Raw genomic sequence first — 55,582 nt, forward strand, 5'->3', positions numbered from 1 at the left:
CGGGCGGTACGGCGCGATTCACGCGAAGGGCGTCGTCGCCGACGACACCGCGCTCGTCGGGAGCCTCAACTGGAACCGGCACTCGGCCCGCGAGAACCGCGAAGTCGTGCTCGCGCTGTCTGACCCGGCCGCCGCGGCGTACTTCCGCGAGGCGTTCGCGGCGGACTGGCGGGCCAGCGGGCGCGGGGCGGAGCCGAGGACGGGACTCGTCGCCGCGGCCGCCCTCGCAGTCGTCGTCGGACTCGCGGCGCTCAGGCGACTGGAGTTCGAAAAATGAGTGTCGGGAACCGCGTCTGCGACCTTACGCCGTCGTCGACAGCTCTTCGTCGATGTCGGCTTCGGCCATCTTCTCGACGAGGCTGTCGATGACCTCCTGGCGCATGCCGCTGACGAACTTGATGGAGCCGACGACGAGGTGGCCGCCGCCGGAGACGCCGCCGCCGACGACCTCCTCGTTCAGTTCGGCGACCATCCGCGGGATGTCGAGGCGGACGCCGTCGGACCGGAGGACGGCGAAGTCGGGACCGTAGCCGATGGTGATGACCGGCTCGCCCGTCTCCTGGACCTTGCGGTCGTGGAGTTTGCCCGTGGTCTTGCCCGGCGCGGGGTAGGTAAAGCGGTGGGCCCACTTGTCGAGGTCGATGCGGTAGAGGTTGGCCCCGCTGTCGAGGCGCTCGTGTTCGAGGTGTGGCTCGGCGGCTTCGAGCTGGCGCTCGACGTCGCGCTCGGCGCGCGTCGAGAGGAACTCGACGAGTTCGCGGTGGCGCTCCTCGTCGTCACAGCCGACGTTGAGCACGTCGTTGACGATGGACGCGCCGTCGTTGTAGCGAAGCCAGTGGGCGGCGTAGTCGAGCGCCTCGCCCACGTCGAGGAGCTGTTCGCGGTCGTAGCCCTCGTCTTCGGCGAGCGCGATGTAGTTGTCCATGACCTCCGCCTTCGAGCGGTCAGACAGCCCCGCGACGGCGGGGACGTGACGCAGTTCGTCGGTCACGTCGGGGTGAATCATCCGCGCGAGTTCGACGCACATCATGCCGGTTGTGATGCGGTAGTCCTCGCCGTGGAGATAGGGGTTGACGTGGGCGTCGAGAAGCGGGTCGACCGCCTCGGGGTCGGGGTGGTGGTGGTCGACGACCGCGATGGGCACGTCGTAGTGCGCGAGGTTCTCGTAGGCGGGCACGTCCTCCTCGGTCGACCCGTTGTCGAGCATGAGCAGGAAGGGAAGCCGCTGGCCGTGGCGGGCGCGCCCTTCGAGCGCGAAGTTCAGGTCGCGGGTCACGTCCTCCATCTCGTAGAACGGGGCCTTGCTCGGCAGGCGCTTGAACAGGTGTCGCGGCGCGTCGGGGTCGTCGTGGACCTCGGTGATGAGCCGTTCGAGGGCCAGTTGGACCGGGACGGACGCGCACATGCCGTCGCCGTCGGCGTGGTGGCGGACGCGAATCGGGCGGCCTTCGAGGACCGTCCGGCGGAGCAGGCGCGCCACGTCTTCGAGGTCGCCGCGGAGCTTCTCGAACGCCGACCACTCAACGAGCGGTTCGACGGGTTCGGGCTCGGCGCGCTCGTCGAGCGCGGCGTCGATGCGCTGGCGGGCGTCGGCCGCGGCCTCGTCGTCGAGGACGGTCAGGCCGTCGACTTCGAGCTGTCGGGTGCCCTCGTGGTCTTCGACGGTGCCGGCCATGCGGACCACGTCGTCGAGGTCGACTTCGGGGAACGCGCGGACGCCGGCTTCCTCGAAGGCGGCGGCGGCGACGATACCGGAGTCGTCGGCGATGCGGAAGACGGTCGGGCCGCCGGTCTGCTTGATCTGCGTGACGACGCCCTCGACGGTGACCGACTCGCCGACCGAGAGACTGGAGATAGGTGTGATGGTCGGCTCGTGGTCGACGGTCAGGGTTCGGTAGTCGTCGGGCGTGTCCTCGGCGAACGCGATGTCGCCGTTCTCGCGGACGGATTCGAGGCGGACGACCAGTCGGTCGCCGACCTCGTAGTCGGCCGAGAGGTTGGACTCGTGGATGAGACCGGAGACGGAGTCGGAGATGTCCACGAAGATGCCGTACTCCACGACGCCGTTGACGACGGCGTGGTAGTACGCGTCGGTCTCGACGTCGTCGGCGGTACAGTTCGGTGCGAGATCATAGACGATAGGTCGCGCGTCCGAATTCGGACGCGAGTCGTCGCCGGAACCCCCGGCGTGCTCGTCGCTCATAGTCCCGCTAGGTCAGGGGGTAGTGTTAAGCTTTACAAAAGCATCTCGCGTGCGCGGCGGGTTCTCACGACTCGATTCGACTCGGTTCGGCCCGAGACTCGCGTTCGCGGGCGGTCAGTAGCCGAGTTCGTCCAGCGCGTCTTCGACCGACGGGACGTAGTCGGCCCCGAAGACGCGGACGTGTTCGAGGAGCGGGAACAGCGCGTAGGCGGGCGAGCGGTCCTCGAAGAAGCCGTCGGCGATGGGTCGGCGCTCGTCGTAGGCGTCGAAGAAGGCGTCGCCGACGGCGTCGAACCAGTCGATGTAGGCCAGTTCGACCTCGGGGTGGCCGTAGTAACACGCCGGGTCGAGGAAGGCGACGACGCGGTCGTCGCGGGCGCGGAGGTTCGCGCCCCACACGTCGCCGTGGACGAGCCGCGGGGCCGCCGGTTCGACGAGGAGCGCGTCGAGGTCGGCGGCGACCGACTCGATTCGCTCGGCTGTCGCGGCGGGGAGTCCGGCGTCGAGCGCCGCCTCGGCCCACGGCAGGAGGCGCTGGTCGCGGAAGAACGCCACCCACGAGTCGGTCCACGGGTTCGCCTGGCGGTACGGTCCCGAGAGCGTGTCGTAAGGGAAACCGAACGCCGGCGCGGTCGTCTCGTGGAGCGCGGCGAGGTGGGCGGCGAGGCCGCGCTCGGCGGCGGGGGTCAACTCTGACGCGCCCTCGACGTAGTCGAGGACGAGCAGGTCGGCGTCGGCGTGGTGGACCGCGGGGACCGGAAGGCCGGCCGCGGCGAGCGAGTCGAGCATCGCCGCCTCCACGTCGAGCGGCGTGTCGCCACCTTGCGACGACGGGGTCGCGCCCGTCGAAGTCGAGGCGGTAGACGCGGCCGACGTGTCCGCCGTCGAGTTCGGTCGTCGCGGGCGGCGGCGCGTCGGCGTCGAGCGCGTCGGTCACGCGAGCGGCGAGGTCGGAATCGAGCGTCACACCCGAGGTCGGGCGAGCGCCGACCTCAGTATGGCGGTTCCGTTCCGGCGACCGACTCGGCGTTCCGGAACCCTTAGATGGAGCGCCCGCGGACGGTTCGGTATGCGACTCTTCCGGTCGCGGGAGGTCGTCGGTATCGCCGCCGACGCCCTCGACTTCGCGCTCGAAGCCTCTGCGGAGACGCATCCGAACGAGTACATGGGCCTCCTCCGCGGCGAGGAGGCCCGCCGGGTCGGCGTCGACCGCGACGGCTACGTCGTGACGGACGTGCTCATCATCCCGGGGACCGTCTCGGACCCCGTCAGCGCGACCGTCAGAAACGACCTCGTGCCGAACGACTTCCGCGCCGTCGGGTCGATTCACTCGCACCCGAACGGCGTCCTCCGCCCGAGCGACGCCGACCTCGACACGTTCGGGAGCGGTCGGGTCCACATCATCATCGGCTCGCCGTACGGCCCCGACGACTGGGAGGCGTTCGACCAGTCCGGCGAGGTCCGCGACCTCGACGTGCTCGACGTCGACCTCCCCGACCCCGAATCGTTCTTCGACTTCACGCAGGACGACATCGACGCGGAGTTAGACCGATGAGACGGGTCATCGCGCAGGGCACCTTCGACATCCTCCACCCCGGCCACGTCCACTACCTCTCGGACGCCGCGTCGCTCGGCGACGAACTCCACGTCATCATCGCCCGCGGCGAGAACGTGACGCACAAGCCGAAGCCGATTCTCGACGACCGCCAGCGCCGCGACATGGTCGCCGCGCTCGACGTGGTCGACGAGGCGCACCTCGGCCACGCCGAGGACATCTTCGTCCCCATCGAGAACATCGACCCCGACGTCATCGTCCTCGGCTACGACCAACACCACGACGAGGAGGGAATCAAAGCCGCGCTCGACGCCCGCGGCATCGACTGCGAGGTCACGCGCGCGACGCCGCGGGAGCCACGCCACGACGACGAACTGCTCTCGACGGGCCGCATCATCGACCGCATCGTCGAGCGGCGCTGTTGAGTGCTCGCCGCGGAAGACGACCCGAACTGCGAACTGCCGACTGATTTTCCGACGACCGACCGCGACGAGCGCGAGCGTCGTCACTCGGCGGCGAGGGTCGAAAGAGAAGGGATGCGTTACTGCGTGGAGTTCGTCGCGGTGCTGTTCGAGGACGAAGACGACGATTCGCTGTTGGCCGACTGTTGCTCGTCGAGCCAGTTCTGATACTCGTCCTGCGAGACGACTTCGACGGTGAAGTACATCTGGGAGTGCGCGACGCCGCAGTACTCAGTACAGTAGCCCTGGTAGGTGCCTTCCTCGTAGGCGACGGTCTTGATGGTGTTCGTCGAACCCGGCATCGCGTCCTGTTTGAGCGCGAGTTCGGGGACGTGGAATCCATGTATCACGTCCGCTGAGGTGATTTGGAAGTAGACGGGGCGGTCGGCGGGGATGACGATCTCGTTGCCCGACGAGAAGTTACCCTCCTCGGGGTAGTACATGTTCCAGCCCCACTGGTACGCCTCGGCCGTGACGACGACCGGGTCGTCGTCCATGGCGATGTCGTTGCCCTGGTGCGTGACGTTCTCGTTGGCCAGCACGCCGTAGGAGGCGACGCCGACGAAAAGCAGGATAATCGCTGTCGCGATGGTCCACGTGATTTCGAGCCGGCGATTCTCCTTGGTCGGCAGTGCGCGCTCGCTGTTGCGGAACTTGATGACGGTGTAGAGGAGGATGACCTCCACCAGCACGGTGATCGGGATGGCGACGTACAGTAGCTCCCCGTTCAGCTGGTTGATGAGTTCCGACGTGGCAGACGCCTGCGCGGCGGCGGGGGTGGCAACGAGTGCCATCACGGCCGTCGCGAGCAGGGACGCGAGCGCGAAACGCGTCTTTCTCATGCTGAGCGAGAGTTAGGAACAACCGCATAAATGCGTACCGACTCTCGGCCCGCCGTTTATCAACCCCACCCCGCCATATCGCGGGAAGCGACGCCCGAACGCGAGGCGGAAAAGCGCGGGTCCTAAATACGGGACGGTCCAACACGTCGGTAGGTGAATTTCGTGGCCACGAATCGCGGTTCGAACACGTTCCACGGCCTGCTCGCGGCGACCGCGATGGGCGTCTATCTCCTGCTCATCGTCGGCGCGACGACCGCGCTCACGGACGCGACCGCCGCCTGTAGCGCGTGGCCCGCGTGCGGCGACGGCTTTTCGCTCCCCGCGACGCTCGACGGCTGGGTCGCTCTCGGCCACCGCGTCGCGGCCGTGCTCGTCGGCCTCCTCGCGGTCGCCACGCTCGTCTCGGCGTGGCGGACCGACACGTCCCGCTGGGTGCGAGCGACCGTCACCGTGTCGGCGGTGCTCTACCCCGCGCAGGCCGGTCTCGGCGCGGTCGTCGCCACCGTCGGCGTCGGCGCCGCGCTCTCGACGCTCCACTTGGTCCTCGGCATGGTCATCTTCGGCGGCCTCGTCGCCGCCCTCGCGTGGACCCTCGAAGCGGCCACCGGCGACCCCGACGACGCGCCGGTCGGCACCCCGTCGATGAGCCCCCCGGCCGACGACGGCGAGCGACCGCCCGTTCCGACCGAGCCGGTCGCCCGCGCGAAGGCGACGGTCAACGCGTACTTCCGGCTCATGAAGCCGCGGCTGATGTGGCTCCTCTGTCTCGTCGCGTCGGCGGCGATGGCGCTCGCCGGCACCGTCTCGCCCGGACTCACGCCCGAGGTCATCGCGGCGACCCTCGGCGGCGGCGTCCTCTCTATCGGCGCGTCCGGCACGTTCAACCACGTCCTCGAACGCGACGTGGACCGCCGGATGCAACGGACGAGCGACCGACCGCTCGCGGTCGACCTCGTCCCCGTCCGCAACGCCGTCGCGTTCGGCCTGCTCCTGACGGTCGCGTCGGTGGCGCTGTTCGCGTCCGTCAACTGGCTCGCGGCCGTCCTCGGCGTCGTCGCCATCGCCTTCTACAGCGTCGTCTACACGCTCATCCTGAAGCCCAACACGGTCCAAAACACCGTCATCGGCGGCGCGGCCGGCGCGCTTCCGGCGCTCATCGGCTGGGTCGCCGTCACCGGCGACGTCGGCCTCGGCGGTCTCGTCCTCGCCGTGGTCATCTTCATGTGGACGCCCGCGCACTTCTACAACCTCGCGCTGGCCTACAAGGACGACTACGCCCGCGGCGGCTTCCCGATGATGCCCGTCGTCCGCGGCGAGACCGAGACGCGAAAGCACATCCTCTGGTGGCTCGGCGCGACGCTCGTCTCGGCGGCCGGCCTCGCGGTCATGGACGCCCTCGGGGTCGTCTACCTCGTGACGAGCATCCTCTTCGGCGGCGCGTTCCTCTACTTCGTCGTGCGCCTGCACTACGAGCGCGACGACACCGCCGCCTTCCGGGCGTTCCACGCCTCGAACGCCTACCTCGGGATGTTGCTCCTCGCCATCGTCGTCGACACGCTCGCAATCTGAGAACCGACTACGACACCACCCAAACACATGGCAACCGCATCCGCACTTCCCCGCCCCTCGCGGGCCAGTCTGCTCCGCGCCGCCGTCGCCGTGAACACGACGCTGATTCTGGCGTTCGTCTACCTGCTTTTCACCGAGGCGAGCGTCGGCGCGCCGCGTTACGCCGTCTACGGCGTCGCGTGGGTCATCGTCGGCCTCTGGGTCATGTTCGACACCGACGTCGCCTCCGCCTCATCCGCGACGAAGCGCAAGGCGGCCGCCGTCGCCGTCGGCTACTTCGCGCTCCTCGCGGTCGCCGGCGGTCTCGTCACCTCGCCCGTGCCCGGCGGGACGAGCGGCGTCCGCGTCGCCTTCCTCCCGCCGGGATGGGGGCCGGCGCTCGTCTACGGCGGCGACCTGTTCAACCTCGTCCTCATGCCGGCGCGCGTGGTCGGCTACGCGGCGCTCGCGTTCCTCGTCTACGACACGGTCGTCGAGGCGGCGGGCGCGGCCGTCTCCGGCGTCGTCGGCCTCTTTTCCTGCGTCTCGTGTTCGTGGCCCGTCCTCGCGTCGGTCGCCACGAGCGTCTTCGGCGGCGGGACGGCCGTCGCGGCGACCGTGACGACGCTCTCGTACGACCTCTCGACGCTGGTCTTCCTCGTCACCGTGGTCCTCCTCCGGTGGCGGCCCGGCTTCGGGAAGTAGTCGCGGGTTCGCTCCCGCGGACGCGCTCGCCGCCCGCCCTCTCGTTTTTACCCGCGCGCCGTGAACGTCCGGCCATGACCGAGGTCGAAATCGAATACTGCGTCCCCTGCGGCTTCCTCGACCGCGCCGAACAGCTCCAGCACGCGCTCCTCGAACAGTTCGGCGAGCGACTCGACCGCGTGGCGCTCGTCACGGGCGACCACGGCGTCCTCACCGTCACCGTCGACGGCGAGCGCGTCTGGGACAAGTCGGAAGACGAGTTCGACCCGGACCTCGTGCTCCGGCGGGTCCGCCCGCACGTCGGCTGAGCGGGGCGGGACGTGAAATCACTCGAACACGCCGCCGTCGGCGCGGTCGCCGGGGCGGTCGCCGCGCTCGCCGTGGACCCGCCGGGGAGCCTGCCGCTTCTCGTCGCCGGCGCGGTGTTCGCGAGCGTCTTCATCGACCTCGACCACTTCGTCATCGCCCGCGTCCAGCGCGGCGACTGGGCGAACCTGCGGCTCGCGGTGACGAACCCGCGGGTCGGCCTCCTCGACCAAGAGCGGGTGTTCGAGGAGTTCGACACCGAGTTCGACCGCAAGCGACTCCTGAGCCACCACCTCGTCGGCGGCGTCGCGGTCGGCGCGCTCGCGCTCTCGGGACTCGGGTCGCTCGCGGCGTTCCTCGCGGTCGTGCTCTACGTCCACGTCGTCTGCGACTTCCTGCGAGACCTCGGCATCGCGTGAGAAAAGCCGGAGTCGGAATCGTCCGGGGCGTTCGGGTCGTCCGTCTCGCCCGTCTCGCCCGTCGCGCGTCGCCCGCAGTCGCTTAGTGGCCCCAGCGTTTGCCGTCTTCGTCGTAGCGGGCGTTCGTGATGCGCTCCCACTGGTCGGTCGAGATGTCCACGTCGGCCGCGCCGACGTTCTCGTCGAGCTGGTCGGTCGTTCGCGCGCCGACGATGGGGACGACCGTCGCCTCGGGGTAGTCCATCAGCCAGCGGAGCGCGACCTGTGCGGGGCTGGCGTCGACCTCGTCGGCGACGGCGCGAATCTCGTCGAGCACCTTCCAGCCGCGCTCGGAGACGTAGAAGCGCTCGAAGCGATCGTCGAACGAGCCGCGCGCGCCGTCGGGCGCGACGTACTTCGAGGGGTCGTCGGGGTCGGCGCGCTCGTACTTGCCCGTGAGAAAACCTCCCGCGAGCGGCGAGTACGGACAAATCGCGATGTCCTGGTCACCGCACACGTCGAGGTAGTCTTTCACGTCCTCGTAGTAGCCCGCGTGGAACAGCGGCTGGGTCACGTCGAATCGGGCGTAGTCGTTGACGTCGGATTTCCACAGCGCCTTCGTGAGTTGCCACGAGGCCATCGTGGACGCGCCGAGGTAGTTGACCTTCCCCTCCTCGACGAGGCCGTTGAGCGTCTGGAGCGTCTCCTCGATGGGCGTCTCCTCGTCCCAGCGGTGGATGTAGTAGAGGTCGAGGTAGTCGGTGTCGAGGCGGTCGAGCGTCCCCTCGATTTGGTTGCGGATGTGGGTCCGCGAGAGGCCGCGCCCGTTGGGGTTGTCCTCGTCGAACGGGAAGTACACCTTCGAGGCGAGCACGTAGTCCTCGCGGTCGCGCTCGGCCAGCCAGTTGCCGATGTACTGCTCGGAGGTGCCGTTCGGATTCCCGTAGACGTTGGCGGTGTCGATGAAGTTCCCGCCGCGCTCCTCGAACGCGTCGAGGAGTTCGTGCGCTTCCTCCTCGTCGGTCTCGAGGACGCCGCTACTCTTTCGACCGAATCGCCACGTGCCGAAGCACAGTTCCGAGACGCGGGTGCCGGTCGACCCGAGTCGTCGATAGTCGAGGCTCATGGTCGATGCCACGTCGGCCGGCGACTAAAGCGTGTGAGTAGCGGCGAGGTGTTCAGCGTTGTTCGCCGGCGTCGGGCGGTTCGGCGGGGGCCGCGTCCGCCGCGAACAGGTCGCGCGCGACCGGCGCGCCGCCGAGCGCGAGCGCGAGGAGGAGCACCGCGAACCCGACGGTGACGAGCCCCTGCGACGGATTCTCGGCGAGGGCAGTAACGTGGAGCGCCACACCAACTAACGCGAGCACGACGGCGAATCGCTGGAGGACTGCGTCGTCCATGCCCGACCCACACGCGCTCCCCGGGAATCCCTTGGGACTCGCCCGCACGCTTTTGCGGCTTCCGCGCGACTGATACGCCATGTTCAGAGTCGCAGGTATCGGCCTCGGAAGCCTCGGTGTGCTGGAGTGTCGCCTCCTCAACGAACTGGAGGGGGTTCGCGTCGTCGCCGGCGTCGACCCCGCCGACGAGGTGCGCGAGCGGTTCGCAGACGAGTTCGACGTGCTGACCTACGAAACGACCGCGGAACTGCTGGACGCCGAGTTCCTCGACGCGATGACTATCGCCTCGCCGCACACCAAGCACTTCGACCAGGCGCTCGCCGCGCTCGACGCCGACCTTCACGTCCACCTCGAAAAGCCGATGGTGACGGACCTCGGCGGGGCGCGGGTGCTCATCGACCGCGCCGACGAGCGCGGCCTCACGCTCGCGGTCGGCTACCAGCGCCACTTCGACCCGCGGTTCCACGAACTCCGGCGCGTCGTCGACAGCGGCCGCATCGGCGACCCGCACATGGTGGTCTGCCACCTCGAACAGGAGTGGATTCGCTGGACGAAAGACGAGTGGCGCGGCGACCCGTCGCTGTCGGGCGGCGGCCAACTGTACGACTCGGGGTCGCATCTCCTCGACGCGATGCTCTGGGTGACGCGCTCGAAACCGGTGACGGTCGCCGCGGCGGTCGACCACCGCGGCCACGACGTTGACGTGAACGCGGCGCTCGCGGTCGTCCTCGACCGCGACGGCGACCGCCTCACCGCGAGCGTCGGCGTCTCCGGCGACGGACAGAGCGTCCCGGACCCCGGCGAGTCGCTCCGGGTCATCGGAACCGAGGGGATGGTCGCCTTCGACGGCGAGACCATCGAGGTGACGGAGGGCGGGACGACCTACACCGCCACGCCGCCGACGCCCGGCTTCGAGGAGTTGACCCGGAAGAAGCTCCGGAACTTCGTTGACGCCGCCCGCGACGAGGCCGACCTCGCCATCCCGGCCGAGGACGCCCTGCGCGTGACCGCGCTGACCGAGGCGGCCTACGAGTCGGCGACGACGGGCAGGCGGGTCAACGTCGACGGCGACGCCTGACGCCCCGGCTTCGGAGGCGCGGGACGAGGCTCACGCGCCGGTCAGCCGGTTCAGCGCGCCCGACGACCCGGTGACAATCGGGCGGTCGCTGGTGCAGACGTACAGTTCGCCGTCGGGTGCGCGGCCGAACGCGAGGACGTTCGTGCCGCCGTCGTCGCGGTCCGCCACGGGAAGCTCCGCGATGTCCCACGGCCGCGACTCGCTCGGGCGGGCGGCGAACAGTCTGCCCTCGGACTGCCAGTCGGCGAAGACGTACGCGCCCGACAGCGCCGGAATCGACTCGCCGCGGTAGACGTGGCCGCCGATGACGGCCACCCCGGACGGGCCGTCCCCGCTGTGGGGGTACTCCAGCACCGGGTCGATGAGCGGCGCGCCGTCGGGCGTCTCGGTCGGGCAGTCGCCCGCGCGGAAGCAGTGTGCGCCCTCGCGGACGTTCCAGCCGTAGTTGCCGCCGGCTTCGAGCAGGTTCACCTCCTCCCACGCGCCCTGACCCACGTCGGCGACGTAGCAGTCCTCGCCGTCGAACGAGAGCCGCCACGGGTTTCTGAGCCCCCACGCGTACTGCTCGTCGCGGCCGTCGGAGCCGACGAGCGGGTTGTCCTCGGGGATTCCGTAGGGCCGGTCGTCGTCGCCGGCGACCCCGCCGGTCGAGTCCACGTCGATGCGGAGGACGCTCCCGAGGAGGTTCTCGGTCACGTCCTGTCCGTTGCCGCCCGTGACGGCGTCGTACCAGTCGTCGACGTGGCCGCGCCCCTCGTCGTTCGCGCCGCCGCCGTCGCCCGTGGCGACGTAGAGATAGCCGTCCGGGCCGAACGCGACGGCTCCCGCGTTGTGGTTCGGCTGGGGCTCGGGGAGTTCGAGCAGTGTCCGCTCGGAGTCGGCCGAGACGGTCGTCGCCTCGGGGTCGACCGTCAGTTCGCTCAGGACGAACGTGTGACTGTAGTTCGCGGGCGTTCCCGACCGTCGCGGGGCGCTGTACCGGAGGTAGAGCCGCCCGTTGTCGGCGAACTCGGGGTGGAAGGCGACGCCGAGGAAGCCGCGCTCGTCGTAGCCGTTGAGGTCGACGACGCGGTCTGTGATGTCGAGGTACGGTTCGCTTTGCAGTCCCGCGTCGTCGTGGAGCCACATCCGGCCGGGCTGGTCGACGACGAACCGTCGGCTCCCGCCGAACGCCTCGGGGATGGCCACGTCGACCGGCGAGGCGAACCCGGTCGCCACCGTCTCGTAGGCGACTTCGAGGCCCGCGAGGGAGCCGCCGGAGCCGCCGGAGCCGTCGCCCGTGGTCGCGGTCGTGGTCGACCCGTCGGTCGGCGCGTCGCTGTCGGTCGTTTCACCACCGCCGTCGGTCGGGGCGCTCGCACAGCCCGCGAGCCCGCCCAAGAGGGTCGCGCCGGTCGCGGCGAGAAAGTCGCGTCGGGAACCGTTCATGTCAACGTAGAGCGGCGCGAGTGGAGTAAGGCTTGCTACGGTCGGGTCAGCTGGGTCTCCCCGCTGTCCCGCCGCCCCCACGACTCGAATCGAGCGGCGATTCCGAATCCCTTACCACCCGATAGTGACGACGGGTACGACATGGACGAGGTACTCGCCGCCGACGGCCTCAGGAAGTCCTACGGCGACGTGGAGGCGCTTTCGGGCGTCTCCCTGTCGGTCGCCGAGGGGGAGGTCTTCGGTCTCATCGGTCCGAACGGCGCGGGGAAGACGACGCTGGTTCGCGCCCTCACGGGTACGACCGCGGTGGACTCGGGGTCGGCGGCCATCCTCGGGCGCGACCCGACCGAGGTGGACCGCCAGCGCCTCGGCGTCCTCCCGCAGGAGTTCCGCCCCGCGGGTCGGCTCACCGCCCGCGAACTCGTGGCCTACTACGCCGGGCTCTACGACGACGCCCGCGACCCCGACGCGGTGCTCGACGAGGTCGGTCTCGCCGACGCCGCCGACACGTGGTACGAGAACCTCTCGGGCGGCCAACAGCGCCGCGCCTGCATCGCCCTGACGCTCGTCAACGACCCCGACGTGCTGTTTTTGGACGAACCGACGACCGGCATCGACCCCGCGGGTCGGCGGTCGCTGTGGGGGCTCATCGAGGGCCTCGCCGCCGGCGGGACGACGGTGTTTCTCACCAGCCACTCCATGGAGGAGATAGAGCGCCTCGCCGACCGCGTGGGCCTGCTCAACGCGGGCGAGCTCGTCACGGTCGGCCGGCCGGACGACCTCGTCTCCGAGTACGGCGGCGACAGTCGTCTCGTCGTCCGGACCGACGGCGACGCCGACGCCGACGCCGACGCGGCCCTCGAATCGGTGTCGCTCCCGGCCGCGCTCGACGCGACGGTGTCGGGCGACGGCATCACCGTCCACGGCGTCGGCCCGCGCGACATCGGCGACGTGGTCGCCGCCTTCGACGACGCGGGCGTCGTGTACGAATCGCTCGTCTGGAAACAGCCCGGTCTCGAAGAGGTCTACCTCTCTTTGACCGGCGAGCAGTTCGAGGCCGCCCGCCCCGCCGCGGCCGCCGCGGTCGGAGGTGACAGATGAGCCTCGCCGCCCGCGTCCGCTCGGAGTTCGTCGCCTCGTGGCACTCGTTCCTCCGGCGGCGGACGGCGGTCTTCTTCACCTTCTTCTTCCCCGCCATCATCGTCGTCATCTTCGGGGCGCTCGTGCAGACCCAGCCGACCGGCGGCGGCCTGTTCGCCGAGCCGAAGGAGTACTACATCGCCGGCTATCTCGCGGTCGTCGTGCTGTTCACGCCGCTGTCTCGCGTCGGGAGCACCATCGCCCGCCACCGAGAAGGGAGCCGCTTCGAGAAGCTGGCGACGACGCCGCTGTCGCGCGCCGAGTGGCTCCTCGCGCACTCGCTCGTCAACGTCGTCGTCATCGGCCTCGCGGCGCTGTTGCTCCTCGCGCTGTCGGCGCTCGTGACGGGCGCGTCGATTCCGCTGACGCCCGCGACGCTCGCCATCGTCCCCTTCGTCGCGCTCGGCGTGACGCTCTTCTGCGGCCTCGGGGCCGTCATCGGGAGCGTCGCCGATTCGCAGGACGGCGTCATCGCCGCGAGCAACGCCATCGCGCTTCCCCTGCTGTTCCTCTCGGAGACGTTCGTGACGCCCGACCTGCTACCGGCGTGGTTCGTCCCGGCGCTGAACCTCTCGCCGCTCACGTACTTCGCCCGCGGCGTCCGGGCGCTCACCTACGGCGGCGGCGACTGGCTCACGAACCTCGCGGTGCTCGCGGCGCTCGCGGTCGCCTTCTTCGCGGCCGGAACGCTGGCGATTCCGCGGACCGACTGAGGGGACGCACCGCTCCCGCCCGCGACGTTCGAGGCGTCCCGAGGGCCCCGACGCGCCCGCAAACTCAAGCCTTAACCCGCGGCCGACCCCACGTGGTGGCATGGTCGAAACTGAGACGTACACCATCGAGGGACCGGACGGAGACACCGAAGCGCTGGAACTCCCCGCGGGCCTCGTCGACATCTTCTCGGAACAGGGCGAAGAGCCGACCGACGTCGTCGCCGACGTCGTCGTACAGGCGTTCGCACAGCAGGCCCACGTCGTCGCCCACCACAGCGAAGGCGGCGCGCCGGCCGACATCGCCGAAATCAACGAGAAGATGGAGGAACTGTTCGAAGAGCGCTTCGGCGTCCCGCTGTCGGACGCGCTCGGCCACTCGCACTAAGCGGCAGTCGCACCCGAATTTTCTCGAATTACGACAGGTAGCCGCGCCTGTCGAGGGAGAGCCCAGCCACGACGACGACGAGCACGATGCCCAGCGCCACGGGCATGAAGTACGGACTAGATATCGTCCCTCGCGTGAGTTGCCACGAGCAGAGAACCCCGAGAACTCCGCCGAGCGTGACGAGCGCCCAGAGGAACCCTAACTCGGAGAGAACCCGCGTCAGCACGGACATCGTTCGCTCACCGGGACGCGTGGCGGTTCACTCGGTCCCGACATCACGACGAGCGCGGGAAAACGCCGTTCGAATCCGGTCATCACGGCTGTTCTGACAACCCGCAGAACCATATGTGTTTCAGCGGGCGCGCTCAGATGAACGCCAGCGGCACCATGATGGCGAAGCCGGCGACGAGGCCGGCGACGAGTTCGACCCGGCCGCCGCGCGGGAGGCGCTCGCCGAGTTCGAGCGCCTCGGGGATGAACTCCGTGAGGACGAGAAACACCATCGCGCCCGCGGCGAAGCCGAAGCCAAAGGGGAGGAACTCCCGGGCGATGCGGACGAAGTAGAACGCGATGACCGCGCCGATGGGCTGGGGCAGACTGGAGAAGATGGCCCACCAGACGAGCTTCCAGTTCGAGACGTTCATCGACCGGAGCGGGATGGAGATGGCCAGCCCCTCGGGGACGTTGTGAATCGAGATGGCGATGGTCATGAACACGGCGAGTAGCGGGACGACGAAGCCGAACAGTTGGATACCGCCGTCGAGGCCGAGGTCGGCGAACGAGACGCCGACGGCGACGCCCTCGGGGAAGCTGTGGACGGTGAGGATGCCGAGAATCAAAAGCAGTTTGCGGAAGTCGGCCTCCTCGTACTGCTTAGGGTTGACGTCCGCGCCCTCGATGACGCGGTGGGCGACGACGACGAGCGCGACGCCCGCGAGCATCCCGATACCGAGTTGGAGCGGCGTCCCGTTTGCGAGCCCCTCGAAGACGAGGCCGAACAGCGACGCCGACACCATGATTCCCGAGGCGATACCCCACAGCGCCACGTTCCAGCGGTCGCTCACGTCCGAGACGAAGAAGAACGGAATCGCGCCGAGACCGGTCGCAATGGCCGTGACGAGCCCGGCGAGAAAGACGAACGTGAGAGCGGCAAACTGGTCCATACCGACCGTAGCCACTCGGAGCCGATAAGTATTATCATATCTCAGATATTTTGGCTGGCCTAAACCATTGAATGCCGAGTAGAGGGCTTCAGATGGTTTAGATAGGCCAAAAAGTGCGGCCCAGAGTTAGAATAGATATTCTGATATATATCGGCGTGGGCGGCGGCTCGGCGGCGATAGTCGGCGAAGAAAGGTGTCGGTGCCGCGGTGCGCGCACACCGGGCAGAGCGCGTTCAGTCGTCGGCCGGCGACGCGCTCTCGGGGGAGTCGGTGTCGCCGCCCATCGGGGAGACGGGGGTGGCCGCGACGGAGCGGGCCGAACCCATCCAGCGCTCGACGTTGGCCGAGACGTAGTCGCGCGCGCCGAAGGCGACCGCGCCGCCGACGCCGATGGCGAGGGCCGCGGCGATGCCCCACGCGAACGCCTGCGCGATGGTGAACAGGATGGCCACGTCGATGCCCATCGTGCTCAGGCCGATGACGACGGCGGTGAAGTAGAGGAACATCCGGGTGCCGACCGCGAAGACGCTCGTGTACGGCGTCTCGGTCGCCGCGCGGGTCCGGGTGATGGCGTCACCGATGAAGTCGGCGACGACGAACCCGAGGACGATGACGAGCAGACCGGCCACGAACGACGGCGCGTACGACGCCGCGGTCGAGACCCACTCGGAAAACAGGTCGACCGCGAGCACGTCGGCGGCCGCGAGGACGGCGATGGCGTAGACGAACCACTTGCCGAGCGTCCCGAACGCGCTCGATACCGCCTTTTCTGTTCCGCCGAGAATCTTCCCGACGGGCGTCGCCAACACTGCCTTGTCGACCTCGACGCGGTCGGCGATTCGCGTGATGAGGCGGGCCGCGATACTGCCGATGAACCAGCCGACGATGAGGATTAACAGCGCGCCCACGAGCCGCGGGACGAACGCGAGCACGGCGTTGGTCAACTCCGCGATGGACTCGGTCAACGTGACTTGTAACGGATACATTGTTCCGGGTGGAACATCGCGCTCCCGACAGTTAGTTAATAATAGAAGAACCGTCACCGAAATTATCTCGTAATCGGTACCCTCCGATTTCGCCGATACTCGGCGGAAACGGACGAACAGACGGATTTCGCGGTGGGTTTTTCGATTCTCGCCCGACCGATTCGCGGGCGAGACCGTCTCGGGTTCGGGCGCGTCGGCCGCGATTTAATCTCAGCTTGATTCGTCGCCGCGGTCGCGGGACTCGGTGCGCTCGTCGGCGAGGCGACCGAGCTGTGTCGCGATTTCCTCCATGGCGACGACGAGCCGAGCGGCGTACCAGAGGACGACGACGGCGACGACGAGGAACACCCACGCGAGAATCTGCTGGGCGATGAGGAGCGCGTAGGCGAGCGTCAACACGAGGAAGACGACGACGGCGACTTTCGCGCCGGTGGACCGATGAAGCGGCGCGTCGGGGGAGGGGTTCGACACAACCCATCGTTTTCAGGGGATGACATTATGTGTTTGGCCGTCGCGGGCCGGCGGTGTCGACCCCCTACTGACGAGCGTAACCGGCCCAATTCTGTGGTATGAATCACGAACCATACCGATTAATTGCGCTACTGTATCGTGCCACCAAAGGCCGTGAGACGCCCCACACCACCGAGTTTATCAGTCAATGACGGGAATCAACAACCAATGGGAGAGCTATCCGAATTGTTCGCGCCGAACCGAATCGCGGTGGTCGGTGCGACCGAGCGCGAAGGAGCAATCGGGCGGGCAATCATGGACAACCTCATCGACGAGTTCGACGGTGAGGTCGTTCCGGTCAACCCCAAGTACGACGAACTGTTCGGCCTGCAGTGCTACGGCGACGTCGGCGAGACGAACGCCGACCTCGCGGTCATCGTCGTTCCCCCGAAGGTCGTCCTGCCGGCGATGAAGTCCGCCGGGGAGGCGGGTATCCAGAACGTGGTCGTCATCACCGCCGGCTTCGGTGAGACGGGCAGTGAGGGAGCCGCCCGCGAGCAGGAACTCCGCGACATCGCCGAGGAGTACGACCTCAACGTCGTCGGCCCGAACAGTCTGGGCATCATGAACACGGACGTGGGCATGAACGCGACGTTCGGCCCCGACATGGCCCTCGACGGCAACATGTCGTTCATGAGCCAGTCGGGCGCGTTCATCACGGCCGTCATCGACTGGGCCAACGACGAGGACATCGGCTTCAAGGACATCGTCTCGTTGGGTAACAAGGCCGTCCTCGACGAGGCCGACTTCATCGAGACGTGGAACGACGACCCCGACACCGAGGTCATCATCGGCTATCTCGAGGGCATCTCCGCGGGCCGCGAGTTCATCGACTCCGCCCGCGACGTGACGAAGGACACGCCCATCGTCCTCGTCAAGTCCGGCAAGACCGACGCCGGCGCGCAGGCCGCCTCCTCGCACACCGGCACCATCGCCGGCTCCGACGCCGCCTACGAGGCCGGCCTCGAACAGGCGGGCGTCATCCGCGCGGAGTCCGTCCAGCACCTGTTCGACACCGCCCGCGTGCTGGGCGACCAGCCGGTCCCCGAGAACAAGGACGTGGCCGTCATCACGAACGCCGGCGGCCCCGGCGTCATGACGACCGACGCCATCGGCGAGTCGGAGCTGAAGATGGCCGACTTCACCGACGAGACGCTCGAGGCCTTCTCCGAGTCGCTCCCCGCCGAGGGGAACATCTACAACCCGGTCGACATCGTCGGCGACGCCGACAACGCCCGGTTCAAGGAGGCCCTCGACGTGGCGCTCGCCGACGACAACGTCGGCATGGCGCTCGTGTTGACCTGTCCGACGGCCGTCCTCGACTACAACCAACTGGCCGCCGACACCGTCGAGCTACAGGAGAAACACGACAAGCCCATCGCCGCCTGCTTCATGGGCGGCGAGCGCGTCGACGCCGCCTCCGACGTGATGAAAGACGCGGGCATCCCGAACTACTTCGACCCCTCGCGCGCCGTCGACGGCCTCGAAGCCCTCTCGAAGTACGCCGACATCCGCCAGCGCGAGTACGACGCGCCCACCGAGTTCGACGTGGACCGCGAGCGCGCCCGCGAAATCCTCGAAACCGTCGAGGACCGCGACGACACCCGCCTCGGCGTCGAGGCGATGGAACTGCTCGACGCCTACGGCATCGAGACGCCGACCGGGGACATCGTCGACGACCCCGCCGACGCGCTCGAAGTCGCCGAAAACATCGACGGCGACGTCGTGATGAAAATCGTCAGCCCGGACATCCTCCACAAGTCCGACATCGGCGGCGTCAAGGTCGGCGTCGGAAACGAGGACGTCTACGACGCCTACGAGGACCTCGTCACTCGCGCGAAGAACTACCAGCCCGACGCCAACATCCTCGGCGTGCAGGTCCAGGAGATGGTGAACCTCGACGACGGCGTCGAGACCATCGTCGGCATGAACCGCGACCCGCAGTTCGGCCCGCTCATGATGTTCGGTCTCGGCGGCATCTTCGTGGAAATCCTCGAAGACACGACGTTCCGCGTCGCGCCCGTCTCCGAGGCGGAAGCAGAAGACATGACGAAGGAAATCGACGCCGCGCCGATGCTCCGCGGCGCCCGCGGTAACGACCCGGTCGACATCGGCGGCATCACGGAGACCATCCAGCGGCTCTCCCAGCTCGTCACCGACTTCCCGGCCATCCTCGAACTCGACATCAACCCGCTCGTCGCCCTGCCGGACGGCGTGAAGGCCGTCGACGTTCGACTCACCGTCGACCCGGACGAACTTTAAACACTTCACCACCCTATCACTCAACAATGAACACGGTACTCGTCACCTCGACCGGAGAAAGCACCGGGAAGACCGCAATCACGCTCGCACTCGGCGTCCTCGCCAAGGAGCGCGGGCTGGACGTGGGCTACATGAAGCCCAAGGGCACCCGCCTGCAGTCCAGCACCGGCAAGACCCTCGACGAGGACCCGATGCTCGCCCGAGAACTGCTCGACATCGACGCCGAGATGCACCAGCTCGAACCCGTCGTCTACTCCCCGACGTTCATCCAGGGAGCCGTCCGCGGCAAGGAGAACGCCGAGGAGCTCTCGGAGGTCATCTCCCACCACTTCGAGGACATCTCGGCCGGCAAGGACCTGATGCTCGTCGAGGGCGGCGGCTCCTACCGCACCGGCGGCATCGTCGACCTCACCGACGGCGACGTGGCGAACCTCCTCGACGCCGAGGTCATCCTCGTCGCCGACTACCAGCACCCGAGCGACCTCGACGACGTGGTCGCGGCGGTCGAAGACATCGGCCCCGACCGCCTCGCCGGCGTCGTGTTCAACCGCGTGAGCGACGCCGTCTACGACGAACTCGAAACCGAGATCGCGCCGTTCCTCGAAGCCCGCGGCGTCCCCGTCCTCGGCGTCGTCCCGACCGAAAAGGACCTCGCGGGCGTCACCGTCGAGGAACTCGCGAACGAACTCGGCGCGGACTTCGCCACCGACGCGCCGACCGACGCCTTCGTCGAGCGCTTCCTCGTCGGCGCGATGGGCGGCGACGCGGCGCTCCGCTACTTCCGCCGCACGAAGAACGCCGCGGTCATCACCGGCGGCGACCGCGCGAACATCCAGCGCGCCGCGCTCGAAGCCCCCGGCGTCAAGTGTATCATCCTCACCGGCGGCCACCGACCCGTCGGGGCCGTCATCGGCAAGGCCGAACAGAAGGGCGTCCCGGTGCTCCTCGTCAACGGCGACACGCTCTCTGTGACCGACCGCGCCGAGGACATCGTCAGCACGGGCCGCACCCGCGACGAGCGCACGGTCAACCGGATGCGCGACCTGCTGTACGAACACGCCGACATCGACGCCATCATCGGGGACATCGAACCGTCCGGTGACGACGCTGTCGACGGCGACGACGAGTAACGACTGACGCGCCGGCAGTCTCGACTGCGTTGCTTTCTTTCGGGCTTCGGACTCAGGCCCCGTTTCCGTCGCCCTCGCGACTATCGAGGTAGTCGTTGACGAGCGACGGCGCGACGACGCCGACGGCGAGCAGTGCGAGAAACGAGACGGTGAACTGCCCGGTGGCCTCCTCCACGAGGTAGGCGACCGGGAGGGCGGCGAGGACGAACCCGGTGACGACGAGCGTCTGTCGGGAGACCATGCGCCCGCTACGGCAGTCAGCGAGTTAACAGCTTTGCACCTAACAGCGCCAGCCGCGGTCGGTGTCGTTCAGGAGTTCCGCGCCGTCGTCGGTGACGACGACGAGGTCTTCGATTCGGACGCCGAACTCGTCGGGGAGGTAGATTCCCGGTTCGACGCTGAAGACGTGGCCGACTTCGAGTTCGCGGTCGCTCCCGGCGACGATGTACGGCTCTTCGTGCACGTCGAGGCCGACGCCGTGGCCGGTCCGGTGGATGAAGCGGTCGCCGTAGCCCGCCTCCTCGATGACCTCGCGGGCCGCGCGGTCGACGTCGCCGGCGGCGACGCCCGGTTCGACGGCCTCGACGGCGGCGGTCCGGGCGGCCTGCACGACGCCGTGGACCTCCGCGAACTCCGCGGGCGGCTCGCCGGCGAAGACGACGGTCCGGGTCTGGTCGCTCGGGTAGTGGTCGACGACGGTGCCGAAGTCGAGGACGACCGGGTCGCCCGACTCGATGACTCGGTCGCCGTGGCTGTGGTGCGGCATCGCCCCGTTCGGACCGGAGCCGACGAGCGGGCCGAAGGGAATCCCCTCGCCGCCCTCGTCGGCGAGGAGGCGCTCGATTTCCGCCGCGAGTTCGTTCTCGGTCATGCCGACGGCGTCGTCGCCCATGTCGCGGACGCGCTCGACGGCGCGGTCGACGGCCGCCCCGGCGCGGCGGAGCGCGTCGAGTTCGGCGTCGTCCTTCCGCGCGCGGAGCGGCGCGACGACCTCGCCCGCGAGGCCGAAGTCGGCGTCGGGAAGCGCCGCCCGGAGGTCCTGCGAGAAGCGCGCCCACATCGTGTCGTCGACGAGGACGCGGCCGCCGGCGAGGGCGAGGTCCGAGACGATGTCCGCGAGGGCGTCCCGCGGGTCGTCGTCGTCGTCGCTCCACGTGCGCACGTCGGCGACCCACGACTCGGCGCGGACCTGCGTCTCGTAGAGGTCTGGGACGAGAAACACCGGGTCGCCCTCGCGGGGGACGAAAAGAAGCAGATGGCGTTCCGCGGGCGCTTCGTCGAAGCCCGAGAGGTACAGCAGGTTTCGGCTGGGGAACAACACGGTCGCGTCGGCGTCCGCGTCGGTCAGTCGCTCCTGGCAGGCGCGGGTCCGTCGTTCGAAGGGCGTCATGCGAGTCGATACGAGCCCCGGGAGAAAAGCGTGGGCGGTCTGCGAGCGCGTGCCGGGGCGCTGGCCACCGGTCGGCCCGCCCCTCGGGCGCCCTACGCTCCGAGGTCCAGCGGGTCGTAGAGCTGGCCGGTGATGGACTCGAAGGCGTCGGAGGCGGTCACGAGACCGACCACGGAGCCGCTTTGGGGGTCGCGGACCATGGCGAGCTCCTGATTCTCTGCTTGGAAGCGGTCGATGAGGTCGCTGACCGAGAGGTCCGAGGGGACCGAAAGCGGGGGCGCGGCGATGTCGTCGAGGCGGCGGTCGCCCGACTGGAGGCGGTCGATGTTCGAGAGCACCGTCGGCGCGTAGACGACGCCGCGCACGTCGTCGAGCGAGTCGCCGACGAGCGGGAACCGCGAGTGCTGGGGGTTCGCCCGGACGCGTTCGAGGTTATCGTCCGTGGTCGCGTCGGCCGAGAGCGCGACGACGCGGTCCGCGGGGACCATCACGTCGCGGACGGGTAACTCGCCGATGCGGAGCGCGTTGAGCACCTCCTCGCGGCGGTCCTTCGGAAGCGAGCCCTGCGAGAGGATGTCCCCCATCTGGCTTCGGACCTCGCCGCGACTGAGCCGGGGTCCCTCGCCCGCGGAGCCGTCGCCGTCCTCGTCGTCGAGTTCGGCCTCCTGCCACGACCGGGTTATCTCCACGCCGCCGAGCGACAGCAGGCGCTTCGCAAGCCAGTCGGCGACGACGATGACCGGGTACATCAGCTTCGTCCAGCCGTAGAGGACGGGCGCGGTGTACTTCGCCACCGCGCGGGAGCGCTCGACGCCGAGATACGTCGGCACCTGCTCGCCGAGGACGACGTGCGAGAGGTTGATGACGACGAGCGCCAGCCCGACCGAAAGCGACGTGTGGGAACCCGCCGCTCCGCCGCCGCCGAGGGCCGCGTCGAAGGTGGCCGCGACCGCCGGTTCGGCGACGACGCCGAGGCCGACGCTGGCGATGGTAATCCCGACCTGACAGCCCGAGAGGTACACCTCCAGCCGTTCTGTCATCTCCCACGCGAGTTCGAGACCGCGGGAGCCCTCGAAGGCGGACTCGTCGAACTGCGGGACGCGCGTCATCGCGAACTCCGAGACGACGAAGAAGGCGTTCGCGAGCAACAACACGAGGCCGCCGCCGAGGCGAAGCGCGGTTTCGACACCTACCATGTGAGCCGAGCGTTCGAACCGGACTCCCCTGAGGGTGTCGGCTCGGACCGGCGGTGCGAACCTCTCGCGGGCGGTGCGGTCCGGGAGACCGATTCCGAGCGGTCAAAACGCTCCCAGAGCGGTCCAAGACGCTCCAAAACGGTTCGAAGCGGCCGGTGTGCGAGAGACACCTTAGCGCTCGAACAGCTTTATCTCGCGAGACGTCGCATTGTCACTCATGAGTTGGAAAGCAATCGACGCCCTCGACGACGCTCGTGACGCCACGACGTCGCTCCTCCTCCCGTTCGACGCGGGTCGATGGGCACGTCTCGCACTCATCGCCCTCTTCGTCGGCGGCCTCGGCGGTGGCGGTGGCACCGGTGGCAACACCGGAACGACCGTGAGCAACGGAGGCGGGTCGACGGATATCCCGGTCGACTCGCTCCCCGGGTTCGTGACGCCCGAGAACGTCTTCGCCGCGGTCATCGCGCTCGTGGCGGTCGGCCTCGTCCTCGGCCTCATCTGGTCGTTCGTCGGCTCCGTGATGCAGTTCGTTCTCGTGGACGCCGTCGTCACGAAAGACGTGCGCATCCGCAAGCCGTTCCGCGAGCGCTTCTGGCTCGGCGTCAGGCTGTTCGCGTTCCAAACCGGGCTGTTCGTCGCCGTGCTCGCGGTCATCCTGCTCCCGGTCGCCGCGGTGTTCTTCGGCTCCGTCGCGGTCACGCCCGGGATTGCCCTCCTCGCCATCCCGCTGGTGTTTCTCGCCATCGCGTTACTGTTCGCGGTCGCGGTCGTCATGCAGTTGACGACCGACTTCGTCGTCCCGACGATGATAGCCGAGGACCGCGCGCTCCTGTCGTCGTGGGGCCGGGTCGCTCCGGTGTTCCGCGCCGAACTCTCCGAGTTCGGACTGTACGTCATCGTCCGGTTCATCCTCGGCATCCTCGCGAGCATCGCCATCGGCATCGCGGCGCTCCTCGCCATCGTCGTCGTCGCCATCCCCTTCGCCATCGTCGGCGGCGGGGCGTTCCTCGCGCTCGACGCCGCGAACGTCGCGCTGTTCTCGACGGTCGGGCTGGTCGTCTTCGGCGCGCTCGGGGTCCTGTTCGTCCTCGCGGCCATCGCCGTCGGCGCGGTCGTCCAGATGCCCGTCGTGACGTACTTCCGGTACTACTCGCTGTTCTTGCTCGGGAGCGCCGACGACTCGCTCGACCTCGTCTCGCAGTTCCGGTCCGACGACGACACGTCGGCCCCGGAGGGCCCAACGCCCGCCTGAACATCGCCGACGCGCTCGCAGGTTCGGCGCGCTCGCCCGCGCGCCCCGGGACATCACCACCCCCGAAACAGCCGCCACGCCCCGAAACGCAACACTGTACGCCGTTTTTCGCATCGTCGCCGACGTGCCCGTCTCGGGCGATAAGCGGTGATTAATTAATACGTTGACACGCCTCGGTGTCGGTATGTCCTTCGAATGGGTCTCGTACTTCACGTGCGAGGAGTGTGGGCTAGAGCGCCCGTCGGCGGAGGTGCCTTACGACCGACTCGGCTACGCGGTCTGTCCGAACTGCGGCACGGAGACGCGCCCGGCCGCGCCGACGGCGACCGACGCATCGACGCTGGCGGATGGGTAGACACTTCGGCCTCCGCCGTCATCGCCCGGTATGAGTTGGACGGAGGCCCGCCGAGACGACCGCATCGTGGAGTGGGAACGGAGCGACGGCCACGCGACCATTCGGCTCCGACGCGGGCCGAACGCGTGGCACGTCAGGGTCGACCGACTCTATCAGTCCGCCGAGGGCCGCGGCTACGAGGGCGAGCGCTTCGAATCTGAGCCGGAAGCCCGCGAAGCCGTCGACGCGTGGAAAGCCGAGTACGACGTGGAGAACTGAGCTACTGTAGTCGGCGCGTCGTCTCGACCAGCGGGTGTCGGGCGTAGTCGACGATGTCGATGTCCGAGATGGACTTCAGACCCTCCTTTTCTGCGGTCCGTTGCATCCCGAGTTCGACGGGGTCGTCGACGACGATGACGTAGGCGTCCATCTCCTCGATGCCGATGCGGTCGGCCGCGAGGACGCGGTGGTGTCCGTCCGCGAGGAGCAACGTCCCGTTGTTGTCGATGACGACGAGCGGCTCCGCGAGACCGCGTTCGAGTTCGTACCGGCGGCCGTCGAGTTCGTCGGCGTAGACGCGCGCCTGCGTGGGTATGAGGTTCGAAAGCGCGACGGTCCGGCGCTCCTGGTGGACCGTGATGCCGTGAATCTGTTCGAGCGTCCGCATGAGTTTGCCCACCTTCTCGGGCGTCGCGCGCTCGATTTGGCTTCGGATGACGTCGGTGTTCGAGATGATGCCGACGAGGTTGCCCGCGTCGTCGACGACCGGGAGCTTCTGGATGCCCGACCGGAGGATGACGCGGGCGGCGTCGTTGACGTCCATCTCGGGGTGGGCGACGACGAGGTCCGTCGCCATCACCGTCTCGATACTCGCGTCGTCGTCCGACAGGAGGATATCTCGGGCCGTGACGAATCCCTCGGCCTTGCGGCCGTCACAGACGGGAAATCCGTTGTGGCCGTCGCTTTCCGCGATGCGTTGGGCGACGTCCGCGACCGTGTCGGTCGGAGAGACGGTCTGGACCTCGCGCGTCATGTACTCCTTGACGGTCGCTTTAGTACTCATCTCCCACCTGATAGGGCCACCGTCGGCAAAAACGTGTGGGCGCTTACTCATCGATCGGGTACTCGAAGGCGACGTCGGTATCCAGACTCGGCGTCGGCGTCGCGTGCTCCAGCGTCTCGAACATCCGCCCGGCGACGATGTCCGTGACGATAGTCGCGAGCGACTCCCGAGAGTCGTCGCCCACGTCGTCGAGAATGCCTAACGGAATCTGTGCGCCCGCCATGTCGGCGTGGCCGCCGGCGCTCCCGATGGTGCCGAGGGCGTCTCGAAACGCCTCGCCGAGGTCGACCCGCGCTCCGCGGGCGCGACCGGAGACGTAGACCGTCCCGTCCATCAGGCCGTAGACGACCGTCACCTCGACGCCCTCCATCCCGAGGAGGTGGTCGGCGGCCTGCGCGAGGGCGTCCCGCTCGCGGATGTCGCCGACGTTCGTCGTGAGAACGTTGCCCCGAACGTCGCGGTTCGAGATGGCGCGGGCGAGCGTCTCCATCGTCTCCGAGGTCAGACTCGGCGTCTCGACCCGTTCGAGCAGGGCCATGTCGACGTGGGGGATGAGGAAGGCGGCGGCCTCGAAGTCGGCCGTCGAGACCTCCCGCGTGAAGTCGTTGGTGTCGACCTGGATACCGAACAACAGCGCCGTCGCGACCGTCGTGTCGGGGACGATGCCGAGCCGGTCGAGGTACTCCGCGAGGAGCGTGCTCGTCGCGCCGACGCCGCGTCTGAGGTCCACGTACGCCGCCTCGACCGGCGCGCGCGGCGGGTGGTGGTCGATGACGATGTCGATTGTCGTCTCCGGCGGGAGGCGGTCGTTGACGCCCGGCCGGGAGTGGTCGACGAGCGCGAAGCCGGCGTACTCGTCGTCCGAGGGCACCTCGTCGAGGACGCGGAGGTCCAACTCGAGGAGGTTGACGAGCGCGCGGTTCTCCTGGTGAGAGATGTCGCCGAAGTAACACGCGTCGGCCTCGACGCCCGCGCGTTCGGCGATGGCTTGTAGCGCCAGCGCCGCGGCGATGGCGTCGGGGTCCGGGTTGTCGTGCATCACGACCGCGAGTCTGCCGTCGACGTTCCGGAGCACCCGCATCAGGCGGTTCAACCGCTCCGTGTGCGACGTGCCGACGGCGTCGAGGATGCGGTCTGTGACCACTTCCTGCGGGTCGATGACCTCGTCGGCGAGGGCGTAAACCTCGTCGCGGACCGACGGCTCGGCGTCGTCGCCGAGGTAGACGACAAGCGGCGCGTCCGGGCAGTGTTCGCTGGCCGCGCGCGCCGCGTCGAGGTTCAACCGTGGAGACTGTCCGCCGACGATGACGAGGTCGACCGCGTCGGGATAGGTCGACGGGTCGGCGGGGTCGCCCTCTCTCGCGTCGATGCCGTCCGAGCGGAGGTCCTCGGCGCGCCCCTTCCGGTCGGTGACGACCGTCACCGTCCCGCCGCGGCCGGCGAGTTGCTCGACGAGGTCCCCACCGAGTGACCCACAGCCGAGAACCAGGCGACGTACCATACAGGAACGGTCGAACTCCGGCCGCAAAACCCTACCGTCCTCCAATCCGGCGATGATATTATGTCATGGCATACCATGTCACATATACGATGGAACTCGAGACGCAACTGCTCCCCGAATCGCGAGCCGAGTCGTTCGTCCGAACCTGTCGAACCGTCGTCGGCGATGACCTCAGGAGCGTGACGTACTTCACCCACGACCGCTGTGAGCAGATGTACCTCCGGAGCGACCTCGAAGCCGACGCCGACCTCACCGGGTTCGTCGAACACGAGACCGACGGGTTTCAGGCGCGGACCGCCTACCGCGGCTCCGAGCTCGGCGACTACCGCTACACCGTCCGCGCCTTCGACCACGGCTACCTGACGCGGGTGACCGCCGACGACAGAGGCGTGTTCGTCACGACCGACGGCCTGACGCTCCGCCGCTCCGAGGAGTTGGCGTCGGCGCTCGGCGAGCTACTGCGCGAGTAAAAGAAAAACCGAACCGGAACCGGAATCGCCGAACCGCTCAGAAGAGCGCCGCGGCGACGGTCTGGGCCGTCTCGATGACGGGCTGAGAGCCGGGCAGGAGCAGGACCGTCCCGACCGCGGCGAAGACGATTGCCACGTACAGCCCGACCGGCTGACTGCCGATTTCGAGGTCCGCCGACGGCTCTTCTATCCACATCGCTTTCACGACGCGGCTGTAGTAGAACAGCGACAGCGCGCTGTTGACCGCGCCGACCGCGGCGAGCCACCAGAAGCCGGATTCGATGGCCGAGAAGAACAGCGCGTACTTCGAGAAGAAGCCGCCGAACGGCGGCAGGCCCGCGAGCGAGAACATGAAGACGGTCATCGCCGCCGCGGCGATGGGTGCCTTCGAGGCGATGCCGTTGTAGTCCTCGAACGTGCGGCCGAGGCCCCACTTTTCGACCATGGCGATGAACAGGAACGCGCCCGTGTTCATGAAGCCGTAGACGAACAGGTGCGCCATGCTCGCGCCGAGCACGTCGCCGTTCGCGGCACCGCCGTCGACGGTGATGGCCGCGAGACCGATGAGCGCGTAGCCGGCGTGTCCGATAGAGGAGTACGCCAGCATGCGCTTTACGTTCTGTTGGGTCGCCGCCGCGAAGTTACCGAGCGTCATCGTGACGACGGCGAGCAACGCGAACAACAGCGACCAGTCGACGCTCCCGCCGCCGATCGACGTGACGGTTCCGAGGGGGAACGCGACCGTGAAGACGCGGAAGGCGACGACGAAGCCGGCCGCCTTCGACGCCGACGAGAGGAACGCGCTCACCGGAGCGGGCGCGCCCTCGTAGGCCTCCGGCGCCCAGAAGTGGAACGGGACGGAGGCGGTCTTGAACGCGAAGCCGCCGGCGATCATCAGCACGCCGAGGCCGAGGACGCCGACGAGTTCGGTGCCCTCCGCGAGCGACGCGGCGATTTCCGGGAGCACCAGCGAGCCGGTGACGGCGAACACGAGGCTGATACCGAACGCGAACACCGCCGACGACAGCGCGCCGATGAGGAAGTACTTCAGACCCGCCTCGATGCTCCCGCGGTCCTCCTTGAGGAACGCGACGAGCGCGTACGAGGGCAGGGACGCCAGTTCGAGGCTGACGAAGACGGTCGCCAGCGAGTTCGACATCCCCATGAGCGTCATGCCGGTCGCGGCGAACAGCACGAGGGCGTAGAACTCGCCTTGGTAGCGCTGGTCCGCGAGGTAGTCGTACGAGGCGACCGAGACCATCGCGGCGACGCTGGTGAAGATGAGCGTGAAGAACAGGCTCATCCCGTCGACGACGAGCGCGTCGCCGTACAGCGATATCGCGCCGCCGGTGGACTCCATGCCGGTTCCGCCGATGAGGAACCAGCCGGCGATGCCGCCCGCGGCGAGCGCGCCGAGCGTCGCCGTGCCGGCCAGGAGGCCGTTGTTCGTGGAGTCCGGGTCGATGGTGTCGATGAGTAGCAGTGCGAGCCCCGTCAGTGCGAGCACGATGGCGGGAGCCGTCGCCGCCCACTCGGGGAGCGCCTGGAGGGGCGTCATCTAGAACGCACCTCCCAGTTCGAGAATCGGGGTAACCGCGTCTTGAATCATCGTGAAGAAGATGTCCGGAGAGACACCGAGCACGATGGTGAGAAGCAACAGCACCGCGAGGGGTGCGACGTCGTGGAACGGTGCCTCCGTGATGTCGTAGTCGCCGTCGAACCGGAAGGGTCCGAACAGCGTCCGCTGCATCGCGAACAGCAGGTAGCCGGCGACGATGACGATACCGAACATCCCGGCGCCGGTGAAAAGCGGCATGGCCTCCATCACCGTGGACTCGAACGCGCCCTTGAAGATGAAGAACTCGGCCGCGAAGCCGGCCATGAGCGGCAGGCCCATGTAGCCGAACGCGCCGGCGACGAAGATGCCCGCCGTAACGGGCATCCGGTCGGCGATGCCGGACATGTCCGACACCATGCGCGTGTGGGTCGTGTTGTAGATGACGCCGACGGCCATGAACATCAGACCGGAGATGAGGCCGTGGGCGACCATCTGGAAGGTCGCACCGCCGACGCCGTAGGTGGTGTAGGCGATGAGACCGAGGATGACGTACCCCATCGACGAGACGGAGGAGTACGCGACGATGCGCTTGAGGTCCTGCTGTGCCAGCGCGAGAAGCGCGCCGTAGATGACGCTCGCGACGGCGAGCAGGGCGATGGGGAGCGCGAAGGCGCGCGCCGTCTCCGGGAGCATCGTGAAGTTGAACCGGAGCAGGGCGTAGGTACCCATCTTCAGGAGGACCCCAGCCAGCATGACCGACACCGGCGTGGGGGCCTCAACGTGTGCGTCCGGAAGCCACGTGTGAAGCGGGGCGACCGGGACCTTGACCGCGAACCCGATGAACATCGCGATGAACGCGACCGACGCGAGCGCGCCGGCCGACAGTCCCGCGAAGCTCCCGAGTTGACCGGCCTGCAACGCCTGTGCGATTTCCGGCAGGCGGAGCGACGTGATGGAGTCGCCGAGGCCGAACACGAGCGAGACAAACCCGATGAACATCACGAGCGACGCGATGTTCGTGTAGACGAAGAACTTGATCGCCGCGTACTTGCGGCGGGGACCGCCCCAGACGCCGATGAGGAAGTACATCGGGAGCAGGACGGCCTCCCAGAAGATGAACCAGACGAAGAAGTCGAGCGCCGTGAAGACGCCGAGCAGGTTCGCCTCCATCAGGAGCATCAGTCCGAAGAACTGGGACTGGCGCTCCGAGATGGGCGTCCACGCGCTGACGATAGCCAGCGTGGTGAGGATGGTCGTGAGGACGACAAGCGGCATGCTGATGCCGTCGACGCCGACCATCCAGTGGATGTCGTACTGGCCGAGCTGCAGCCAGACGACGTCTGTCTCGAACGCGATGTTCCCGCCGAGAAGGGCGTTCCCGCTCGCGTCGTACTGTTGCCACATGTAGAGGCTCCCGACGACGGGAGCCAGACTCAGCGCGAAGGCCGCCTTGCCGGCGTACCGGTCCGGCAGGACGAAGGTGACCAGCGCGGCGAGGAACGTGACTGCGATGAGCGCTTCGATTATCATGCGAACCAACCTCCGAGCAGACCAAGACCGAGAAGGAGCGCGGTCAGACCGAGCGTGAGGAGCGCCGCGTAGTTGCTCACCACGCCGGTCTGAATGCGCTTGACGCGACCGCCGGCGAACAGACTCACGCTGGAGACGCCGTTGACGACGCCGTCGACGATGCCCTGGTCGAACTTGTCGAGGGCGCGCGAGATGGGCTGGACGACGCCGGTCGCGATCCAGACCTGGTACTCGTCCTGGTAGTAGTTGTTGTACAGGACGGTCTTGATGCTCCCGAGCTTGTCCGTGTGTTCGACGGGCTCGGGGACGTTGTACAGGCGGTAGGCGAGCCCAGCGCCCGCGAGGGCGAGAGCGAGCGAGACCAGCCCGGGCGCGATGGAGCCGATGCCGGCCGGGTGGAGCCCCGCGCCGACGCCGCTTTCGAGCACTTCGAGGTAGTGGTGCGCGGTCAGCGACGAGATGCCGCCGTCGAGCCAGTCGTGGAGGAACGTGAGGTGAATCCCCGTGAGGTCCTCCACCGGGGCCATGTTGACGAGGCCGGTGACGGCCGCGAGCACGCCGAGGACGGCGAGCGGGAACTTGACGTTCCAGCCGAAGCCGTGCGGGTCGCGCGCGGTCTCGCTACGCGGTTCGCCGTGGAACGTGAGGAACACCATCCGGAAGGTGTAGAACCCGGTGAAGAACACGGCGATGAGCCCCATCGCGTACGCGAGGAGGAAGACGGTCCCGAGACCGCCGTCGGTCCCGAGGCCGTGGTTGAGCGCCTCGTAGAGAATCTCGTCTTTCGACCAGAAGCCGGCGAACGGAACGATGCCGGCGAGGGCGAGCGAGCCCGAGAGGAACGCGTAGTACGTCACGGGCATCTTCTCTTTGAGGCCGCCCATGTCCCACATGTTCTCGTTGTGGTGCATCGCGATGATGACCGCACCGGCACCGAGGAACAGAAGCGCCTTGAAGAAGGCGTGGGTGAGCAGGTGGAACGTCGAGGCGACGTAGCCTCCGACGCCGAGCCCGAGCATCATGTAGCCGTACTGGCTGATGGTCGAGTACGCGAGCACCTGCTTGATCTCTTTCTTGACGACGCCCATCGTCGCGGCGAAGAGGGCCGTGAAGCCGCCCACGAGCGCGATGATACCGAGCGTCGTCGGGGTCAGCGCGTAGAAGCCGTACATCCGGGCGACGAGGTAGACGCCGGCCGCGACCATCGTCGCCGCGTGAATGAGCGCGGAGACGGGGGTCGGACCTTCCATCGCGTCCGGAAGCCACGTGTGCAGGGGGAACTGCGCGGACTTGCCGACGACGCCCCCGAGAACGAGGAGGCCGACGACGGTGAACCACGCCTGTTCGCCCATGCCGAGGAACGTGTTGACCGCGTGCTCGCCGTGGAGCGCCTCCTCGGCGAGGACCGGGAACGCCTCGGGGCCGGCGAACGCCGCCGAGCCGAACGTCGCGAACACCGCGACGACGCCGATGAGGAAGAAGTAGTCACCGAAGCGGGTGACGAGGAACGCCTTCTTCGCGGCGCTCGGCGGGCCCTGCTGGCGGAACCAGAAGCCGATGAGCAGGTAGGAACACAGGCCCACCAGCTCGAAGAACATGAACGCCATGAGGAGGTTGCTGGACACGACGAACGCCAGCATCGACGCGGTGAACAGGCCGAGTCCGGCGTAGTAGCGCGGGAGGCCCGTCTCGCCCTCGTCGTTCATGTAGCCGAGGCTGAAGATGTGGACGAGGACGGCGACGAGCGTCACGATGACGAGCATCATCGACGAAAGCGGGTCGATGAGCAGGCCGAAGTCGAGCGAGACCGCGTCGCCGGCGCCGGTCGCCCACGTGTAGATGTGTTGGTTGTAGGTCTGTCCGCCGCTGACGGCGAAGAACGTCGCGATGGACAGGACGAACGAGCCCGCCGTCGCGCCGATACCCGCCAGCGCGCCTCCCTTCGGCATGTACCGTCCCGCCCCGAGCGCGATCAGGAACGAGAGGAACGGGAGGAGGACGATGGCCGGAGCGAAGTCTAAGATACCTGCCATAATGTTACCACCTCATCGTGGTCGCGTTGGTCACGTCCACGCCGTCGAAGTTGCGGTACAGTACGAGGATGATGCTGATACCGACCGCCACCTCGGCGGCGGCGAGCGCCATCGTGAACAGCCCGAACGTCTGGCCCGTCACGTTGCCCCAGTAGTAGGAAAAGGCGACGAGGTTGATGTTCGCGGCGTTCAGCATCAGTTCGACCGACATCAGGAACAACAGCGCGTTCCGACGGGTCAAGAGGCCGAAGATGCCGATGCAGAACACGGCGGCCGACAGGACGAGGTAATACTGCGCGGGCACCATCAGTTGTCACCCTCCTCGTCGTCGAACAGCGTCTGCTTGAGTTCCCGACCGCCGTCGGTCAGGATGGTCCGCATCTGCCCCGCGGTGTCCTCGCGGCGAGCGAGGAGCACCGCGCCGGCGAGCGCGGCGACGAGCACGAGGTCGATGATTTCGAACGCGACCAGCATGCTCTCGCCGTCGACGCTTCCGAACCCGAGGTTGAACATCGAATAGCCGATGCTCGCGGTGATGTTTGCTCCCTCTGCGAACCCCTGTGGGTCCGGGAACGACGCACCGAGGAACACGACCGCCATCACGACGAACAGCGCGACGGCGGCGAGTCCGGGCACGAGGTGCGAACCGAGTTTCAGCTGTGGTTTCGTGGTCATGTACTACTCACCTCCGGATTGATACGCGTCAGCATCACGGCGAACGTGATGAGAATCAGGACCCCGCCGACGTAGACGAGGACCTGCATGGCGGCGAGGAACTCCGCCTGCAACATCACGTAATGCACCGCGACGCTCAAGAGCGCGCCCCCGAGCAGGAGTGCGGAATGCCAGATGTCCCGCACGAGGACGACGCCCAGGCTGCAGCCCACGGTGATGAGGGCGAACAGCGCGAACGCGATGGTTTCATAAACCATTGTGTGTGTCTCCTTGAGATATCCCTTTGAACATTTCGAGAACGTCCTCAGCGTCCGGTAGCGGACGCGGGCTGACGGGACTCGAACGATTCACTCGCGGTCATGTTACTGGTAGTCGACCTCTCCTTCGCCCTCGCCGACCCACGCGTTGCGGTCGGGGTTGCGGGAGTTGAGCGGGTCGATATCCTTGTACCACGGGACGTTCTTGAGCTGTTCTTTGTTGTAGACGAAGTCGTTTTTCGTGTCCGCCGTGAACTCGAAGTTCTGCGTGAGCAGGATGGCGTCGACGGGACAGACCTCCTCGCACAGCCGGCAGTAGATACACTGGCCGATGTGGAGGTTGTACTGCTCGCCGTTGCGCTTGTCGTCCTGAACGATCTGAATCGTGTCGTTCGGACAGACGTTCTCACACTGGCGACACCAGATACACCGCTCTTGGCTGAACTTGTGGACGCCGCGGAAACGCGGGCTCACTTCGGGCGCGGTCTCGGGGTACTCGACCGTGAACGTCTGCCCGTCGAGCGCGTGCTTCAGCGTCACTGCCATGCCTTTCAGAATTCCGATCATGCAATCACCCCCACGATGATGGCCGTGAGAACCAGGTTGGCGAAGGAGAGTACGAGCATCCCCTTCCAACCGATTTCGAGGAACTGATCGACGCGAAGGCGCGGCACCGCAGAGCGCGCCCACTGGGTGAACAGGAAGAACGCCCAGATTTTGATGGTGAACCAGACGAATCCGGGAAGCACCGGACCAGCCGGACCGCCGAGGAACAGGGTCGCCGCGATAGCGCCGCCGAGGAAGATGTGGATGAACTCACCGAGGTAGATGAGCACGAAGTAGACCGAGGAGTACTCGGTCTGATACCCGGCGACGATTTCGGTCGGCGCTTCGGGGATGTCGAACGGGTTGCGGCCGACCTCCGCGAGGTTCGCGATGACGAACAGCGCGAACGCGAATGGGTTGACGAACGCGAACCACGTCGGAATCGTCACGCCCGCGACCGAAAGCAGTGGTTCGGCCTGCACGGCGACGATTTCGCTCATCCGGAGCGAGCCGGCGAAGATGACGACCGAGGCCGCCGTGATGACGAGCGGAATCTCGTAGGCGATGTTGGCCGCGACGGCGCGGAGCGCGCCGATAAGCGAGAACTTGTTGTTCGATGCGTAGCCGGTCATGACGATGCCCAGCGAGGCGATAGACGCCGCGGCGAAGGCGAACGCGAGGCCGGTCTCGGGGTCGGCGAGCTGGATGCCGTTCCCCATCGGGATGACGGCGAACCCGAGCAGTGCGGAGAAGGGGATGACCATCGGCGCGAGGTCCCACGCGGGACGGTCGACGCCCTCGGGAACGATGAGTTCCTTCGACAGGAGTCGGACCGCGTCCGTGACGATGGTCAAGAGGCCGAACGGACCGATTCGGTTGACCGCGATGCGGTCACCGAAGGCGGCTGTAATCTTCCGCTTGGCCCACGGTCCGGCGAACGCCGTCATGATGAGCATGATGTTGGCGACGAGGAACGCGCCGACGAGTCCGCCGACGACGTCACCGAGGACGCCTTCGAGACCGAGGAGGCCGCTGACCGTGTCCGGAAGAACTGCCTGCAGACTCATTACCGGTCCACCTCTCCGAGGACGATGTCGAGACTGCCGAGCGAGGCAATCATGTCCGGGATGTACTCACCCTCGGACATCTCGGGGAGCGTCTGCAGGTTCGAGAAACACGGGCTTCGAATCTTGAAGCGGGCCGGCTTGTCCGTGCCGTCGGCGCGGATGTAGATGCCGAGTTCGCCCTTCGCGCCTTCGACGGCGCGGTAGATTTCCGTGTCCTCGTCGGGCTTGAGGGTGCGCGGAACGTTGGCCTGGATGTTCCGCTCGTCTTCGGGCCAGTCTTCGAGGAGGTCGACACACTGCTGGATGATCTTGGCCGACTCCTCGACCTCGCGCATGCGCACGAGCAGGCGCGAGAAGTTGTCGCAACCGTCCTCGACGACGACGTCCCAGTCGAGTTCGTCGTAGTAGCCGTAGGAGTCGTCGCGCCGGAGGTCGTAGTCGATGCCGGAGCCGCGGGCGACCGGGCCGGTCGCGCCGTAGCTCTTTGCGACTTCCGGCGGCAGGACGCCCGTGCCGACCGTGCGGGCCTGCAGAATCTCGTTCGAGGTGATCATGTCGTGGTACTCCTCGAGCGCCTGCGGAAGCCCGTCGAGGAAGTCACGAACCTTCTCGAAGAACTCCTCGCGGGGTTCGGGGAGGTCCCAGACGACCCCGCCGAGCCGGAAGTAGTTGAACATCATGCGCTGACCGGTGAGGTCTTCGAGGATGTTCTGGACGATTTCGCGGTCCCGCATGGCGTACATGAAGATGGCCGTGAAGTCGCCGTACACGTCCAGCGCGAACGTGCCGAGCGCGATCATGTGCGACGCGATGCGGCACAGTTCCGCGCCCATCGTGCGGATGATCTGGGCGTACTCGGGGACTTCGATGTCCGCGAGGTCCTCCGCGGTGCGGGCGTAGGCCCACTCGTTCAGGAGGCCGGCCGAGATGTAGTCCCAGCGGTCGGGGTACGGCATAATCTGGTGCCGGTAGGTCCCCTGCTGGCACATCTGCTCTTCACAGCGGTGGAGGTAGCCGATGTCGGCGTCGAGGTCGACGACCTGCTCACCGTCGACGACGGTCTCGACGTGCAGCACGCCGTGGGTCGCCGGGTGGTGGGGACCGATGTTGATGTACATCGTGTTGCTGTCCCCCGCGGCGCGGTGGTCCTCCTCCAGCGGGTTGGCGTGCTCGCGGAGCGTCGCTATCTGCGGGCGGTCCTGGTCGTAGTCGAGTCCGAGCGGGTGACCCTGCCACGTGTCGGGCAGGAGGATGCGACGCAGGTCCGGGTGGTCTTCGTACTGGATGCCGACGAGGTCGTACGCCTCCCGTTCGTGCCAGTCGGCCGTCCGGAACACTGGCTCGGCGGACTGACTGACCGGGTTGTCCTTCGACGTGGGCACGACGACCGAGACCTCGTCGGTCCGGTCGTCGAACTTCGTCAGGTGATAGATGGACTCGTAGCGGTCCTCGTACTCCTGTGCGGTCACACACGAGAGGTGGTCGAAGCCGGCCTCGTCGCGGAGCTTGAACAGCGCGTCTTGGACCTCGTCGGGACGGATGACGAGGCCGGGCGCGTTCATGTGCTCTTCGCGGCCGACGACGAGGTCGCCGAGCAGGTCGGCGAGTTCGTCGCCGCGGCTGACGCCCGATTCGAGTTCCGCGGGCTCGTCGGACTGTTGTTCTTCGAGGCTCATGGCGAATCAGCCCAGTTGTACCGCATGACGAGGTCGTCTTCGTCGATCTGCGCGGCGAGTTTGTCGACGATTTCGTCGGATTCGAGGTCGCCGAACTGCTCGAGTTCGTACGGCTTGACCGTCACCGGGCTGGACTCGCCGTTCGCGATGCGCTCTTGGAGCTTCGCGATACCGTAGATGAGCGCCTCCGGGCGCGGCGGACAGCCGGGGATGTGGATGTCCACCGGGATGACCTCCTCTGCGCCCTTGATGACGTTGTAGCCCTCCTGGAACGGGCCGCCGGAAATCGTACACGACCCCATGCCGACGACGAACTTCGGTTCGGGCATCTGGTCGTAGACGCGCTTCATGCGCGGGGCGAACTTCGAGACGATCGTCCCCGGCACGATAATCACGTCGGCCTGTCGCGGCGACGCGCGCGGCACACCCGCCGCGAACCGGTCCAAGTCGTGCTTGATCGCGTAGGTGTGCATCATCTCGATGCTGCAGCAGGCGATACCGAACTGCAACATGAACATCGAGGAGCCGCGGACCCAGTTCATGAACTTGTCGAACTTCGTGAGGATGAACGGTGACGAGCCGAACGCCTCCCGAAGCTTCGAGTTGAACCGGTCGTCAGCCCCCGCCATGCGGGCGTCGCGGGTCTCGGTCTGTACCTGTGTATCGTCCGTGACGAATGGCTTCTGTTCGCTACTCATGCATCTTGTCTCTCTGTCTTACGACGACTTGCCTGCGGGCTTTTGACCCACTTGACAGCGCCGTTGCGCCACGCCCAGACGAGGCCGACGACGAGGACGCCGATGAAAACGAGCATCGGCGTCAGAATCGTCGCCAGCGACGCGCCCTGTTCGAGGGCCGAGCGGTAAATGACCGTCCAGGGGAAAATCAGGACGGTCTCGATGTCGAACACGAGGAACAGCAGCGCGACCATGTAGTACTGAATGTTAAACTGGACGCGCGCCGTGCCTGTCGGCACCTCACCACTCTCGTACGTGGCACTCTTTCCTTGTTCCGGTACGCTTGGGCGAAGCAGCGCCGACACCGCCATCATCGCGAGCGGTATGCCGACACCAACCAGCCCCATCGCACCGATTGCAATCCAATCACTCATGCCGTGTCTCCCTGACGTGCGGCGGTTAGAAGCGCTCCCCTATAAACATTGATTTGTGTGTTTCGGGCGCGAGAGGGCTTCTATTTGGAAAATACGCGAGAGACGCCCGGAACCCCGCGCGGGCGGGGTTTCGACGCCGGTAGCGACCCCTGCTGACGAAAAAACGACCGCGCGGCAACGGGTGGCGAGACGCGCCCCGCTACCGCGACTCGCGGAAGCCGGCGACCCCGAGGTCGTGGAGCGCGGCCGAGGTCTCGGCCACGTCGGAAACGAGTTCTTCGTGGTAGTCGACGAGTCGGTCTTCGAGTTCGGGGTGGCCGCGGGAGAGCGCCTGTACCGCCGACAGCGCCGCGTTGAACGACTTACCGGCGTCGACCGCGACGATGGGCGCGCCCGTCGGCATCCCGATGACCGAGTCGACCGACTTCTCCTGGACGGGGACGCCGACGACCGGAATCGGGTACGCGATGGAGGCGGTCATGTTCGGCAGGTCCGCGGACTTGCCGCCCGCGCCGGCGATGATGACCTCGACGCCGCGGTCGCGCGCGGTGTCGCCGTAGGCGTACATCAGGTCCGGCGTCCGGTGCGCGGAGACGACGTACGTCTCGTAGGTGAATCGCTCCTCGGGCGGCGCGTCGAAGTCCGTCTGCTCGCCGAACCCGAGCGTGTCCAGCGCCTCGTGCGCGCCGGACATCACGTCGAGGTCGGAGTCAGACCCCATGATGATGCCCACGTCGGGCGTCGTCTCGGGGTCGCGGTCGGCGTCGGCCTGTGCGTGCAGTTCGTCGATGAGGTCCCGTTCTGTCGTCATAGGTCCAGTAGTGTCGTGATCGGTCGTCGGTCAGTCGAAGTGCAGTCCGTCGCGGAGCTCGCGTGCGCGTGCGAGAAGGGTTTCGAGGGCGGCGTCATCGTCGCCGACGGCGGTGAGGTGGCCCATCTTTCGCAGGGGCCGAACCTCGTCTTTGCCGTACCAGTGCAGCGAGACGCCGGATTCGGCGAGGGCGTCGTCGAGACCGCCGAGTCGCGCTGGCTGGCTCTCGTCGACCGTGCCGAGGACGTTCGCCATCACGGTGGGCGACCGGCGGGTCGTCGCGCCGAGGGGCCACCCGAGGACGGCGCGGACGTGCTGTTCGAACTGCGAGGAGAGCGCGCCCTCGATGGTCCAGTGGCCGGAGTTGTGCGGGCGCGGGGCGACCTCGTTGACGAGCACGTCGCCGTCCGGTGTCTCGAACAGTTCGATGCCGAAGACGCCGCGGCCTGGCAGATGCGAGAGCACCTCGCGGGCGACGCGGTCGGCCTCCTCGCGCACCGCGTCTGTGGTCCGCGCCGGGACGACGGTCTCGCGGAGAATCTCCTCCTCGTGGACGTTCTCGCCCACGGGGAACGTCCGAATCTCGTCTTCGCCGCGGACGCCGATGACAGAGAGTTCGCGCTCGAAGTCGACGAACGCCTCGGCCATCGCCGGGCCGCCGACCTCCTCGATGGCGGCCTCGGCGTCGTCGGGGTCGGTCACGGGAACGTTCCCGCGGCCGTCGTAGCCGCCGGTCCGGGCTTTCAGCATAACCGAGCCGAACTCGTCGAGCGCGTCGCGGAGGTCGGCCGCGTCGTCGACGCGGTGGAACGGCGGAATCGGGATGCCCGCCTCGCCGAAGGTGTCCTTCTGGACCAGTTTGTCCTCGATGGTCCGGAGCGCGTCGGGCGAGGGGTGGACCGCGATTCCCTCCTCGGCGGCCAGCTCGTCGAGCAGGTCGGGGTCGGCGAGCTCGATTTCGAACGTCAGCGCGTCGGCCCGCGCGGCGAGTTCCGCCATCGCCTCGGGGTCGTCGAAGTCGCCGACGATCTGGTCGGCGACGGCCGACGCCGGGCAGTCGGGTGTCGGGTCGAGCACGACGATGTCGACGCCGAGCGGTGCGGCGGCCTCGCCGAGCATGCGCCCGAGCTGGCCCCCACCGACGACGCCGAGCGTGGGTCCGGGTACGGTGACGGTCACAGTCGCGGATTCAGTACGTCGGTGCATAAACGTTGCCACATTCGGTGTCCAGATGTGCATGAGCGTGGATAAAATAGGACAGAATCGACGCCGACCGCGCCGGACGCTCGCGGCGCTCACCCCGGTCGAACGCGAGAAAAACCGGAGCGGTCGAACGTCCCGACCGGCGTCAGCCCCGCGTCTCGTTCGCGGCGGCGAGGGCGTCCTCGTCGATGAAGACGACCACGTCCTCGCTCCAGAGCTTGAAGGCGTGCTGGCGCGCGACGTAGCCGTCGAGTTCGGATTCGAGTTCGGCGCGGTCCCACTCGTAGGCGACGACGACCGGCGGCGCGTCGGCGGTCACCTCGGAGACGTTCGCGTCGGGCGCGCTACTGGTTCGCTCGACGTCCGCGCCCTCGAAGTACCACGGGAGCGGGAGGCGGCTGTGCCACGACGGCCCGCCGAGGGGGTCCGACTCGTTTGCGACGTAGAAGTGGGTCTCGTCGCTGTCCGGCGGGCGTGTGCCGTACAGGAGCACGTCGGTGCCGTCGTTGGCGGCCGACACGCGTGCCACGTCGTCGAGGGTGGCCTTGAGGTCGTTTTCGGGTTGGGCCCACTGGAGCACCTCGCTGTCGTCGTCGGTCGAGGCGTTCCAGTAGTCGACGTTCGCGGCCGCGACGCCGCCGACCGAGGCGACGAGGACGAGCGCCGCGAGACCGACGCCGACCGCGTCTTTACTGTCGAGCGCCCGCGCGCCGGAGCGGAAGACGAACGCCGCGCCGACCGCGGCGGGAATCGCGAGCGGGACGACAGCGTGGACGACGACCCACGGCGCTTGGATGTCGGTCGCCAGCGGGTAGCCGAAGATGCTCACGACGCCCCAGTAGGTGGCGAAGGCGACGAGCCACCGGATTCGACCGGCGACGACGCCGTAGCGGTCCACGACGACGCCGACGAGCGCGAAGACGATGAGCACCGGCGCGCCGTAGACGAACGTTTCGAGGAAGTCCTTCAGATACGGGAGGTACTCGTGAGACTGGTGGCTCCCGCCGAGCCAACTGCCGACCATCTCGGAGGCCGCGCCGACGGTCCCGGCTTCGAGCACCGGGAGCATCGGGACGGAGCCGCCGAGCGCGTTCCAGAGGCCGGGCCGCGGCGCGTAGAAGAAGACGAAGACGACGAGGAACGCGAGCAGGCCGCCGAGGACGCCCGCGGCGTAGCGAACCGCGCCGTAGCCGAGACTGCCGGCCCCGCGTGCGCGGAGTCGGTCGCGGAGGCTCGCCGGCAACTCCGAAAAGAGGATGTCGCGGGCTGACTCGCCGGCCGAGGTGCGGGCGAGCAGTCGGTGGTCGAACACGAGGAACGCCGCCCCGAGGAAACACGCGAGGTAGACGACGTAGTTCTCCTTCGTCGCCGACCCGGTCGCAAAGGAGACGCCCGCGGGGATGAGGTACGCGAGGCGGCCGGTGTCGTACGCGCGGACGACGAAGCCGAGCGCGACGAACGAGAAGGCGGCCACGAGCACGTCGTTGCGCATGAACCGCGAGTAGTAGACCAAAATCGGGTTCGCCGCGAGGAAGACCGCGAGCGCGACCATCTCGTCGCGGCGGAGGTGCTCGCGGAACAGCCAGACCGAAAGCGGGAGCAGGCCGCCGACGAGCGCCACCGGGAGCCGAGCCGTGAAGTCCGCCGCCGGCAGGACCGCAAAGAGGTAGTCGTTGACGACGGGGAGAAACGGGCCGTGGATGATGGGCCGGTAGGAGAACTCGCCGGTCTCGTGATAGCGCAGAATCCAGTAGCCGACGCGGCCTTCGTCCCAGTGGAAGATGCGACCGCCGAGGTCGACGAGGCGGACGAGGAGGGCGAGGGCCGCCACGCCGAGAATCGCCAGGAGGGCGCGGGACCGAGCGACCGTCTCGGTCCCACTGTCAGTACTCATGCCCACCCATCGCGACGCCGACAATACAACTTTTGTGCTTGGTCGTCGCCGGGACCAAATTCGGTCGGTGTCGGTAGTTCTTTTATCCGAGACGGGAAGGGTCGGCCATGGTCTCTCTCGGACTCGTCGTGGCCCGATTCAACTCGTCGGTCACGGAGCAGATGGAGGAGGCGGCCCGCGACGCGGCCGCCGAGCGCGACGCGGAGGTCGTCGAAACGATTCAGGTCCCCGGGGCGTACGACTCGCCGCTCGCGGCCGACCGACTCGCCCGCCGCGACGACGTCGACGCCGTCGCGGTCGTCGGCGCAATCGTCACCGGCGACACCGACCACGACCGCGTCATCGCCGACGCGACCGCGAAGTCGCTGACGGAGGTCTCGCTGGACCGCGACAAACCCGTCTCCTTCGGCGTCTCCGGCCCCGGCATGAGCGGCGCTGAAGCGCGCGAACGCGTCAGCAAAGGTGCGGAAGCGGTTTACGCCGCGACCGATATGGTGGAGGCGTTGGCATGAACTTCGATTTCAGCGACCGAGTCGGCCGCGTCGAACCGAGCGCGACGCTCGCCATCTCGAACCTCGCGAGCGAACTGGAAGCGCAGGGCGAAGACGTCGTCGACCTCTCGGTCGGCGCGCCGGACTTCCCGACCCCGGACAACATCACGCAGGCGGCGAAGGACGCCCTCGACGCGGGACACACGAGCTACACCTCGTCGAACGGGATTCCGGAACTCAAGGAAGCCATCGCGGCGAAGCTCCGCGGCAACGGCGTCGACGCCGAGGCCGACGAGGTCATCGTCACGCCCGGCGGCAAGCAGGCGCTGTTCGAGACGTTCCAGACGCTCGTCGACGACGGCGACGAGGTCGTGCTCCTCGACCCCGCGTGGGTCTCCTACGAGGCGATGGTCAAACTCGCCGGCGGCACGCTCAGCCGCGTCGACCTCGCCCAGCACGACTTCAAGCTCGAACCCGCGCTCGACGAACTCGGCGAAACGGTCTCCGACGAGACGAAGCTCCTCGTCGTCAACTCCCCGTCGAACCCGACCGGCGGCGTGTTCTCCGACGCGGCGCTCGAAGGCGTCCGCGACCTCGCGGTCGAGCACGACTTCGCCGTCATCTCCGACGAGATTTACGAGCGCATCGTCTACGACGGCTTCGAGCACACCTCGCTCGGCTCCCTCGACGGGATGGAAGACCGCACCATCACCATCAACGGCTTCTCGAAGGCGTTCTCGATGACCGGCTGGCGGCTCGGCTACCTCCACGCCCCGTCGGACCTCATCGCGCAGGCCGGCAAGCTCCACTCGCATTCGGTCTCCTGTGCCGTGAACTTCGTCCAGCACGCCGGCGTCGAGGCGCTCTCGGAGCGCACCAACGACTCCGTCGAGGAGATGCGCCAGGCGTTCGAGACCCGCCGCGACATGCTCGTGGACCTCCTCGCCGAACACGACGTCGACGTGGCCGTCCCGAAGGGCGCGTTCTACATGATGCTCCCCGTCGACGACGACGACCAGGCGTGGTGCGAGGGCGCGATTCAGGACGCGAAGGTGGCGACCGTCCCCGGAAGCGCCTTCAACGCGCCGGGCTACGCCCGAATCTCGTACGCCGCGAGCGAAGAGCGACTCCGCGAGGCCGTCGAGCGGCTCGCCGAGCACGACTACATCTGAGCCCCCCGCGGCGACCCGGTTTTTGCGGCGGCGTCTCGAACGGCACCCGAACCGTGACTGTCGGTTGAACTGTATGCTAGCGACGAACGTAATTTTTGCTGTCGTGTCGTTGGTTAGATTTATGTTTGTGACCTTCCATGTAGCATTCATACATACCGCGTTCCGGGTGGGTTTTCCGCGGATTAACCGCGTATGTATACGATAAACAACTCATGAAATTAAACCAACTATTCGCAGACGACGACGCGGTGTCGCCGGTCATCGGTGTGATTCTGATGGTCGCGATCACCGTCATCCTCGCGGCCGTCATCGGGACGTTCGTGCTGGGCCTGGGTGACCAAGTGAGCGAGACAGCGCCGCAGGCAACGTTCAGTTTCGATTACGACAGCACATCCGGCTCGGAGTTATTAACGATCACTCACGAGACTGGCGACGCGATTGACCCAGCAAGACTGGAAGTCGTTAGTCCCACGATTGGCACTGTCAGTTGGTCTAATACTGGATCCGACTCACTAGTGAATGCGGGCGATTCCCAAGAGTTCAGTAGTGGCACTGCTATCCCGTCCGGCGAAACAGTACGCATTGTCTGGACATCTGAGAGCGGGAGCACCTCTGCAACGCTCCAGAGTTGGACCTACAACGGGTAAATGAACGTTAAACACCTCATCCGTGACGAAGACGCTGTATCGCCAGTCATCGGTGTGATTCTGATGGTCGCGATTACCGTCATCCTCGCGGCCGTCATCGGGACGTTTGTGCTCGGATTGCGGGGGCAGACCGAGTCGGCACCGAACATGGCATTCGATTTCGATGAGGAGAAAGGACAGGTTCGAGCGTTGGATGGTTCCCTACTGAACAGTCATTTTAACGGGTCTCACCACCCGTCATCTCCAGCCGGGGAACCGTATCATGATAACATCACTGTCGCAGTCGTCGTAGAGTCGGGCGAATCAGTCGACACCTCGAATATAAATATCACCGTGAACGGCGAACAGGCCTGGGGTGTGATTGACCCCGGTTCTGGGGAGACAGACACGGAGAAACCGTTCACCTCCGGAGACCTGTCGGCAAGCTCGAAAGCGACGATCTCTCTGTACGGTGATTCCGTCACAGATGGCCAGAACGTCGTTGACAGTCTGGGCAGTGGCACCGAACTCCGCGAGGGCGACGTCATCCGCGTCGTCTGGACTTCGGACAGCGGCGAGACGAGTTCCGTCCTCGCAGATTACACCGTCTAACATCCGACGCGAAACGATTTTTCGTGACAACACAACGACCGCGAGTACCGCCGCAGTTATTTCCACACCGCCGCCACCGACCGCTCGTTGACTAGTTCCAACGTCGGGGACAGCCCGACGGATGCTCGTGCGACTCCGAATCCGACGGTGGAGACAATAGAAGGGCTGTTCGGTATATAACGGTGGAAAACGAGTCATGAAGGACGAGCGCGTCGTTGTACGACACCCGCGCGATGCTGGTGTGCTGTCTTTGCCCACCCGACTGCCGACCCGAACGACAGCCGACGACCTCCCCGTCGGCGAAGATACTTATGTGAGTCCGCCGCCACCTCTGTGACAGATGCGCGTGCGTGACCTCCCGCTGTCGGCGGCCCTCGTCTCCCACTACGAGTCGAACGGTATCGAGGAGCTGTACCCGCCGCAGGCCGCCGCCGTCGAGGCCGGCGTCGCGGCGGGCGGCCGCGTCGTCGCCGCCATTCCGACCGCCAGCGGCAAGACGTTCATCGCGGAACTCGCCATGCTCACCGCCGACGGGCCGGCGCTGTACATCGTCCCGCTTCGCGCGCTCGCCCGCGAGAAGTACGAGACGTTCGACCAACTCCCCGGCGTGAGCGTCGGCATCTCCACCGGCGACTTCGACGCCGACGAGGCGGAACTCGGCGACCACGACATCGTCGTCGCCACGAGCGAGAAAGTGGACTCGGCGATTCGAAACGGCGCGCCGTGGGTCGAACGCCTCGCCTGCGTCGTCGTCGACGAGGTCCACCTCCTCGGCGCGCCGGGGCGCGGGCCGACGCTCGAAGTGACGCTTTCGACGCTCCAGCGCCGCGTCCCCGACCTCCAGCTCGTCGCCCTCTCGGCGACTGTCGACAACCCCGAGGCCATCGCCGACTGGCTCGACGCGGAGCTCGTCGAGAGCACGTGGCGGCCCGTCTCGCTCCGGACCGGCGTCTACGCCGACGAGACCGTCGAGTTCGACGACGATACCGACCTCGACGTGGTCGTCCCCCCGACCGGCCCGAACGACGACGAGGCAACCGAGGCGACCGTCGCGCTCGTCGAAGACGCGGTCGAGACCGGCGGGCAGTGTCTCGCGTTCGTCCGGTCGCGCCGCGAGGCCGAGGCGCTGGCCGACCGCCTCGCCGACGAGGAGCTTTCGCCCGCGCCCGCCCTCGGCGACGAACTCGACGAACTCGGCGGCACCGCGACCGGCCGTCAGCTCTCGGAGTGCGCCCGGACCGGCGTCGGCTTCCACCACGCCGGCCTGCGGAGCGCCCACCGGGTCGCCGTCGAGAACGCCTTTCGGGACCGCCGGCTCGCGGTCATCTGCGCGACGCCGACGCTCGCCGCCGGGGTGAACGTCCCCGCCCGCCGGGTCGTCATCCGCGACCAGAAGCGCTACACCGGCGACGCGATGGAATGGATTCCCGTCCTCGACGTCCACCAGATGTGCGGCCGCGCCGGTCGCCCGCACCTCGACCCGTTCGGCGAGGCGGTCCTCGTCGGCGACGCGGACACGAAAGCCGAGCTGTTCGACCGCTACGTCACCGCCGACGCGGAGGCCGTCGACTCGCAGTTCGCCGACCCCGAGGCGCTCCGAACACACGTTCTGTCGGTCGTCGCCTCCGGGTTCGCCGACAGCCTCGACGGCGTCGCCGACGTGTTTTCAGCGACCTACTACGCCCACCAGCACCCCGACGTCGACCTCGCGGAACTCGTCGCCGAGGTGGTCTCGGAGCTCGAAACGATGGAGCTCCTCGACGTGACGGGAGAGACGCTGTCGGCGACGACGCTGGGCGCACAGACCTCCAGACAGTACGTCTCGCCGACGACCGGTGCGCGCATCGTCTCGGGCATCCGGACCATCGAGGAGATGGCCGACGAACACGTCACCGCCCGGACCGCCCTCGAAGTCGTCTGCGACACGCCCGATATGCACGACACCTACCTCGGCAACCGAGAGCGGGCGCTGATGTACCAGTACGCCCGGAGCCACGCCGCGGAGTTCACCACCGCGATGCACGACGCCGACCCCTTCGAGGAGTGGCTGACGGCGGTCAAGACCGCCCGCATCCTCCACGAGTGGACCGAGGGGTCGGACATCGAGGAACTCGTCGAGCGGTACCGAATCGGACCGGGCGACGTGGAGTCCCGCGTGGAGCGCGCCGAGTGGTTGCTGGGCGCGGCGGACGCCCTCTGTGCCGCCCTCGACGCGGACGTGCCCGAGTTCCGCGAGGTCCGGGCGCTGTTGTCGCCCTGAGGCGGGACCGACCCACACGACGTCCCGACTCACCCACTTCGGGCCGAGCCGTGTGTCTTCGCGTCGAGGAGCCAAAGTCGCTTCGGGATGCCGTTTTAAGCTTCGCGGGAGCGTAGGCGAGGCTATGGGTATCACGTACGAAGACTTCCTCGACCTCGACTACGAACCGACCGACGAGGACCTCGTCTGCACCTTCCGAATCGACCCCGCGACGGGGATGTCGACGGAGGCGGCGGCGAGTCGCGTGGCCTCGGAGTCCTCCAACGGGACGTGGGCGGCCCTCCAGACCGGCGCGGACTTCACCGACATGGGCGCGACGACGTTCGACATCGACGGCGACCTGATTCGGGTCGCCTACCCCGCCGGGCTGTTCGAACCCGGCAACATGCCGCAGGTGCTGTCGTGTATAGCCGGCAACATCATGGGCATGAAGGCGGTCGACACGATTCGCCTCCTCGACTGCGAGTGGCCCGAGTCGGTCGTCTCGGCGTACCCCGGCCCGCTGTACGGGTCGTCGGTCCGCGAGGAGATATTCGGCGTCACCGACCGCCCTATCACGGCGACAGTCCCCAAGCCGAAAGTCGGTCTCTCGACGGCGGCGCACGCGCAGGTCGGCTACGACGCGTGGGTCGGCGGCGTCGACCTCCTGAAGGACGACGAGAACCTGACCGACCAGTCGTTCAACCCCTTCTCCGACCGTCTGACCGAGTCACTGTCGCTCCGCGACGACGCCGAAGACGAGACGGGCGAGACGAAGTCCTACCTCATCAACGTCACCGCCGACACCCAGACGATGCTCGACCGGGTGGACGAGGTGGCCGCGCAGGGCGGCGAGTACGTCATGGTGGACATCATCACCGCGGGCTGGGCGGGGCTCCAGACCGTCCGCGAGCGCACCGAGAAACACGGCCTCGCCATCCACGCCCACCGCGCGATGCACGCCGCCTTCGACCGGCTTCCGGCCCACGGCGTCTCGATGCGGGTGCTCGCGCAGGTGGCTCGCCTCTGCGGGGTCGACCAGCTCCACACCGGCACCGCCGGCCTCGGCAAGCTCGCAAACGAGGACACCGTCGGCATCAACGACTGGCTCGCGGGCGACCTCTACGGGACGACCGACGTGCTCCCGGTCGCCTCGGGCGGGCTCCACCCCGGCTTGCTCCCCGACCTGCTCGACGCCACGGGGACGAACGTCTGCGTCCAACTCGGAGGCGGCATCCACGGCCACCCCGACGGCACCCGCGCGGGAGCGGTGGCGCTCCGGTCGGCCATCGACGCCTACGCCGAGGGGCGGTCTATCACCGAGGCCGCCGAGGAGACGCCCGAACTCGCGGTCGCCCTCGATAAGTGGGGAACGGAGACGCCGCGGTAGGCCGCGGTAGGTCGACTCGGGCTCATCCGCCTTCGCAAGTGTTGCTATTTCGTGACAATGGTTCGAAACTCGTTGAATGATTACTGCAATACCGAGTGAGAGATTGGCCCGCTATTCTGTGGGTTTCGAAGCGGGTTCGTCGTTTGAATATCGATGATAATAATTGGCGAGTGAGTTTTATACGATTGTTTTCGCAGAGCTACAGTCAGAGTAATTCGGCCACTACCGGCTGTTCGGCGCACATTGGGGGACGCCGGGGATTCGCCGATATCACCCACATCATGAAGATACGAACGAAACTTATCGCGCTCTGTCTCGCCATCTCGCTGATTCCCGTGTCAGTCGTCGGCGTTGCGGGCGTCCAAGGAATGGATAGTATTGGAAATTATGCACAAGGACAGAGCGAGGCGACGCTCGAATCACAGATCACCGGCGACCTGAACCACACCGTCGCCGCCCGGCAAGAGGAGATACAGAACCTCCTCGACGCCCGTCGAATCGACGCCCTCGCGCTGGCGGACTCGGCACCCGTGCAGAACTACGAGGCCGCCCGGGACGGGGAGATGGAACTCGTCCAAGAACAGAGCCAAGCGCAGTTGGGCTACATGGCGCTCCAGATGCGCGCCACCGTCGAGACCACGAAGCAGTCCGTCCTCGCGAACCAGTACGGCGGACAGGACTGGGCGGACCTCTCCCCGGCGCAACAACAGCAGGTGAAAGACCGAGTCGAGGCGCGAATCGCCGGGACAGCAGGAAGCGGCGTTCAACAGAGCGGGACGCTCTCCGACGCGTTCTACCCCGGTTACGTCGGCTCGACCGGGTACGCGTTCATCCTGAACGGGGACCTCGACTTCGTCGTCCACCACGGCCTCGACGACGGGGTCAACACCGTCGAAGACACCGGGATAACGGCGTTCAATCAGGTGCCCGCCGAAATCGAGTCGAACGCCGCCGTCCGCGACGGCGAGGACTGGGGCATCGTCGAGTACGAGTGGGAAGACACCACTCAGGAGGGCAACCCCGTCGAGGAGAAGTTCGTCGCGTACACCTACCACGAGGACTTCGACTGGGTGCTCGCGCCGAGCGTCTACTACTACGAACTGCAGACGGCCGCCGTCGCCGACGCCCGCGGCCAGATTAACGACTCGTTCCGGAGCTACCTCGAAACCCGCGCCGTGACCATCGACGGCGAGGAGCACCCCGCCTACGACGAGGTGCTGTTCACCGACGAGAACGGACAGGGCATCGTCCAAGCGACCCGCACCGACGACGGCATCGCCACCGAGTCGGTGGCCGACACCTCGTTCGCGGACGAGGCGTGGTTCGAGTCCGCGACCGAACTTCAGGACGGCGAAATCCAGGTCAGCGAGGTCACGAACGTCGGCGGCGACGCCGCCGTCTACGTCACCGCGCCGGTGTACCGCGGGGGAGAACTCGCGGGCACCATCACGCTCCAGTTCAACTTCGAACTGCTCAACACGCTCATCGACGACATCCAGGTGGGTGAGACCGGCCACCTGAGCATCGTGAGCGAACGCGGGACGCTGTTGACCGACTCGCGGGAGTCGCTCGGCTCCGTCGAGTCCGAAATCGCGAGGAACGTGACCGCGATTGTCGGCCAGAGCGGACTGACAACTCACGAGACGACCGGCGACGACGACGAGTCGGCTCGCTACTTCGTCGGCTACGCGCCGCTCCACTTCGGCAACGGGCAGTACGAACTCGTCGCGACCGTCCCCGAGTCCGACGTGACGGCCCCGGTCGAACAGCTCGGGCAGGCGATGAACGACCGGGCGGACACCGCCCGGAACGTCATGCTCCTGTTAATCGTCGGCATCATCGCGGTCGTCATCGGCGTCGGCTACGTGGCCGCTCGGTACTTCTCGGAGCCGATAGAGGCGCTTCGGGACCGCGCGCAGTCGCTCGCCCGCGGTCGGTTCGACGACGACGAGGACATCGACGCCAACGACGACGAACTCGGCGAACTCGTCGAGGCGTTCGACGACATGCAGGAGAACCTCCAACGGCAGGTCTCTGCGCTTCGAACCGCCGGGACGGAACTCGGCGACGGCAACCTCGACCAGAACCTCCGGACCGACCTCCCCGGCGAGTTCGGCGCCATCATGTCCGACCTCGACACCGGGATTCAGAAGCTCCAAGACGGCTTCGTCGAGGTGCAGTCCGTCGCCGACGAGTTCGCGGCGGTGAGCAACGAGACGGTGTCGAGCGCGAAGGAAATCGAGTCCGCGAGCCAGGAGACCGCGCGGTCGGTCGAGGAAATCGCCCACGGCGCGGAACAGCAGACCGAGCGGCTCCAGACGGTCGCAAACGAGATGAACGACCTCTCGGCGACCATCGAGGAGGTCGCCGCCTCCGCCGACGGCGTCGTCCAGTCGGCGAACCAGGCCGTGTCGCTCGCCGACGAGGGGCGCGAGCACGCCGCGGAGGCGACAGACGAGATATCGACCATCGAGACCGAGGCCGACGAGGCGGTCGAGCGGGTCGAAGCCCTCGGCGAGCAGGTGGGCGAAATCAACGAAATCGTCCAGCTCATCAACGACATCGCGGAGCAGACGGACCTGCTCGCGCTCAATGCCTCCATCGAGGCCGCCCGCGCGGGCGAGGCCGGCGAGGGCTTCGCCGTCGTCGCCAACGAAATCAAGGCGCTCGCCAAGGAGGCCAGTCAGGCAACCGACGAGGTGGAAGCCCAAATCGACGAGGTGCGCGACCGCGCCGACGACACGGTCGACGACATGCAGTCCATGCAGGAGAGCGTCGAGAGCGGCTCCGAGACCATCGGCGACGCCATCGAGATGTTCGACCACATCTCCGGGGCGATTCGGGAGGCCGAACACGGCGTCGAGGAGATTTCGCAGGCGACCGAGAATCAGGCCGTCTCGACCGAGGAGGTCGTCTCGATGGTCGACGACGTGTCGAGCGTGAGCGAGGAGACCACCTCGGAGACGGCGACGGTCTCCGCGGCGACCGAAGAGCAGACCGCCGCCATAAACGAGGTCACGCGGAACATCCGGCAGGTGTCGGAGTCCGCCCAGTCGCTCAACGACCTCGTCGGCCGGTTCGACGTCGGAAACGGCGGCGGAAGCGACCGCGGCGGCGACGCTCCCGCGGCGGCCGGCACGACCCCCGACGGGTCGCCGCCGGCGGGGTCGCAGGCCGTCGCCGACGGCTCGGGTGAGGGAAGCTCCGTCCCGTCGGCGGACGACTGAGTCGGAAACGACGCCCGGTCCCGGTCGTCTCGCCGACGACTACCGGTCTACTTCTCCCATTATCGTGTCGAGGCTCCCGAGCGCCGCGATGAGGTCCGGGATGTACTCGCCTTCGGCCATCTCGGGGAGCGCCTGCAGGTTCGAAAACGAGGGGCCGCGAATCTTGAACCGCGCCGGGGTGTCGGTGCCGTCGGCGCGGATGTAGATACCCAACTCCCCTTTCGCGGCCTCGACGGCGCGGTACACCTCGGTGTCGTCGTCCGGTTTGATGGTTCGCGGGACGTTCGACTGGACGGTCCGTTCGTCCTCGGGCCAGCCTTCGAGCAGGTCGACGCACTGGGCGACGATGTTGGCCGACTCCTCGACCTCGCGGAGGCGGACGAGCAGGCGCGCGAAGTTGTCGCAGTCCTCTTCGACGGCGACCGCCCAGTCGAGTTCGTCGTAGTAGCCGTAGGGGTCGTCGCGGCGGAGGTCGTAGTCGATGCCGGAGCCGCGGGCGACCGGTCCCGTCACGCCGTAGTCCTTCGCCACCTCGGGCGGGAGGATACCGGTGTCGACCGTGCGGGCCTGCAGAATCTCGTTCGCCGTCAGGAGGTCGCGGTACTCCCGCAGTTTCTCGGGGAGGTCGTCGACGAAGCGCCGAATCTTCTCGAAGAACGCCTCGCGGGGGTCGGGGAGGTCCCAGACGACCCCGCCGAGCCGGAAGTAGTTGAACATCAGCCGCTGGCCCGTGAGGTCTTCGAGGATGTTCTGGACGAGTTCGCGGTCCCGGAGCGCGTACTGAAACGTCGCCGTGAAGTCGCCGATGACGTCGAGGGCGTACGCGCCGACCGCGAGCATATGCGAGAGGATGCGGCTCAGTTCGGCCGCCAGTGTCCGGAGCACCTGCGCGTACTCGGGCACGTCGATGTCCGCCAGCGCCTCGGCGGTGCGGGCGTAGGCCCACTCGTTGAGGAGGCCGCCGCCGCCCCAGTCCCAGCGGTCGGGGTACGGCATAATCTGGTGTCGGTAGGTCCCCCGCTGGCACATCTGCTCCTCACAGCGGTGGATGTAGCCGATGTCGGGCTCGACGTCGGCGACCTACTCGCCGTCCAGTGCGACCTGCAGGTGCATCACGCCGTGGGTCGCCGGGTGGTGCGGCCCGATGTTGAGGAGCATCGTGTTCGTGTCGGCGCGGCCGTCTTCGGCGAGCGGGTTCGCGTTCTCGTCGTACCGGACGACTTGGGGCCGCGTCTGGTCGTAGTCCAGCCCGAGCGGGTGACCCTGCCACGTCTCCGGCAGGAGGATGCGGCGCAGGTCCGGGTGGTCCTCGTACCCGACGCCGACGAGGTCGTACGCCTCCCGCTCGTGCCACTCGGCCGTCCGAAACACCGGCGCGGCAGACTCGCTCACCGGGTCCGAGCGGGGCGTCGGGACGACGACGCTCGCCTCTCGGGTCGGGTCGTCGTACGACTTCAGGTGATAGACGGACTCGTAGCGGTCCTCGTACTCCTGTGCGGTCACACACGAGAGGTGGTCGAGGCCGAGACCGTCGCGGAGGGCCGAAAGCGACGACTGCACCGCGTCGGGGCGAATCTGCACCGCGGGCGCGTGGACGTGCTCCTCGGTGGCGAGGGCGGCGTCCCCCAGCGCCCGCCGGAGCGCGTCGGCGTCGAGGGGACCGGCGTCGTCGGCGGCGCGCGCGGCGGGGTCGTCGTCGTCGGACTCGGGGGTCTGTCGCGGGCGTTCGAGTGACATGGCGGCTGACGCCCGTTCGTTCGTCCGGCCGTCGGTTCGGCGTTCTGCCTCACGAGTGCGGTCAGTTTTTATGTCGCGGTCGAATCAACCCGCTGGCATGAAATCCGTCAGGCTTCGATTCGCGCCCGACGACGAGCAGATGCACCCGATGCACGAGTTCGTCGTCGACCACGAGGCGTTCGAGCGGACCGAACTCCACCACTGGAACCCGACGGTGACCGACAGGAACACCATCGTCTTCGAGGTGTTCGGCTCCGACATCGAGGCCTACGAGGCGGCGCTCGCGGAGACGGAGCGCATCCGGTCGTACGAGGTCTCACAGCTCCCCGGCGACTCCTTTTTCATCGTGGTGAACGAGCGGCTCGACGCGGCGGGCGCGAGACAGACGGCGGCCGTCACGCGGGGCGACCTCATCGTCGTTCCGCCGGTCGTCTTCGACGGCGACGGCGCGGTGTCGGTGACGCTCGTCGGCACCGACGACGCCCTCCAGTCGGCGGTCGAGGAGATGCCCGAGGGCCGCGGCCTCGAAATCGTGCGGGTGCGGGAGTACACGGGTCCGGGGAGCGTCTCCGCCGGGTCGCTGTCGCCCCGCCAGCGCGAGGCCGTCGAGGCCGCCGTCGACTGCGGCTACTACCGCGAGCCGCGGACGGGGGCGGTCGCCGACGTGGCCGCCCGGCTCGACTGCTCGACGAGCACCGCGGCGGAACACCTGCGAAAGGCGGAGATGAAAGTCATGGGCGACCTCGTCGACGGGCCGTGACCGCGGGTCAGTCCGCGACGACGGTCCGGACCCTGACGACGACTCCGGCTACGGTTCGGCCCGCGACGGCGGTTTGGGACCGTCCTACGGTTCGACCCGCGAGGACGGCTCCGCCCACGGTTCGCTGGTTCCCTCGCCGAACAGCTCCCGCATCAGGATGACGATGCTCTCGGGCGGGAACTGCCCGCGCTCGGTGACGATGGCGTCCACGTAGCGCGGCGGCGTCACGTCGAACGCGGGGTTCTTGACGGTCGGGTTGCCGAGTTCCGCGAGCGTCTCGTCGTCGACGACCTCTGCGGTGTCGCGCATCTCGATATCGACGGTGTGGCCGGTCATCGTCCCCGGGTGGAGCTTGAGCGTCTGCGCGGCGACCATGATGGGCGTCCCCCGGTCGCGGGCGTTGACCGCGAGGCCGCTCGTCCCGATTTTGTTGACGACGCTCCCGTCGGCCGCGACGGCGTCCGCGCCGACGAGTACGTGGTCCACGTCGTTGAGGTAACGCCGCGCCGCCGAGTCGACGATGAGCGTGACGGGCACGCCCAGTTCGTCGAGTCGCTTCGCGGTGATGTGCCCCTGATTTCTGGGTCGGGTCTCCTTGACGACGGCCTCGATGTGTTTCCCCTGCTCGACCGCCGCCTCGACGCACGCCAGCGCGTCCGTCGAGTGGCAGTGGGTCATGATGGTGTCGCCGTCGCGGAGGCGGTTCGCGCCGACCTCGCCGAGGTCGGCCTGGGCCCGTTCGAGGCGGGCGCGGAACTCGTCGGCCGACTCGACGACGTTCTGCCGGAGCCCCTCGACGGTCGTACTCGACATGCCGCGGAGGACGTACCGGAGGGCGTTGGGGAGGCTCACGGCGGTCGGCCGCGTCTCGTAGAGCGCCCGCGCGGCCGTGCGGAGTTCGGCGCGGAACGCCTCGGCGTCGGCGGCGTCGCTCTCCGTGGCCTGCGTCCGAAGCGCCCGCGCGGCCGCGTCGGCGATGGTCGCCGCGCCGCGAATCTCCATCGTGTCGATTTCCGTCGCGGTGCGCCGGACCTCGGGGTGTACGCGGTCGTCCATGCGGGAACTACGGGCGTCGAATGGAAAAAGGTCGCCGCGGCGACGCTCTCAGACCCGGTCGACAAGCGCCTCGTCGGGGTGTCGGACCCGGACGGTCTCGACGCGCTCGGTGAGCGCCTTCGCGTCGGCGAGTTTGTCCTCGGACTCGGCGTGGACCGTAAACAGCGTCTCGCCGCTGGCGGACATCTCGCCGACGCGGCGGTGGAGTTCGAGGCCCGCGCCGGGGTCTCGCGGCGCGCCGGCCCGGCGGGCGACCTCGTTGACGAGGCGGTTGTTGACGTGCGTGACCACGCCGTCGCGGGTGGCGCGGACCGCGGCGGTGTGCCGGCCGGGCGAGAGGTCCGCGGCCTCCACGTCGGGGTCGCCGTTCTGCGCGGCGAGTATCTCGCGGAAGGTCTCCTCGGCCCGCCCGGAGTCGAGGATGTCGGCGGCGTCGGCGTCGACGCCGGTGGACTCGAAAAGCATGTCGGCGAGGCGAATCGCCTTCAT

At 67.6% G+C, this 55,582-nt stretch carries 55 protein-coding genes and 3 pseudogenes (1 of these 58 cut by a window edge); 26 read left to right on the top strand and 32 right to left on the bottom strand.

Annotation, left to right across the window (positions count from 1 at the left end; all coding sequences use genetic code 11):
- Window positions 1-277: phospholipase D-like domain-containing protein (locus C441_RS08415; protein WP_007274720.1), on the top strand; the 277-nt coding region annotated here is incomplete at its 5' end.
- A 24-nt stretch (window positions 278-301) separates the two neighbouring features.
- On the opposite strand, the gene C441_RS08420 is transcribed toward C441_RS08415, so the two are convergent.
- Window positions 302-2,203 (bottom strand): DHH family phosphoesterase, encoded by a 1,902-nt coding sequence (locus C441_RS08420; RefSeq protein WP_007274721.1) that lies wholly within the window; start codon window positions 2,201-2,203, stop codon window positions 302-304.
- A 114-nt stretch (window positions 2,204-2,317) separates the two neighbouring features.
- Window positions 2,318-3,170, bottom strand: a pseudogene (locus C441_RS08425) (fructosamine kinase family protein).
- A gap of 102 nt (window positions 3,171-3,272) precedes the next feature.
- Here C441_RS08425 and C441_RS08430 point away from each other — a divergent pair.
- Both C441_RS08430 and C441_RS08435 read left to right on the top strand, forming a co-directional pair.
- Complete coding sequence (locus C441_RS08430; protein WP_049920512.1) at window positions 3,273-3,758, top strand: Mov34/MPN/PAD-1 family protein; 486 nt, start codon at window positions 3,273-3,275, stop codon at window positions 3,756-3,758.
- Complete coding sequence (locus tag C441_RS08435) at window positions 3,755-4,183, top strand: adenylyltransferase/cytidyltransferase family protein (RefSeq protein ID WP_007274724.1); 429 nt, start codon at window positions 3,755-3,757, stop codon at window positions 4,181-4,183. The genes C441_RS08430 and C441_RS08435 overlap by 4 nt, the downstream gene beginning before the upstream one ends.
- A gap of 116 nt (window positions 4,184-4,299) precedes the next feature.
- On the opposite strand, the gene coxB is transcribed toward C441_RS08435, so the two are convergent.
- On the bottom strand, window positions 4,300-5,061 hold the full coding sequence (gene coxB, locus C441_RS08440) for a cytochrome c oxidase subunit II (RefSeq protein WP_007274725.1): 762 nt from the start codon (window positions 5,059-5,061) through the stop codon (window positions 4,300-4,302).
- Window positions 5,062-5,223: 162 nt separating this feature from the next.
- Between coxB and cyoE the strand changes: the two genes are divergently transcribed.
- The 4 genes from cyoE to C441_RS08460 all read left to right on the top strand — a co-directional run bounded on the left by cyoE (window position 5,224) and on the right by C441_RS08460 (window position 8,039).
- On the top strand, window positions 5,224-6,630 hold the full coding sequence (cyoE, locus tag C441_RS08445) for a heme o synthase (RefSeq protein WP_007274726.1): 1,407 nt from the start codon (window positions 5,224-5,226) through the stop codon (window positions 6,628-6,630).
- A gap of 27 nt (window positions 6,631-6,657) precedes the next feature.
- Window positions 6,658-7,314 carry a DUF7546 family protein gene (locus C441_RS08450; protein ID WP_007274727.1) on the top strand — a complete coding sequence of 219 codons (657 nt, stop codon included), beginning with the start codon at window positions 6,658-6,660 and terminating at the stop codon, window positions 7,312-7,314.
- A 74-nt stretch (window positions 7,315-7,388) separates the two neighbouring features.
- On the top strand, window positions 7,389-7,622 hold the full coding sequence (locus C441_RS08455) for a SelT/SelW/SelH family protein (protein ID WP_004971007.1): 234 nt from the start codon (window positions 7,389-7,391) through the stop codon (window positions 7,620-7,622).
- Window positions 7,623-7,634: 12 nt separating this feature from the next.
- Entirely contained in the window at window positions 7,635-8,039 is a 405-nt protein-coding gene (locus C441_RS08460) for a metal-dependent hydrolase (RefSeq protein WP_007274728.1), read from the top strand.
- A gap of 82 nt (window positions 8,040-8,121) precedes the next feature.
- Here C441_RS08460 and C441_RS08465 read toward each other — a convergent pair whose 3' ends face one another.
- Window positions 8,122-9,144 carry an aldo/keto reductase gene (locus C441_RS08465; RefSeq protein WP_007274729.1) on the bottom strand — a complete coding sequence of 341 codons (1,023 nt, stop codon included), beginning with the start codon at window positions 9,142-9,144 and terminating at the stop codon, window positions 8,122-8,124.
- A gap of 52 nt (window positions 9,145-9,196) precedes the next feature.
- Window positions 9,197-9,418, bottom strand: a complete 222-nt coding sequence (locus C441_RS08470) for a hypothetical protein (protein WP_007274730.1) — start codon at window positions 9,416-9,418, stop codon at window positions 9,197-9,199.
- A gap of 79 nt (window positions 9,419-9,497) precedes the next feature.
- Here C441_RS08470 and C441_RS08475 point away from each other — a divergent pair, with 79 nt between their 5' ends.
- Window positions 9,498-10,496: a Gfo/Idh/MocA family protein gene (locus C441_RS08475; protein WP_007274731.1), complete on the top strand. Its 999-nt coding sequence runs from the start codon at window positions 9,498-9,500 to the stop codon at window positions 10,494-10,496.
- A gap of 30 nt (window positions 10,497-10,526) precedes the next feature.
- On the opposite strand, the gene C441_RS08480 is transcribed toward C441_RS08475, so the two are convergent.
- The gene (locus C441_RS08480) at window positions 10,527-11,924 is read right to left on the bottom strand and encodes a PQQ-dependent sugar dehydrogenase (protein WP_007274732.1); all 1,398 of its coding nucleotides are present in this window, start codon (window positions 11,922-11,924) and stop codon (window positions 10,527-10,529) included.
- A 141-nt stretch (window positions 11,925-12,065) separates the two neighbouring features.
- Here C441_RS08480 and C441_RS08485 point away from each other — a divergent pair, with 141 nt between their 5' ends.
- The 3 genes from C441_RS08485 to C441_RS08495 all read left to right on the top strand — a co-directional run bounded on the left by C441_RS08485 (window position 12,066) and on the right by C441_RS08495 (window position 14,162).
- Window positions 12,066-13,025 carry an ABC transporter ATP-binding protein gene (locus C441_RS08485; RefSeq protein WP_007274733.1) on the top strand — a complete coding sequence of 320 codons (960 nt, stop codon included), beginning with the start codon at window positions 12,066-12,068 and terminating at the stop codon, window positions 13,023-13,025.
- Entirely contained in the window at window positions 13,022-13,777 is a 756-nt protein-coding gene (locus tag C441_RS08490; RefSeq protein ID WP_007274734.1) for an ABC transporter permease, read from the top strand. The genes C441_RS08485 and C441_RS08490 overlap by 4 nt, the downstream gene beginning before the upstream one ends.
- A 100-nt stretch (window positions 13,778-13,877) precedes the next feature.
- On the top strand, window positions 13,878-14,162 hold the full coding sequence (locus C441_RS08495; protein ID WP_007274735.1) for a DUF7545 family protein: 285 nt from the start codon (window positions 13,878-13,880) through the stop codon (window positions 14,160-14,162).
- A 28-nt stretch (window positions 14,163-14,190) separates the two neighbouring features.
- Here C441_RS08495 and C441_RS08500 read toward each other — a convergent pair whose 3' ends face one another.
- From C441_RS08500 to C441_RS08515, 4 genes are all read right to left on the bottom strand, one after another.
- Entirely contained in the window at window positions 14,191-14,394 is a 204-nt protein-coding gene (locus C441_RS08500) for a hypothetical protein (protein WP_007274736.1), read from the bottom strand.
- Window positions 14,395-14,527: 133 nt separating this feature from the next.
- Window positions 14,528-15,325 carry a ZIP family metal transporter gene (locus C441_RS08505; protein WP_007274737.1) on the bottom strand — a complete coding sequence of 266 codons (798 nt, stop codon included), beginning with the start codon at window positions 15,323-15,325 and terminating at the stop codon, window positions 14,528-14,530.
- A 233-nt stretch (window positions 15,326-15,558) separates the two neighbouring features.
- Window positions 15,559-16,311: a mechanosensitive ion channel family protein gene (locus C441_RS08510; protein WP_007274738.1), complete on the bottom strand. Its 753-nt coding sequence runs from the start codon at window positions 16,309-16,311 to the stop codon at window positions 15,559-15,561.
- Window positions 16,312-16,521: 210 nt separating this feature from the next.
- Window positions 16,522-16,782 (bottom strand): hypothetical protein, encoded by a 261-nt coding sequence (locus C441_RS08515; protein WP_004977621.1) that lies wholly within the window; start codon window positions 16,780-16,782, stop codon window positions 16,522-16,524.
- A gap of 207 nt (window positions 16,783-16,989) precedes the next feature.
- On the opposite strand from C441_RS08515, the gene C441_RS08520 reads away from it, so the two are divergent.
- Both C441_RS08520 and C441_RS08525 read left to right on the top strand, forming a co-directional pair.
- Entirely contained in the window at window positions 16,990-19,083 is a 2,094-nt protein-coding gene (locus tag C441_RS08520; RefSeq protein ID WP_007274739.1) for an acetate--CoA ligase family protein, read from the top strand.
- 26 nt (window positions 19,084-19,109) lie between these two features.
- Window positions 19,110-20,213, top strand: coding sequence for a phosphotransacetylase family protein (locus C441_RS08525; RefSeq protein WP_007274740.1), 1,104 nt, complete (start codon window positions 19,110-19,112; stop codon window positions 20,211-20,213).
- 52 nt (window positions 20,214-20,265) lie between these two features.
- Here the strand turns inward: C441_RS08525 and C441_RS08530 are convergent, their stop codons facing one another.
- The 3 genes from C441_RS08530 to C441_RS08540 form a co-directional block, all read right to left on the bottom strand.
- A complete protein-coding gene (locus tag C441_RS08530; protein WP_007274741.1) occupies window positions 20,266-20,454 on the bottom strand; it encodes a hypothetical protein in 189 nt (62 codons plus the stop codon).
- 39 nt (window positions 20,455-20,493) lie between these two features.
- On the bottom strand, window positions 20,494-21,603 hold the full coding sequence (locus tag C441_RS08535) for a M24 family metallopeptidase (RefSeq protein ID WP_007274742.1): 1,110 nt from the start codon (window positions 21,601-21,603) through the stop codon (window positions 20,494-20,496).
- Between the two features lie 92 nt (window positions 21,604-21,695).
- Window positions 21,696-22,799, bottom strand: a complete 1,104-nt coding sequence (locus tag C441_RS08540) for a hemolysin family protein (protein WP_007274743.1) — start codon at window positions 22,797-22,799, stop codon at window positions 21,696-21,698.
- A gap of 217 nt (window positions 22,800-23,016) precedes the next feature.
- On the opposite strand from C441_RS08540, the gene C441_RS08545 reads away from it, so the two are divergent.
- From C441_RS08545 to C441_RS08550, 3 genes are all read left to right on the top strand, one after another.
- Window positions 23,017-24,054: a DUF7544 domain-containing protein gene (locus C441_RS08545; protein ID WP_007274744.1), complete on the top strand. Its 1,038-nt coding sequence runs from the start codon at window positions 23,017-23,019 to the stop codon at window positions 24,052-24,054.
- A gap of 184 nt (window positions 24,055-24,238) precedes the next feature.
- Window positions 24,239-24,409: a hypothetical protein gene (locus tag C441_RS19890; protein ID WP_007274745.1), complete on the top strand. Its 171-nt coding sequence runs from the start codon at window positions 24,239-24,241 to the stop codon at window positions 24,407-24,409.
- 30 nt (window positions 24,410-24,439) lie between these two features.
- On the top strand, window positions 24,440-24,667 hold the full coding sequence (locus C441_RS08550; protein ID WP_007274746.1) for a DUF7543 family protein: 228 nt from the start codon (window positions 24,440-24,442) through the stop codon (window positions 24,665-24,667).
- 1 nt (window position 24,668) lies between these two features.
- Here the strand turns inward: C441_RS08550 and C441_RS08555 are convergent, their stop codons facing one another.
- Both C441_RS08555 and C441_RS08560 read right to left on the bottom strand, forming a co-directional pair.
- A complete protein-coding gene (locus tag C441_RS08555; protein ID WP_004971025.1) occupies window positions 24,669-25,451 on the bottom strand; it encodes a CBS domain-containing protein in 783 nt (260 codons plus the stop codon).
- Window positions 25,452-25,494: 43 nt separating this feature from the next.
- Window positions 25,495-26,952, bottom strand: a complete 1,458-nt coding sequence (locus C441_RS08560) for a DHH family phosphoesterase (protein ID WP_007274747.1) — start codon at window positions 26,950-26,952, stop codon at window positions 25,495-25,497.
- Window positions 26,953-27,041: 89 nt separating this feature from the next.
- Between C441_RS08560 and C441_RS08565 the strand changes: the two genes are divergently transcribed.
- Window positions 27,042-27,422 (top strand): DUF7522 family protein, encoded by a 381-nt coding sequence (locus C441_RS08565; RefSeq protein ID WP_007274748.1) that lies wholly within the window; start codon window positions 27,042-27,044, stop codon window positions 27,420-27,422.
- A gap of 37 nt (window positions 27,423-27,459) precedes the next feature.
- On the opposite strand, the gene C441_RS08570 is transcribed toward C441_RS08565, so the two are convergent.
- The 14 genes from C441_RS08570 to C441_RS08635 all read right to left on the bottom strand — a co-directional run bounded on the left by C441_RS08570 (window position 27,460) and on the right by C441_RS08635 (window position 41,783).
- A complete protein-coding gene (locus tag C441_RS08570) occupies window positions 27,460-28,980 on the bottom strand; it encodes an NADH-quinone oxidoreductase subunit N (RefSeq protein ID WP_007274749.1) in 1,521 nt (506 codons plus the stop codon).
- A complete protein-coding gene (locus C441_RS08575) occupies window positions 28,981-30,510 on the bottom strand; it encodes a complex I subunit 4 family protein (RefSeq protein ID WP_007274750.1) in 1,530 nt (509 codons plus the stop codon).
- Complete coding sequence (gene nuoL / locus C441_RS08580; protein WP_007274751.1) at window positions 30,507-32,543, bottom strand: NADH-quinone oxidoreductase subunit L; 2,037 nt, start codon at window positions 32,541-32,543, stop codon at window positions 30,507-30,509. Before nuoL ends, C441_RS08575 begins: the two co-directional genes overlap by 4 nt.
- A gap of 4 nt (window positions 32,544-32,547) precedes the next feature.
- The gene (gene nuoK / locus C441_RS08585; protein WP_007274752.1) at window positions 32,548-32,850 is read right to left on the bottom strand and encodes an NADH-quinone oxidoreductase subunit NuoK; all 303 of its coding nucleotides are present in this window, start codon (window positions 32,848-32,850) and stop codon (window positions 32,548-32,550) included.
- Window positions 32,850-33,218 (bottom strand): hypothetical protein, encoded by a 369-nt coding sequence (locus C441_RS08590; protein ID WP_007274753.1) that lies wholly within the window; start codon window positions 33,216-33,218, stop codon window positions 32,850-32,852. The genes nuoK and C441_RS08590 overlap by 1 nt, the downstream gene beginning before the upstream one ends.
- Window positions 33,215-33,475 carry an NADH-quinone oxidoreductase subunit J gene (locus C441_RS08595; protein ID WP_004971032.1) on the bottom strand — a complete coding sequence of 87 codons (261 nt, stop codon included), beginning with the start codon at window positions 33,473-33,475 and terminating at the stop codon, window positions 33,215-33,217. Before C441_RS08595 ends, C441_RS08590 begins: the two co-directional genes overlap by 4 nt.
- Window positions 33,476-33,580: 105 nt before the next feature.
- Window positions 33,581-34,042, bottom strand: coding sequence for a NuoI/complex I 23 kDa subunit family protein (locus tag C441_RS08600; RefSeq protein ID WP_004971033.1), 462 nt, complete (start codon window positions 34,040-34,042; stop codon window positions 33,581-33,583).
- The gene (locus C441_RS08605) at window positions 34,039-35,088 is read right to left on the bottom strand and encodes a complex I subunit 1/NuoH family protein (protein ID WP_007274754.1); all 1,050 of its coding nucleotides are present in this window, start codon (window positions 35,086-35,088) and stop codon (window positions 34,039-34,041) included. The genes C441_RS08600 and C441_RS08605 overlap by 4 nt, the downstream gene beginning before the upstream one ends.
- Window positions 35,088-36,764: an NADH-quinone oxidoreductase subunit D gene (locus C441_RS08610; RefSeq protein WP_007274755.1), complete on the bottom strand. Its 1,677-nt coding sequence runs from the start codon at window positions 36,762-36,764 to the stop codon at window positions 35,088-35,090. Before C441_RS08610 ends, C441_RS08605 begins: the two co-directional genes overlap by 1 nt.
- Window positions 36,761-37,462, bottom strand: coding sequence for an NADH-quinone oxidoreductase subunit B (locus C441_RS08615; protein ID WP_004971036.1), 702 nt, complete (start codon window positions 37,460-37,462; stop codon window positions 36,761-36,763). Before C441_RS08615 ends, C441_RS08610 begins: the two co-directional genes overlap by 4 nt.
- Window positions 37,459-37,875, bottom strand: coding sequence for an NADH-quinone oxidoreductase subunit A (locus C441_RS08620; protein ID WP_007274756.1), 417 nt, complete (start codon window positions 37,873-37,875; stop codon window positions 37,459-37,461). The genes C441_RS08615 and C441_RS08620 overlap by 4 nt, the downstream gene beginning before the upstream one ends.
- Before the next feature lie 199 nt (window positions 37,876-38,074).
- On the bottom strand, window positions 38,075-38,686 hold the full coding sequence (gene purE / locus C441_RS08625) for a 5-(carboxyamino)imidazole ribonucleotide mutase (protein WP_007274757.1): 612 nt from the start codon (window positions 38,684-38,686) through the stop codon (window positions 38,075-38,077).
- Window positions 38,687-38,716: 30 nt separating this feature from the next.
- A complete protein-coding gene (locus C441_RS08630; RefSeq protein ID WP_007274758.1) occupies window positions 38,717-39,865 on the bottom strand; it encodes a 5-(carboxyamino)imidazole ribonucleotide synthase in 1,149 nt (382 codons plus the stop codon).
- Window positions 39,866-40,034: 169 nt separating this feature from the next.
- Entirely contained in the window at window positions 40,035-41,783 is a 1,749-nt protein-coding gene (locus C441_RS08635) for a flippase activity-associated protein Agl23 (protein ID WP_007274759.1), read from the bottom strand.
- Between the two features lie 107 nt (window positions 41,784-41,890).
- Here C441_RS08635 and ribH point away from each other — a divergent pair, with 107 nt between their 5' ends.
- From ribH to C441_RS20685, 8 genes and pseudogenes are all read left to right on the top strand, one after another.
- Complete coding sequence (ribH, locus tag C441_RS08640; protein WP_007274760.1) at window positions 41,891-42,295, top strand: 6,7-dimethyl-8-ribityllumazine synthase; 405 nt, start codon at window positions 41,891-41,893, stop codon at window positions 42,293-42,295.
- Complete coding sequence (locus C441_RS08645; protein ID WP_007274761.1) at window positions 42,292-43,446, top strand: pyridoxal phosphate-dependent aminotransferase; 1,155 nt, start codon at window positions 42,292-42,294, stop codon at window positions 43,444-43,446. The genes ribH and C441_RS08645 overlap by 4 nt, the downstream gene beginning before the upstream one ends.
- Before the next feature lie 212 nt (window positions 43,447-43,658).
- Window positions 43,659-44,093: a type IV pilin gene (locus C441_RS08650; RefSeq protein WP_007274762.1), complete on the top strand. Its 435-nt coding sequence runs from the start codon at window positions 43,659-43,661 to the stop codon at window positions 44,091-44,093.
- Window positions 44,094-44,684, top strand: a complete 591-nt coding sequence (locus tag C441_RS08655; RefSeq protein WP_007274763.1) for a type IV pilin — start codon at window positions 44,094-44,096, stop codon at window positions 44,682-44,684.
- Between the two features lie 340 nt (window positions 44,685-45,024).
- Window positions 45,025-46,944, top strand: coding sequence for a DEAD/DEAH box helicase (locus tag C441_RS08660; RefSeq protein ID WP_007274764.1), 1,920 nt, complete (start codon window positions 45,025-45,027; stop codon window positions 46,942-46,944).
- A gap of 124 nt (window positions 46,945-47,068) precedes the next feature.
- Window positions 47,069-48,313: a type III ribulose-bisphosphate carboxylase gene (gene rbcL, locus C441_RS08665; protein WP_007274765.1), complete on the top strand. Its 1,245-nt coding sequence runs from the start codon at window positions 47,069-47,071 to the stop codon at window positions 48,311-48,313.
- Window positions 48,314-48,930: 617 nt separating this feature from the next.
- Window positions 48,931-50,325 (top strand): annotated as a pseudogene (locus C441_RS20680) (cache domain-containing protein); the annotation flags it as partial.
- Window positions 50,326-50,436: 111 nt separating this feature from the next.
- The gene (locus C441_RS20685; RefSeq protein WP_394295365.1) at window positions 50,437-51,540 is read left to right on the top strand and encodes a methyl-accepting chemotaxis protein; all 1,104 of its coding nucleotides are present in this window, start codon (window positions 50,437-50,439) and stop codon (window positions 51,538-51,540) included.
- A gap of 39 nt (window positions 51,541-51,579) precedes the next feature.
- On the opposite strand, the pseudogene C441_RS08675 reads toward C441_RS20685, so the two are convergent.
- Window positions 51,580-53,277 (bottom strand): annotated as a pseudogene (locus C441_RS08675) (NADH-quinone oxidoreductase subunit D).
- Window positions 53,278-53,374: 97 nt separating this feature from the next.
- On the opposite strand from C441_RS08675, the gene C441_RS08680 reads away from it, so the two are divergent.
- Window positions 53,375-54,037 carry a helix-turn-helix domain-containing protein gene (locus C441_RS08680; protein WP_007274767.1) on the top strand — a complete coding sequence of 221 codons (663 nt, stop codon included), beginning with the start codon at window positions 53,375-53,377 and terminating at the stop codon, window positions 54,035-54,037.
- 84 nt (window positions 54,038-54,121) lie between these two features.
- On the opposite strand, the gene C441_RS08685 is transcribed toward C441_RS08680, so the two are convergent.
- The gene (locus tag C441_RS08685) at window positions 54,122-55,093 is read right to left on the bottom strand and encodes a ribose 1,5-bisphosphate isomerase (RefSeq protein ID WP_007274768.1); all 972 of its coding nucleotides are present in this window, start codon (window positions 55,091-55,093) and stop codon (window positions 54,122-54,124) included.
- A gap of 48 nt (window positions 55,094-55,141) precedes the next feature.
- A protein-coding gene (locus C441_RS08690) for an AMP phosphorylase (RefSeq protein ID WP_007274769.1) crosses the window boundary here: on the bottom strand, window positions 55,142-55,582 show its 3' end. It continues 1,038 nt past the right edge of the window; 441 of the gene's 1,479 nt are visible here — the last part of the coding sequence; its start codon lies beyond the right edge, outside the window — the gene reads right to left on this strand; its stop codon occupies window positions 55,142-55,144.

This window comes from Haloferax sulfurifontis ATCC BAA-897 (assembly GCF_000337835.1).
In the GTDB taxonomy this organism is placed as follows: Archaea; Halobacteriota; Halobacteria; order Halobacteriales; family Haloferacaceae; genus Haloferax; species Haloferax denitrificans.

Bases quoted from the DNA above. Each gene is read 5' to 3' on its own strand.
- C441_RS08420 (WP_007274721.1), bottom strand. From the start codon at position 2,203: ATGAGCGACGAGCACGCCGGGGGTTCCGGCGACGACTCGCGTCCGAAT.
- C441_RS08430 (WP_049920512.1), top strand. From the start codon at position 3,273: ATGCGACTCTTCCGGTCGCGGGAGGTCGTCGGTATCGCCGCCGACGCC.
- C441_RS08435 (WP_007274724.1), top strand. From the start codon at position 3,755: ATGAGACGGGTCATCGCGCAGGGCACCTTCGACATCCTCCACCCCGGC.
- coxB (WP_007274725.1), bottom strand. From the start codon at position 5,061: ATGAGAAAGACGCGTTTCGCGCTCGCGTCCCTGCTCGCGACGGCCGTG.
- C441_RS08450 (WP_007274727.1), top strand. From the start codon at position 6,658: ATGGCAACCGCATCCGCACTTCCCCGCCCCTCGCGGGCCAGTCTGCTC.
- C441_RS08455 (WP_004971007.1), top strand. From the start codon at position 7,389: ATGACCGAGGTCGAAATCGAATACTGCGTCCCCTGCGGCTTCCTCGAC.
- C441_RS08465 (WP_007274729.1), bottom strand. From the start codon at position 9,144: ATGAGCCTCGACTATCGACGACTCGGGTCGACCGGCACCCGCGTCTCG.
- C441_RS08470 (WP_007274730.1), bottom strand. From the start codon at position 9,418: ATGGACGACGCAGTCCTCCAGCGATTCGCCGTCGTGCTCGCGTTAGTT.
- C441_RS08475 (WP_007274731.1), top strand. From the start codon at position 9,498: ATGTTCAGAGTCGCAGGTATCGGCCTCGGAAGCCTCGGTGTGCTGGAG.
- C441_RS08480 (WP_007274732.1), bottom strand. From the start codon at position 11,924: ATGAACGGTTCCCGACGCGACTTTCTCGCCGCGACCGGCGCGACCCTC.
- C441_RS08485 (WP_007274733.1), top strand. From the start codon at position 12,066: ATGGACGAGGTACTCGCCGCCGACGGCCTCAGGAAGTCCTACGGCGAC.
- C441_RS08490 (WP_007274734.1), top strand. From the start codon at position 13,022: ATGAGCCTCGCCGCCCGCGTCCGCTCGGAGTTCGTCGCCTCGTGGCAC.
- C441_RS08495 (WP_007274735.1), top strand. From the start codon at position 13,878: ATGGTCGAAACTGAGACGTACACCATCGAGGGACCGGACGGAGACACC.
- C441_RS08500 (WP_007274736.1), bottom strand. From the start codon at position 14,394: ATGTCCGTGCTGACGCGGGTTCTCTCCGAGTTAGGGTTCCTCTGGGCG.
- C441_RS08505 (WP_007274737.1), bottom strand. From the start codon at position 15,325: ATGGACCAGTTTGCCGCTCTCACGTTCGTCTTTCTCGCCGGGCTCGTC.
- C441_RS08510 (WP_007274738.1), bottom strand. From the start codon at position 16,311: ATGTATCCGTTACAAGTCACGTTGACCGAGTCCATCGCGGAGTTGACC.
- C441_RS08520 (WP_007274739.1), top strand. From the start codon at position 16,990: ATGGGAGAGCTATCCGAATTGTTCGCGCCGAACCGAATCGCGGTGGTC.
- C441_RS08525 (WP_007274740.1), top strand. From the start codon at position 19,110: ATGAACACGGTACTCGTCACCTCGACCGGAGAAAGCACCGGGAAGACC.
- C441_RS08530 (WP_007274741.1), bottom strand. From the start codon at position 20,454: ATGGTCTCCCGACAGACGCTCGTCGTCACCGGGTTCGTCCTCGCCGCC.
- C441_RS08535 (WP_007274742.1), bottom strand. From the start codon at position 21,603: ATGACGCCCTTCGAACGACGGACCCGCGCCTGCCAGGAGCGACTGACC.
- C441_RS08540 (WP_007274743.1), bottom strand. From the start codon at position 22,799: ATGGTAGGTGTCGAAACCGCGCTTCGCCTCGGCGGCGGCCTCGTGTTG.
- C441_RS08545 (WP_007274744.1), top strand. From the start codon at position 23,017: ATGAGTTGGAAAGCAATCGACGCCCTCGACGACGCTCGTGACGCCACG.
- C441_RS19890 (WP_007274745.1), top strand. From the start codon at position 24,239: ATGTCCTTCGAATGGGTCTCGTACTTCACGTGCGAGGAGTGTGGGCTA.
- C441_RS08550 (WP_007274746.1), top strand. From the start codon at position 24,440: ATGAGTTGGACGGAGGCCCGCCGAGACGACCGCATCGTGGAGTGGGAA.
- C441_RS08555 (WP_004971025.1), bottom strand. From the start codon at position 25,451: ATGAGTACTAAAGCGACCGTCAAGGAGTACATGACGCGCGAGGTCCAG.
- C441_RS08560 (WP_007274747.1), bottom strand. From the start codon at position 26,952: ATGGTACGTCGCCTGGTTCTCGGCTGTGGGTCACTCGGTGGGGACCTC.
- C441_RS08565 (WP_007274748.1), top strand. From the start codon at position 27,042: ATGGAACTCGAGACGCAACTGCTCCCCGAATCGCGAGCCGAGTCGTTC.
- C441_RS08570 (WP_007274749.1), bottom strand. From the start codon at position 28,980: ATGACGCCCCTCCAGGCGCTCCCCGAGTGGGCGGCGACGGCTCCCGCC.
- C441_RS08575 (WP_007274750.1), bottom strand. From the start codon at position 30,510: ATGATAATCGAAGCGCTCATCGCAGTCACGTTCCTCGCCGCGCTGGTC.
- nuoL (WP_007274751.1), bottom strand. From the start codon at position 32,543: ATGGCAGGTATCTTAGACTTCGCTCCGGCCATCGTCCTCCTCCCGTTC.
- nuoK (WP_007274752.1), bottom strand. From the start codon at position 32,850: ATGGTGCCCGCGCAGTATTACCTCGTCCTGTCGGCCGCCGTGTTCTGC.
- C441_RS08590 (WP_007274753.1), bottom strand. From the start codon at position 33,218: ATGACCACGAAACCACAGCTGAAACTCGGTTCGCACCTCGTGCCCGGA.
- C441_RS08595 (WP_004971032.1), bottom strand. From the start codon at position 33,475: ATGGTTTATGAAACCATCGCGTTCGCGCTGTTCGCCCTCATCACCGTG.
- C441_RS08600 (WP_004971033.1), bottom strand. From the start codon at position 34,042: ATGATCGGAATTCTGAAAGGCATGGCAGTGACGCTGAAGCACGCGCTC.
- C441_RS08605 (WP_007274754.1), bottom strand. From the start codon at position 35,088: ATGAGTCTGCAGGCAGTTCTTCCGGACACGGTCAGCGGCCTCCTCGGT.
- C441_RS08610 (WP_007274755.1), bottom strand. From the start codon at position 36,764: ATGAGCCTCGAAGAACAACAGTCCGACGAGCCCGCGGAACTCGAATCG.
- C441_RS08615 (WP_004971036.1), bottom strand. From the start codon at position 37,462: ATGAGTAGCGAACAGAAGCCATTCGTCACGGACGATACACAGGTACAG.
- C441_RS08620 (WP_007274756.1), bottom strand. From the start codon at position 37,875: ATGAGTGATTGGATTGCAATCGGTGCGATGGGGCTGGTTGGTGTCGGC.
- purE (WP_007274757.1), bottom strand. From the start codon at position 38,686: ATGACGACAGAACGGGACCTCATCGACGAACTGCACGCACAGGCCGAC.
- C441_RS08635 (WP_007274759.1), bottom strand. From the start codon at position 41,783: ATGAGTACTGACAGTGGGACCGAGACGGTCGCTCGGTCCCGCGCCCTC.
- ribH (WP_007274760.1), top strand. From the start codon at position 41,891: ATGGTCTCTCTCGGACTCGTCGTGGCCCGATTCAACTCGTCGGTCACG.
- C441_RS08645 (WP_007274761.1), top strand. From the start codon at position 42,292: ATGAACTTCGATTTCAGCGACCGAGTCGGCCGCGTCGAACCGAGCGCG.
- C441_RS08650 (WP_007274762.1), top strand. From the start codon at position 43,659: ATGAAATTAAACCAACTATTCGCAGACGACGACGCGGTGTCGCCGGTC.
- C441_RS08655 (WP_007274763.1), top strand. From the start codon at position 44,094: ATGAACGTTAAACACCTCATCCGTGACGAAGACGCTGTATCGCCAGTC.
- C441_RS08660 (WP_007274764.1), top strand. From the start codon at position 45,025: ATGCGCGTGCGTGACCTCCCGCTGTCGGCGGCCCTCGTCTCCCACTAC.
- rbcL (WP_007274765.1), top strand. From the start codon at position 47,069: ATGGGTATCACGTACGAAGACTTCCTCGACCTCGACTACGAACCGACC.
- C441_RS20685 (WP_394295365.1), top strand. From the start codon at position 50,437: ATGTCCGACCTCGACACCGGGATTCAGAAGCTCCAAGACGGCTTCGTC.
- C441_RS08680 (WP_007274767.1), top strand. From the start codon at position 53,375: ATGAAATCCGTCAGGCTTCGATTCGCGCCCGACGACGAGCAGATGCAC.
- C441_RS08685 (WP_007274768.1), bottom strand. From the start codon at position 55,093: ATGGACGACCGCGTACACCCCGAGGTCCGGCGCACCGCGACGGAAATC.